The 57671-nt window shown below is 57.5% G+C and carries 54 protein-coding genes and 2 pseudogenes (1 of these 56 only partly in view); 24 read left to right on the top strand and 32 right to left on the bottom strand.

Annotated features, from left to right (window positions below; translation table 11 throughout):
• Nucleotides 1–1041: the 3' end of an aconitate hydratase gene (locus tag J4G14_04275; protein MCE2457011.1), read on the top strand. The gene continues 1233 nt to the left of window position 1, outside the view; the window shows 1041 of its 2274 coding nt (coding positions 1234–2274); its start codon lies beyond the left edge, outside the window; the stop codon is at nucleotides 1039–1041.
• Between the two features lie 88 nt (nucleotides 1042–1129).
• On the opposite strand, the gene J4G14_04270 is transcribed toward J4G14_04275, so the two are convergent.
• From J4G14_04270 to J4G14_04255, 4 genes are all read right to left on the bottom strand, one after another.
• Nucleotides 1130–1558: a VOC family protein gene (locus tag J4G14_04270; GenBank protein ID MCE2457010.1), complete on the bottom strand. Its 429-nt coding sequence runs from the start codon at nucleotides 1556–1558 to the stop codon at nucleotides 1130–1132.
• Between the two features lie 232 nt (nucleotides 1559–1790).
• On the bottom strand, nucleotides 1791–4232 hold the full coding sequence (gene recG / locus J4G14_04265) for an ATP-dependent DNA helicase RecG (GenBank protein MCE2457009.1): 2442 nt from the start codon (nucleotides 4230–4232) through the stop codon (nucleotides 1791–1793).
• Between the two features lie 29 nt (nucleotides 4233–4261).
• Nucleotides 4262–5104 carry a DegV family protein gene (locus J4G14_04260; protein MCE2457008.1) on the bottom strand — a complete coding sequence of 281 codons (843 nt, stop codon included), beginning with the start codon at nucleotides 5102–5104 and terminating at the stop codon, nucleotides 4262–4264.
• A 9-nt stretch (nucleotides 5105–5113) separates the two neighbouring features.
• Complete coding sequence (locus J4G14_04255; GenBank protein MCE2457007.1) at nucleotides 5114–6754, bottom strand: DAK2 domain-containing protein; 1641 nt, start codon at nucleotides 6752–6754, stop codon at nucleotides 5114–5116.
• Nucleotides 6755–6878: 124 nt separating this feature from the next.
• Here J4G14_04255 and rpmB point away from each other — a divergent pair, with 124 nt between their 5' ends.
• From rpmB to J4G14_04230, 5 genes are all read left to right on the top strand, one after another.
• On the top strand, nucleotides 6879–7070 hold the full coding sequence (gene rpmB, locus J4G14_04250; protein MCE2457006.1) for a 50S ribosomal protein L28: 192 nt from the start codon (nucleotides 6879–6881) through the stop codon (nucleotides 7068–7070).
• 165 nt (nucleotides 7071–7235) lie between these two features.
• Nucleotides 7236–8207 (top strand): dihydrodipicolinate synthase family protein, encoded by a 972-nt coding sequence (locus J4G14_04245; protein ID MCE2457005.1) that lies wholly within the window; start codon nucleotides 7236–7238, stop codon nucleotides 8205–8207.
• A gap of 129 nt (nucleotides 8208–8336) precedes the next feature.
• A complete protein-coding gene (locus J4G14_04240; GenBank protein MCE2457004.1) occupies nucleotides 8337–9326 on the top strand; it encodes a hypothetical protein in 990 nt (329 codons plus the stop codon).
• Nucleotides 9327–9594: 268 nt separating this feature from the next.
• Nucleotides 9595–9891 (top strand): hypothetical protein, encoded by a 297-nt coding sequence (locus tag J4G14_04235; GenBank protein MCE2457003.1) that lies wholly within the window; start codon nucleotides 9595–9597, stop codon nucleotides 9889–9891.
• Between the two features lie 17 nt (nucleotides 9892–9908).
• Nucleotides 9909–10304, top strand: coding sequence for a YtxH domain-containing protein (locus J4G14_04230; protein ID MCE2457002.1), 396 nt, complete (start codon nucleotides 9909–9911; stop codon nucleotides 10302–10304).
• Between the two features lie 83 nt (nucleotides 10305–10387).
• On the opposite strand, the gene pheA is transcribed toward J4G14_04230, so the two are convergent.
• The 6 genes from pheA to J4G14_04200 are packed head-to-tail and all read right to left on the bottom strand — an operon-like array spanning nucleotide 10388 to nucleotide 14852.
• Nucleotides 10388–11221 (bottom strand): prephenate dehydratase, encoded by an 834-nt coding sequence (gene pheA, locus J4G14_04225; GenBank protein ID MCE2457001.1) that lies wholly within the window; start codon nucleotides 11219–11221, stop codon nucleotides 10388–10390.
• The gene (locus J4G14_04220) at nucleotides 11221–11649 is read right to left on the bottom strand and encodes a TrkA family potassium uptake protein (protein MCE2457000.1); all 429 of its coding nucleotides are present in this window, start codon (nucleotides 11647–11649) and stop codon (nucleotides 11221–11223) included. Before J4G14_04220 ends, pheA begins: the two co-directional genes overlap by 1 nt.
• 27 nt (nucleotides 11650–11676) lie before the next feature.
• A complete protein-coding gene (locus tag J4G14_04215; protein ID MCE2456999.1) occupies nucleotides 11677–12123 on the bottom strand; it encodes a TrkA family potassium uptake protein in 447 nt (148 codons plus the stop codon).
• The gene (locus tag J4G14_04210; GenBank protein ID MCE2456998.1) at nucleotides 12124–12648 is read right to left on the bottom strand and encodes a universal stress protein; all 525 of its coding nucleotides are present in this window, start codon (nucleotides 12646–12648) and stop codon (nucleotides 12124–12126) included.
• Between the two features lie 50 nt (nucleotides 12649–12698).
• Entirely contained in the window at nucleotides 12699–13391 is a 693-nt protein-coding gene (locus tag J4G14_04205) for a TrkA family potassium uptake protein (GenBank protein ID MCE2456997.1), read from the bottom strand.
• 54 nt (nucleotides 13392–13445) lie between these two features.
• Complete coding sequence (locus J4G14_04200; GenBank protein MCE2456996.1) at nucleotides 13446–14852, bottom strand: Trk family potassium uptake protein; 1407 nt, start codon at nucleotides 14850–14852, stop codon at nucleotides 13446–13448.
• 402 nt (nucleotides 14853–15254) lie between these two features.
• On the opposite strand from J4G14_04200, the gene J4G14_04195 reads away from it, so the two are divergent.
• From J4G14_04195 to J4G14_04185, 3 genes and pseudogenes are all read left to right on the top strand, one after another.
• On the top strand, nucleotides 15255–17078 hold the full coding sequence (locus J4G14_04195) for a hypothetical protein (protein ID MCE2456995.1): 1824 nt from the start codon (nucleotides 15255–15257) through the stop codon (nucleotides 17076–17078).
• 129 nt (nucleotides 17079–17207) lie between these two features.
• A pseudogene (locus J4G14_04190) lies at nucleotides 17208–18100 on the top strand (ABC transporter permease).
• Between the two features lie 110 nt (nucleotides 18101–18210).
• Nucleotides 18211–18985 (top strand): annotated as a pseudogene (locus J4G14_04185) (ABC transporter permease).
• 7 nt (nucleotides 18986–18992) lie between these two features.
• Here J4G14_04185 and J4G14_04180 read toward each other — a convergent pair.
• From J4G14_04180 to J4G14_04140, 9 genes are all read right to left on the bottom strand, one after another.
• Nucleotides 18993–20315, bottom strand: a complete 1323-nt coding sequence (locus tag J4G14_04180) for a PD40 domain-containing protein (GenBank protein MCE2456994.1) — start codon at nucleotides 20313–20315, stop codon at nucleotides 18993–18995.
• Complete coding sequence (gene nadC / locus J4G14_04175) at nucleotides 20312–21166, bottom strand: carboxylating nicotinate-nucleotide diphosphorylase (protein MCE2456993.1); 855 nt, start codon at nucleotides 21164–21166, stop codon at nucleotides 20312–20314. The genes J4G14_04180 and nadC overlap by 4 nt, the downstream gene beginning before the upstream one ends.
• 89 nt (nucleotides 21167–21255) lie before the next feature.
• Entirely contained in the window at nucleotides 21256–22467 is a 1212-nt protein-coding gene (nadA, locus tag J4G14_04170; GenBank protein MCE2456992.1) for a quinolinate synthase NadA, read from the bottom strand.
• Between the two features lie 61 nt (nucleotides 22468–22528).
• On the bottom strand, nucleotides 22529–23797 hold the full coding sequence (gene miaB, locus J4G14_04165) for a tRNA (N6-isopentenyl adenosine(37)-C2)-methylthiotransferase MiaB (GenBank protein MCE2456991.1): 1269 nt from the start codon (nucleotides 23795–23797) through the stop codon (nucleotides 22529–22531).
• Nucleotides 23798–24180: 383 nt separating this feature from the next.
• Entirely contained in the window at nucleotides 24181–24648 is a 468-nt protein-coding gene (locus J4G14_04160; protein ID MCE2456990.1) for a molybdenum cofactor biosynthesis protein MoaE, read from the bottom strand.
• A complete protein-coding gene (moaD, locus tag J4G14_04155) occupies nucleotides 24649–24894 on the bottom strand; it encodes a molybdopterin converting factor subunit 1 (protein MCE2456989.1) in 246 nt (81 codons plus the stop codon).
• A 17-nt stretch (nucleotides 24895–24911) separates the two neighbouring features.
• A complete protein-coding gene (locus tag J4G14_04150; protein ID MCE2456988.1) occupies nucleotides 24912–25658 on the bottom strand; it encodes an SDR family oxidoreductase in 747 nt (248 codons plus the stop codon).
• Between the two features lie 84 nt (nucleotides 25659–25742).
• Nucleotides 25743–26957 (bottom strand): CoA transferase, encoded by a 1215-nt coding sequence (locus J4G14_04145; protein MCE2456987.1) that lies wholly within the window; start codon nucleotides 26955–26957, stop codon nucleotides 25743–25745.
• A 69-nt stretch (nucleotides 26958–27026) separates the two neighbouring features.
• The gene (locus J4G14_04140; protein ID MCE2456986.1) at nucleotides 27027–27791 is read right to left on the bottom strand and encodes an enoyl-CoA hydratase/isomerase family protein; all 765 of its coding nucleotides are present in this window, start codon (nucleotides 27789–27791) and stop codon (nucleotides 27027–27029) included.
• 319 nt (nucleotides 27792–28110) lie between these two features.
• On the opposite strand from J4G14_04140, the gene acsA reads away from it, so the two are divergent.
• From acsA to J4G14_04125, 3 genes are all read left to right on the top strand, one after another.
• Entirely contained in the window at nucleotides 28111–29868 is a 1758-nt protein-coding gene (acsA, locus tag J4G14_04135; GenBank protein ID MCE2456985.1) for an acetate--CoA ligase, read from the top strand.
• Between the two features lie 47 nt (nucleotides 29869–29915).
• Nucleotides 29916–31151, top strand: coding sequence for an LLM class flavin-dependent oxidoreductase (locus J4G14_04130; protein MCE2456984.1), 1236 nt, complete (start codon nucleotides 29916–29918; stop codon nucleotides 31149–31151).
• 111 nt (nucleotides 31152–31262) lie between these two features.
• Nucleotides 31263–32054 carry an alpha/beta hydrolase gene (locus J4G14_04125; protein ID MCE2456983.1) on the top strand — a complete coding sequence of 264 codons (792 nt, stop codon included), beginning with the start codon at nucleotides 31263–31265 and terminating at the stop codon, nucleotides 32052–32054.
• A gap of 11 nt (nucleotides 32055–32065) precedes the next feature.
• On the opposite strand, the gene J4G14_04120 is transcribed toward J4G14_04125, so the two are convergent.
• On the bottom strand, nucleotides 32066–33814 hold the full coding sequence (locus J4G14_04120) for a CocE/NonD family hydrolase (protein ID MCE2456982.1): 1749 nt from the start codon (nucleotides 33812–33814) through the stop codon (nucleotides 32066–32068).
• Between the two features lie 206 nt (nucleotides 33815–34020).
• Between J4G14_04120 and J4G14_04115 the strand changes: the two genes are divergently transcribed.
• From J4G14_04115 to J4G14_04065, 11 genes are all read left to right on the top strand, one after another.
• Nucleotides 34021–35352, top strand: coding sequence for an amidohydrolase (locus tag J4G14_04115; GenBank protein ID MCE2456981.1), 1332 nt, complete (start codon nucleotides 34021–34023; stop codon nucleotides 35350–35352).
• Between the two features lie 18 nt (nucleotides 35353–35370).
• On the top strand, nucleotides 35371–36714 hold the full coding sequence (locus tag J4G14_04110) for an amidohydrolase (GenBank protein ID MCE2456980.1): 1344 nt from the start codon (nucleotides 35371–35373) through the stop codon (nucleotides 36712–36714).
• 247 nt (nucleotides 36715–36961) lie between these two features.
• A complete protein-coding gene (locus J4G14_04105; GenBank protein MCE2456979.1) occupies nucleotides 36962–37954 on the top strand; it encodes a MoxR family ATPase in 993 nt (330 codons plus the stop codon).
• Nucleotides 37955–37963: 9 nt separating this feature from the next.
• Complete coding sequence (locus tag J4G14_04100; GenBank protein MCE2456978.1) at nucleotides 37964–38851, top strand: DUF58 domain-containing protein; 888 nt, start codon at nucleotides 37964–37966, stop codon at nucleotides 38849–38851.
• Nucleotides 38852–38877: 26 nt separating this feature from the next.
• On the top strand, nucleotides 38878–39867 hold the full coding sequence (locus J4G14_04095; protein MCE2456977.1) for a hypothetical protein: 990 nt from the start codon (nucleotides 38878–38880) through the stop codon (nucleotides 39865–39867).
• Complete coding sequence (locus tag J4G14_04090; GenBank protein MCE2456976.1) at nucleotides 39864–40865, top strand: VWA domain-containing protein; 1002 nt, start codon at nucleotides 39864–39866, stop codon at nucleotides 40863–40865. Before J4G14_04095 ends, J4G14_04090 begins: the two co-directional genes overlap by 4 nt.
• Nucleotides 40862–41902 (top strand): VWA domain-containing protein, encoded by a 1041-nt coding sequence (locus J4G14_04085; GenBank protein ID MCE2456975.1) that lies wholly within the window; start codon nucleotides 40862–40864, stop codon nucleotides 41900–41902. The genes J4G14_04090 and J4G14_04085 overlap by 4 nt, the downstream gene beginning before the upstream one ends.
• Complete coding sequence (locus J4G14_04080; GenBank protein ID MCE2456974.1) at nucleotides 41899–42732, top strand: tetratricopeptide repeat protein; 834 nt, start codon at nucleotides 41899–41901, stop codon at nucleotides 42730–42732. Before J4G14_04085 ends, J4G14_04080 begins: the two co-directional genes overlap by 4 nt.
• A 5-nt stretch (nucleotides 42733–42737) precedes the next feature.
• Nucleotides 42738–44477 carry a protein BatD gene (locus J4G14_04075; protein MCE2456973.1) on the top strand — a complete coding sequence of 580 codons (1740 nt, stop codon included), beginning with the start codon at nucleotides 42738–42740 and terminating at the stop codon, nucleotides 44475–44477.
• On the top strand, nucleotides 44474–45271 hold the full coding sequence (locus J4G14_04070) for a tetratricopeptide repeat protein (GenBank protein MCE2456972.1): 798 nt from the start codon (nucleotides 44474–44476) through the stop codon (nucleotides 45269–45271). The genes J4G14_04075 and J4G14_04070 overlap by 4 nt, the downstream gene beginning before the upstream one ends.
• A gap of 150 nt (nucleotides 45272–45421) precedes the next feature.
• Entirely contained in the window at nucleotides 45422–46774 is a 1353-nt protein-coding gene (locus J4G14_04065) for an MFS transporter (protein ID MCE2456971.1), read from the top strand.
• Here J4G14_04065 and J4G14_04060 read toward each other — a convergent pair.
• The 11 genes from J4G14_04060 to J4G14_04010 all read right to left on the bottom strand — a co-directional run bounded on the left by J4G14_04060 (nucleotide 46742) and on the right by J4G14_04010 (nucleotide 55631).
• Nucleotides 46742–47296 carry a sulfopyruvate decarboxylase subunit beta gene (locus J4G14_04060; GenBank protein ID MCE2456970.1) on the bottom strand — a complete coding sequence of 185 codons (555 nt, stop codon included), beginning with the start codon at nucleotides 47294–47296 and terminating at the stop codon, nucleotides 46742–46744. The two genes, J4G14_04065 and J4G14_04060, sit on opposite strands and share 33 nt — an antisense overlap.
• A 72-nt stretch (nucleotides 47297–47368) precedes the next feature.
• On the bottom strand, nucleotides 47369–47875 hold the full coding sequence (locus J4G14_04055; GenBank protein MCE2456969.1) for a decarboxylase: 507 nt from the start codon (nucleotides 47873–47875) through the stop codon (nucleotides 47369–47371).
• A gap of 3 nt (nucleotides 47876–47878) precedes the next feature.
• Nucleotides 47879–48682, bottom strand: coding sequence for an enoyl-ACP reductase (locus J4G14_04050; GenBank protein ID MCE2456968.1), 804 nt, complete (start codon nucleotides 48680–48682; stop codon nucleotides 47879–47881).
• Between the two features lie 45 nt (nucleotides 48683–48727).
• Nucleotides 48728–49711 (bottom strand): hypothetical protein, encoded by a 984-nt coding sequence (locus J4G14_04045; protein ID MCE2456967.1) that lies wholly within the window; start codon nucleotides 49709–49711, stop codon nucleotides 48728–48730.
• A 4-nt stretch (nucleotides 49712–49715) separates the two neighbouring features.
• Entirely contained in the window at nucleotides 49716–50168 is a 453-nt protein-coding gene (locus J4G14_04040) for a PspC domain-containing protein (GenBank protein ID MCE2456966.1), read from the bottom strand.
• 15 nt (nucleotides 50169–50183) lie between these two features.
• Entirely contained in the window at nucleotides 50184–51020 is an 837-nt protein-coding gene (locus J4G14_04035) for an MBL fold metallo-hydrolase (protein ID MCE2456965.1), read from the bottom strand.
• 26 nt (nucleotides 51021–51046) lie between these two features.
• Nucleotides 51047–51970, bottom strand: a complete 924-nt coding sequence (locus J4G14_04030; GenBank protein ID MCE2456964.1) for an LLM class flavin-dependent oxidoreductase — start codon at nucleotides 51968–51970, stop codon at nucleotides 51047–51049.
• Nucleotides 51971–52034: 64 nt separating this feature from the next.
• Nucleotides 52035–53159 (bottom strand): glycine oxidase ThiO, encoded by a 1125-nt coding sequence (gene thiO / locus J4G14_04025; protein ID MCE2456963.1) that lies wholly within the window; start codon nucleotides 53157–53159, stop codon nucleotides 52035–52037.
• A complete protein-coding gene (locus J4G14_04020) occupies nucleotides 53156–53911 on the bottom strand; it encodes a haloacid dehalogenase type II (GenBank protein MCE2456962.1) in 756 nt (251 codons plus the stop codon). Before J4G14_04020 ends, thiO begins: the two co-directional genes overlap by 4 nt.
• Nucleotides 53901–54362: a hypothetical protein gene (locus J4G14_04015; protein MCE2456961.1), complete on the bottom strand. Its 462-nt coding sequence runs from the start codon at nucleotides 54360–54362 to the stop codon at nucleotides 53901–53903. Before J4G14_04015 ends, J4G14_04020 begins: the two co-directional genes overlap by 11 nt.
• Nucleotides 54363–54725: 363 nt before the next feature.
• Nucleotides 54726–55631, bottom strand: a complete 906-nt coding sequence (locus J4G14_04010; GenBank protein MCE2456960.1) for a dihydrodipicolinate synthase family protein — start codon at nucleotides 55629–55631, stop codon at nucleotides 54726–54728.
• A 188-nt stretch (nucleotides 55632–55819) separates the two neighbouring features.
• On the opposite strand from J4G14_04010, the gene J4G14_04005 reads away from it, so the two are divergent.
• The gene (locus J4G14_04005; GenBank protein MCE2456959.1) at nucleotides 55820–56986 is read left to right on the top strand and encodes a hypothetical protein; all 1167 of its coding nucleotides are present in this window, start codon (nucleotides 55820–55822) and stop codon (nucleotides 56984–56986) included.
• Between the two features lie 307 nt (nucleotides 56987–57293).
• Here J4G14_04005 and J4G14_04000 read toward each other — a convergent pair.
• On the bottom strand, nucleotides 57294–57671 hold a 378-nt coding region (locus tag J4G14_04000; protein ID MCE2456958.1), incomplete at its 5' end, for a hypothetical protein.

Genomic DNA, 57671 nt, shown 5'->3' with positions numbered 1-57671 from the left:
GACTCCCTCCACAAGATCGAGTCCACTGTGCTCGCCAATGCATGCGGCCCGTGCATCGGGCAGTGGCGCAGGTCGCGTGAAGCCAACACCGATGCCAACACCATCGTGACCTCTTACAACAGAAACTTCCCTCAACGAAATGATGGGGCGCGAACTACGATGAACTTCATCGCCAGTCCTGAGATAGTGACAGCGTTTGCTATCGCTGGCAGCCTGTCATTCAATCCGCTGACTGACGAACTCACTGCCCCGGACGGATCGAAGTTCAGGCTCGATCCACCGGCCGTTGCGCCGGAGGTGCCGGAGGAAGCATTTGACAGGGGAGCAACCAACTACGTGGCCCCACCGGAAGACGGAAGCGGCGTTGCCGTGGAAGTAGCTCCAGACTCCCAGCGTCTCCAGGTCATGCAGCCCTGGGATGCGTGGGACGGCAATGACGTCGAAGAAGTCCCTGTTCTGCTTAAGGTCTCTGGCAAGTGCACGACGGACCACATCTCACCTGCTGGTCCCTGGCTGTCACTTCGCGGCCACCTAGACAAGTTCAGTGACAACATGTTCATGGGTGCGATCAACGCCTACACGGGTGAGGCCGGCAAGACGAGGAACATCGTTACCGGCGACGAGGGAGTAGCTGTCTCGGCCGTCGCCAGGGACTACAAGTCCAGAGGGCTAAAGTGGGTCGTGGTCGGCGACGACAACTACGGTGAAGGTAGCTCACGAGAACACGCCGCCCTTTCACCCAGATTGCTCAACGGAGCGGCTGTAATCTCCCGCAGTTTCGCCAGGATCCACGAGACTAATCTAAAGAAGCAGGGTCTGCTCGCACTGACATTCAGCGACCCGTCTGACTACGATAGGATCCGTGAAGATGACAGGATCAGCCTGACTGGACTGTCTGAGCTGGCGCCAGGCCAGCCTGTGACAGCAACCCTGCACCACTCCGACGGGACTGAGGAGACTCTCGCACTGAACCATTCATTTGCTGAGGAGCAGATTCAGTGGTTCCTTGTGGGGTCTGCGCTGAACCTGTTCCACCAGTAGGCTGCGGAGCAGGCCGCACGCAAGTCGTAGCTGCTTTGTAGAGTAGTAAGAGAGGGAGCGGGCTTTTGTGATCAGCCCGCTCTTTGCTTTAATCGCCGCTGGTACCGACCCAGCCCGACTGGGAAACATCAATCATTATCCCCTCGGGCCCGGCGTACTTGGTCTCCACATTCATTCCACCGTGCCCGCTGCCCATTCCTGAGTGCAGGGCATCGTTGATGTCGTCGCGGGGGCTGGAGTTCTTATGCCTGAGCCTCTGCTCGGTGGCTTCTGCATCGTCTACCTGGAACCCAATGTGATGTAGACCAGCGTAGTCTGTACCGAACTCTTCGCCGGCGACAACTTCGCTATGGAAGTTGAGGATCGCCAAGTTGATGTTTCCATCGCTCAGGTAGTAGCCCGAGGCATTGGCGCTATCAACCTTGCCAACTTCTTCGAGGTCGAACACTTCCTTGAAGAATTCCGCAGTCTTGTCCGGATCCTGACTAGCAATTGCAATGTGCTTGATCTTGGCCATGTTACCTCGCTCATCTTGCCCAGATGCAGTATTGGCCCACTGCTTCTGTGTGAATTCAAAGCCAACTATATTAACCGTATTGGACGAGTGTCAAATACTGCAGTTGCAATTTGATAGCGAGTTCGTCCACAGTGCCGTTGCTGAAGGGACATTCTGCTTAAGTGAACACCCGAAGCGCCATGTTTACTTAGAAATCTGGTAGTGCTGGCAGGCGAGGCATCAAGGCCCTGACCTAGCTGTGCTCCCCCGTTAGACGGGAGTTGAACTCGCCGAACGCCGTGGAGAGCGAGCTGTGTTCCGGCCTGCTGAGGTCCGGATCTGCCGAGAGTATTCTGTCGGCCTCTCGTCGAGCGAGAGTGACAATGTCCTGGTCGGTGATCTCCGCCACCCTGAAAGTGGGAAGTCCGCTTTGACGAGTGCCGAGGTAGTCACCCGGGCCTCTTAACTCGAGGTCCTCCTCTGAGAGCCTGAACCCGTCCGAGGTGCGTTCCAGGAGCCTTAGCCGGTTCAGAGCTTCGGATCCAGGCGATTCTGAGAGAAGCAGACACGTGCTCTGATGTGCACCACGCCCTACCCTGCCCCGAAGCTGATGAAGCTGCGAAAGGCCGAAGCGCTCTGCCCCGTCGATCAGCATCACAGTTGCATTTGGGACATCGATGCCGACTTCAATGACAGGGGTGGCAACAAGAACGTCCAGGTCGCCCGCCTTGAAGTCGTCCATCACGTGCTCTTTCTCCTCCAGGCTCATGCGCCCGTGAAGCAGGCCTACACTGCGTTCAGCGAAAACTGTCGTCGAGAGCCGCTCGTACTCCTCCTGGGCCGCCTTGGTCTGTATGACCTCTGATTCATCGATGAGTGGGCACACGACGAACGCCTGCCTTCCATCGTCCAGCTCATCGCGTACAAACTCGAATGCCGCGTCTCGCCTCTCGTTCTCGACGAACCTGGTACGCACAGGCAACCTGCCAGGAGGCATTTCATCAATCACTGATACGTCCAGGTCTCCGTAGAGCGTCATTGAGAGTGACCTGGGGATTGGCGTGGCACTCATGGCAAGGAAGTGAGGTCGTACGCCCTTCTCCCGCAGCTTTGCGCGCTGGGAGACACCGAACCGGTGCTGTTCATCCACGACCGCCAGAGACATATTCGGGATGTCGACCGACTCCTGTATGAGTGCATGAGTGCCAATGACAATGTCCACCAAACCTGCAGAGAGCAGACTCGTGAGATCGTCCCTGATTCGTCTCCTCTGACCCCCGAGAAGCAGTGCGACCGTCAACTTTCGGTCCAACCCGTGTACGCTCAGTGTCTGGATGCTCCCTCCCGCCGGTTCGAAACCGGGACCATCCAACAGTCGGCAGATTGTAAGGAAGTGCTGCTCGGCAAGGATCTCCGTCGGAGCCATGAGCGCGGCCTGTGTGCCGTTGTGGACGGCCGCAAGCATGGCGGCTGTCGCTACTATCGTCTTGCCGCTGCCGACGTCTCCCTGCAGCAGACGACTCATCGCCTGGTTGGTCTCAATGTCGGAAAGGATGTCATTAATTGCCCGGGACTGAGCTCCGGTTAGCTCGAATGTGAGAGTGCTCAAGAAGGCATCCAGGGTACTGGGTTCTACGCGAAGTGGCAGAGCACCACCCGATTCCTTCCACTCGGCCCTACGTGACAGTACGGAGAGTTGAAATAGGAACAACTCGTCGAATGCGAGTCTCCGCCGGGCATGCTGGTAACTCTCCCAGTCATCGGGATAGTGCATCTGCCGGATCGCGTCACGAAGTCCGATCAGTCCCGCGCGATGCAGCATCTCCTTTGGAAGGAACTCGTCAATCTGCCCAATGCATTCATCAAGGGCCCGCTTTACTAATGTACGGAGCACCCGCTGGGACAGGCCCTGAGTGGTCGAGTACACGGGAACGAGCCTCCCCGTGTGTAGAAGATCGTCGTCCTCGTCCAGGACCTCACACTCAGGTCCCTGAAACACCAGATTTCCCCGGAAGACGTTGACCTTGCCACTTATCGAGACACGCGATCCCTGTTTGAGTCGTGAGGCAAGCCACGGGTTGTTGAACCACACTGCCCTGACATTACCGGTCTCATCTCCAAGGACAGCCTGAGTGGACTTCTGACGCCCGAGCATTGTCTGACTGGCTTCCCAGACTGTCAGAATGGCAGTCTGGTCTTCTCCGGGTGAAAGCTGGGCGACTTTCCGGATCCTGGTGTAGTCAGAGTGTCGATTTGGAAACTGATAGACGAGATCGCCGACACGATTCACCCCAATGCTCTCAAGCCGGGGCTGCATTTTCCGCCAGACACCCTTCATAAGAGTGACGTCGTCAGAGAGCTTCAGGGATCTGTCTGGGGGTGTGCGCTTCCTGGACTGGCCTTTGGGTCCTGGCCGAGGACTGGCGCTGTGACGAGGGACAGCGGATTCCGGCCTGTCACTTACGCTCGTATCCTCTCGCATCCTCTGCACGGTTTGCCGCGACCACTCGGAGCGCTCTTCCGTTGTCAGTGAAGCGTAGGAGGCGATACCACCCAGATACGGTTCCAGGTCTGATGCATGTCGCACCAGGAACCCATCGAGGCCACCGATAACGGCCGTATCATCAAATCCCCTGTCACGCTCCTCGCGAAGGATGTTGTAGAGCGATCGGGTTGCTGGCCTGGTGGAAGTCATGCTCGTGATGGCATCGAACCGATGCCTGACTAGGAATCCCCCAAAATGACCAGCCCGAGCGAGTCGGGGCCAACGTAAGTTCCAAGCGCCGGACCGAACCTGACCACTATCGGCTCTTCGTCACCTGACATGAGAGGACGAATGGACTCGGCTAGGGAATCGACCTCGTCTCGCGAGGTGCTGTACATGACCGCCGCAGACGTGAAGGGAGAGAAGTCCTGGGCTGCTCGTTCAAGCCTGGCCATCCCCTTGCGGCGCGTTCGTTCCTTCGCGAAGTCATGCACCACACCATCCAGAACGGTAATGAGCGGCTTTATCTTCAGGAGAGTGCCAACCAACGCTCTGGCCTTGCCGATCCGCCCGCCCTTCTGCAGGTATTCCAGTGTATCCAACAGCACTACGCACTGCGCTCTTGCGGTGGCACTGTTGGCGACTTCTACAACCTCTTCAACTGACGCGCCTGCGTTCGCAGCACGCGCAGCGGCCATTACGATGAGTCCGACACCCATCGAGGCCTGCAACGTGTCTATAACTTCAATGGGACAATCTACCTCGGCGCGTTCAGACCCCTGTTGAGCCGAGTTGAAAGTGCCACTGACCTTGCTGGACACGTGTATTGACACTATTGCATCCGCGTCCACAGCGACACGTTCATATGCGTCAACAAAATCACCCACTGAGGGTTGAGACGTCGTAGGAAAGTCCGGGCCATTGAGGAGTCTTTCAAAGAATTCGTCGGTGGTTAGATCGACCCCATCTTTGAACACCTGCGTGCCAAAGTGCACGTTGGCGGGAACTACAGTTATGCCAAGTTCATCAGCGATTTCCGGGGGCAGATCTGAAACACTATCGGCTACTACACGTACGGCCATGTTCTCACCTCACTCAAGGGACATAAAGAGATGGTAGTGTGGCTGACCGCCGTAGACCACCTCGAATTCAATCTCGGGGAAGTTGTCCTGCAGCTGAGAAGCGAGCTTGTCAGTCTGCTCCTCATCCATCTGGTCTCCCCAATAGAGGGTTGCCAGGTCAACAGGTTCGTCAGTTTCAGCAATTCTCAAGAGGCCTGTAATGACTCCCTCGAGTGAATCATCTGCATAGACCAGCCTCCTGTCGAGCATAGCGATGAGCTGGTCTTCTTGTACCCTCACACCATCAAGTTCCGCGTCGCGAGAAGCGAAACATATCTCTCCCGTGCGGGCCGTCTGCAACTGGTTGACCATCTCTTCGGCGTGGTCTGCCAGCGAGCCCTTTGTGAGATCGTAGTTCAGGACCGTCATTATCCCCTGCACCACGGTGCGGCTCGGCACAACCCGGACGTTCTTGGACGACCGCTCAGCAGCCTGTTCAGCAGCCAGTATGATGTTCGGGTTGTTGGGCAGAAACACCACGTTCTCCAGAGGCGCATCCTCTATGGCGCGAAGTACGTCGCCAACACTTGGGTTCATGGAGTCGCCACCGCTTACGAAATTCTCTACTGAGAATCCCCTGAACACCTCCTCTAGCCCTTCGCCCTGCACCACTGCAACGACTGCGACGTCTTCGACACCCAACTCGGCTCGGCGCTCAGCGGAGAACTGTTCTCGCTGCTCATCCATGTTCTGGATGTTTTCTTTAAACACTTCTCCAAGAGTACGTCCATAGTCCACGACATCGTCTGGTTCAGTAGTATGAACATGGATTCGCACCAGTGAGTCTGTCCCAATCACCACCGGCGAATTGCCGAGTTCTTCAAGCATTGTCATGATCGAGTCTTTGTCGAGGGATGGCCCACTGATCATGAACTGAGTGCAGTATCCAAATTCCTCTTCTTCGATTTCATCAAGGAATTCAGACGAGATGTTGCCATCCAGGGAAATAGGTTGAGGAGGAGTCAACATTTCGTCCAGATCTCCAGTCTGGCGAAGATGGCGCCTGGCCCCCTCCAACATCACGTAGAAACCATATCCTCCGGAGTCCACGAGCCCAGCCTTCCGCAGCACTGATAGCAAAGTCGGAGTCCGCGCCACCGATTCCAGAGCAGCATCGCAGACAACGTCCAGGAGACCTGCCAGGTCGTCTGACGATGAGGCGTGGGCTGCATCCGAAGACTCGCGCATAACGGTCAGTATCGTCCCTTCCCTGGGATGTCCAATACCGCCATAAGCATGCACCGAAGCTGCGGAGAGAGATCGAGCTAAATCCTCAGTACCAAAGTCAGTGTGACCTTCAAGCGCCTCAGCCATTCCCATAAAGAACTGCGATAGAAGCACGCCGCTGTTGCCGCGGCCACCATTGAGCGCATGTTCCGCCATCAAGCGAGAAGTCTCGCCCACCGAAGGTGAAACGTCTGGCGCGGTATTGGAAACCACGTCCAAGAGCGTGAGGTACATATTGATTCCAGTGTCCCCGTCAGGGACCGGAAACACATTAAGCCGATTGATTTCAGGGACGTTGACCTCGAGCAGTTCGAGAGCTGACTCGAACATGGACAGCAGTCCCGGGCCGTCCAGTCTTTCGTTGTGAGTGAGAGGTTCCGCCATAGACAATCCAGTTTGCCCAGCTAAACTCAGGTGTGCTAGTGTGCTAAAGATAATTTGGCGTCGTTGACCGCCCAATGTAGTGCCCAATTGTAATCTCAAGTCCAGAGGCCGTCAAAGAGGGAAAATGGCTAAGTGTCAACTGTGTAATAAGGCTGGCCAATCAGGTAACAACGTTAGCCACTCGAATAAACGCACTCGGACCAGGTGGTTCGCGAACGTACAGCGCTCGACAATCATCCGGAATGGCAAGGCTGAAAAGCTGTCCGTCTGCACCAGGTGCCTGAGGACCCATAACAAGGTCATCATGAAGGGCTGAGGTTGCACGCCTCTAGTCAGTAGCAGAACAACACTGATGTCGACGGGAACGTCAAAAGGGCTTGATTCGTTGACACCACCACACCTCATGGCTACCATAATTTCTACGGTCGTGCAGGAGTTCTGCACCCACGCCGACCCCTAGAGTTCCCGCCCGGAGAGAGCTATGGCCGAGTACACCAAGTCAGAGTCAATGGACTGGGCACGCGAGAATCTTCGCGGCCAGTGGACTACCCTAATGACGCCCTTCACGCCTGATGACCAGGTGGACGAAGAGGGTCTCAGAAAGAACATAGCCCACGTACGCGCGCTCGGTACACACGGTGCCGGTTCCACGTGGGGAATGGGCGAATTCTGGAGCCTCACCCATGAGGAGCGTCTCCGGGTCTACGATGTAGTGGCCGAAGAGTCCGCAGGGGAGTGGCCGATCGGGGCTCACGTCTCCCACACTTCTGCCAAGTCCATGCTGGATCTTGCTCAACACGCGGAAGGAGTGGGTTTCGACCTGCTGATCGTGGGTGCTCCCTACTTCGTGACCAACACCGAAGACCAGGTCGTAGAGTGGGTCCGTCTCCTGGCGGACAACACCGATCTCGGCATCATGTACTACAACTCGCCACAGTTCGGGACGGTGCTGGATGCACGCGGTCTCCAGAGGATCTGCCAGATCCCCAACGTGGTTGGAGTAAAAGAAGCTAGCTTCAACCAGGAAATCTCAGTTGAGACTCATCAGCTGGTTGGCCGCGATGCCATTATCAGCACCCCAGACGAGTGGATACTTTTCAGGGGCAGGGAGCTTGGCTTCGAGCAGCAGGTCATGTTTGCGAACACCTCCGACTGGCGTTTCGATACGCAAGACGAGAACTACTATGTGCAGTTCATCGACAAGGCGATGAGGGGTGATCTGGACGACGATTTCTATGACACCCACGTTCGGCCAGTAAAGCAGGTCTCAGACAAGTGGTGGGCGTACACAGTTCAGAAGTTCGGAGGGGCCCTCCCAGCTTCAATGTGCAAGTACTGGGGCGAACTGATGGGCTTGGCTGGAGGGCACATCCGCCCTCCCCTGAGCGAACTGTCAGATGGCGAGAAGGCCGAGCTGAAGTCGGACGTTGGCGCTGTAGTCGACCTCGCTTAATCGAGGCGAGCGCCTGGAGCCCTCGGGGGCAGAGGCGAGACACAATACTTCACTTGCTCCACCAGAACCAAGTCCCCATTTGAAGATAACCAAGTCAGGACCACAATCCCAAGCCACAGGTGAGCACGTATGCTGTTAATGGTTAGCGTCCAGAACCTTCCCGAAGCCACGGAGGCGCTGCATGGCGGGGCCGACATCGTTGATGTCAAAAACCTCCAGGAAGCACTAGTGGGTTCGGCACACCCGCTTACAGTCAAGGCCGTACGCGACGCCATTCCGGGTGCAAGGCACGCCAGTGTTACGCTGGGGGTCGTCCCTAATCAGGCGGGCACCGTAGCGATGGCAGTGTACGCAGCAGGAGTGCTCGACGCTACTTCTGTAAAAGTTGGATTCATGACGACTGAGTACGAGCAGGCGGTGGAGACACTCCTGGAGTGCAGGGAGGCTCTCGACGGGTTCGAGACCAAGCTCATAGGCTCCCTGTTTGCGGACAATCCTCTTTACGGTGGTCTCGAAGCTGACAACATGGTGGAACTGGCAAAAGCAGGAAAGTGCGACGGCTGGCTCATCGATACATTGACGAAGGATGGCCGGAACCTCTTCGACTTCCTTCCTGAGCTACAGCTCCGTGAGATGGTGCTGGAGGGCAAAGAGATCGGTATGTCCACGGCCCTGTCCGGGCATTTGAGGATGAGCGACCTGGATGAGCTTGCACGGATCAACCCAGACATCGTCGGAGTGAGGGGAGCGGTATGCCGGAAGGGTGACCGATCTTCTGACGTTCATCGCGACGCTGTTGGTGAGTTCAGGCGGCAGCTTGACCTGCGTGAGACCGGCAAAATCAGTGTGCGCGAAGCCCAGATCATGGCTGGAAATGGAGCAACTGTCCAGAGCTCCAACGGCTGGAATATCATAGACGGTACTGGGAAGACCTGTGCCGGGATACTGGCGGCACTTACTGCACAGATAGAGGTCGACGGCGAGTCCTTCATCGAAGTTATAATTCCAGATGTTCTCAATGCATACGACGTGGTCGTATGGGCCGAAGAGCATAGTCACAACGTGCTGACGCAGCGCAAGGACGAGACAGGAGCCACAAGGATGCTTATCAAGCCGTAGTCTTGCCAGGCCCCACATCGAGTCTGTAGAGAGCCGGCAACCCGCCGGCTCTTTTCTTTCTCTTCGCGTGTCTCCCTGTTCATAGCCAGCTAGTCCGGGCTTAAGGAATTCCCTCAATTCTACTCATCGAGGCCCTGCCCTGGAGGGGGCCAATTGACCCATTTCAAGGCGCCCTCAATAGACAAAACGATGACCTAGTTTTCAATTGCGTGGCATATAGGCCCATGCTAGGATGGCTTAAAGAACAGCAAGAGAAACGGGGATTTTATTGGAAGGGGATACAGTCAGCGACATCGCAACAATCGTAGGATTGGTGACGGATGTCGTGTTGCTCATATTGCTAACCGCCGTCCTGATAGGTTTCTTTGTTGTCTTCGCGCTAATCAGCAAGCTACTCAGTACAGCCCAATCTACGTTGGAAACTGTGCAGGACGCCGCAGAGACCGTATCCGAAAGAGTTATCAACCCAGCGACCGAAAACGTAGGCAACAGTCGAAGACTTGGCAGCGCTGTCGGATTCCTGATTGGTCTGTTCCGACGTAGGCGCCGCTCGAATGGCAACTGAATTCAGGAGGAAATAAGATGGCGAACAACAATGGCGGCGGGGGCTTCCTGGTCGGCTTCCTGGTTGGAGGCATAATCGGCGGATTCCTGGGCCTCCTACTCGCTCCGAAGCCTGGCTCGCAGACTCGTGCAGAGCTCATGGAGATGGGTGACGCTTGGCGCACACGAGCGGACGAGATTGCGGCACAAATGGCGGCTGAAATGCGTTCGCGGGGCGTGCCAGACATGAGCACCGTGGGAGACCGCGTGGGTCCAGCCGTGGACTCCCTTCGAGAAAGAGGATCGACAACCCTTGGCGCAGCCCGCGAAGCAGGAACGAGCGCTGTTGCAAGCGCGCGCCAGGGTGTGGATGCCGTCAGGTCCAAGATTTCCAATGGAGATGACTCAGCAAAGCCTGAGGACGGCACCACTTAGAAGACCGAAGTCAGACCACGTTAAGCTAAAGGGCCGGCATTGTTGGCCGGCCCTTTGCTTTCTGCAGTCTGGCGCATATTACGTCAGTCGGGTATCGACGCCCGTGGGTATGAACCAAGTACCTTGAACATCGACACTCTCGACCTAATCCCTTCCAGTGCATCTCGAATGATGTCGTCCTCGCGATGCCCTTCCAAGTCTATGAGGAACACATACTGTCCAAGACTTCTTCTATCAGGTCTCGACTCAATCTTGATCATGTTGATGCCTCTTCGGGCCAACTCCCCCAGGGTATCGTAGAGAACACCCGGAGCATCCTGCGCGAAGTCGAAGCAGATTGATGTCCTGTCCCTTCCAGTAGGCCTGCTGTCAGACTCTCCCAGCACCACAAATCGAGTCTGATTGTTGAAAACGTCTTCTATGTTTGCATCGAGAATGGTTGCGTCGAAGAGCTCAGCGGCGCGCTTGCTGGAGATAGCGGCTGCGGTGTGCCTGCTCTCCCGCATGTCCAGGACGGCACCGGCTGTGCTGAGCGATGCAACACTCTCTGCCTTAGGAAGGTTGCGCGTAAGGTAACCTCGGCACTGCGCGAGCGCCTGGGGGTGCGAATAAACGACCTCGATTTGATCCAGCCTGGTGCCAGGATCAATCAGGAGGCAGTGATGAATGGGCACCACCACCTCGCCTCTAATTTTAAGGCTCGACTCGTGGATAAGCAGGTCGACAGTAAATGTGACGGTACCCTCGAGGCTGTTCTCTATGGGAACGATCGCCTCATCGACTTCCCGATTACCTGCCGCTGCGACTACAAGAGGAATCGCGTTATACGCGACGCGTTCTAGTCGCGGATCATAGTCGATCGCTGCCTGTTCGCTATAAGTGCCCTCTGGGCCAAGATAGGCCAGCCGGTCAGCCATCAGCTTCCTCCGACGTCATCTACCAGCAGTCCTCCAAGGCGCTCCTCAATTGCATCAACCAGGATCGCAGTCATATCAATCGATTCGCTTACGCCCAACCGATTGAAGAGCTCGACGTGCTCAGAAATGCTGACAATCGACAGCACCCTGCCAACTCCGAATAGATTTGCCGCCATCTGGCAGATGACCAGATTTTCGTCGTCCCTTCGGCCAGTTGCTATAAGTACGTCAGCGCGACTGGCGCCAGCTTGCCAGAGGACTTGAGACTCGGTTGCGTCCCCACGTACGGCCACGCTTCCCAGTTCGTCTTCGATTGCGGCGAACCTCTCTGGGTCTCGATCGATGACCGTAATCTCCTGTTCAGCATCCAGCAGCCAGCGTGCAATTGCTGTCCCTACCCGGCCGGCGCCCACTATGATGGCATACATAATTTAGACTGGACCTGCATTGCCCGCCTAGAGTCGCTCAAGCGCGAGGTCCCTTAGAATCTCCGTGTGACTAATGATCGTTAAATCGAGATCCTCATACAGATCGCGCTTTACCGGATCGTCCAACCGACACACCACCCTGTTAACGTCGAGTATGTGAAGAGCTATCTGCGCCGCCATAATATTGACTGGGTCGGAGCCTGCGGTTGCTATGAAAACGTCAGTGTCCTGAACCCCCGTTTTTCGCAGATCGGACTCAAGGGTAATGTCAGCAAGAAATGGAACCAGTAGTCCATTACGCACGATGTCTCGTGGAAGATGGTTGAACGCGTCCACTGAAGAATCGAGAATGTGGACAGTTCTTCCCGGACGGCACAACGCCGTGGCAATTGAGGCGCCGGTCCTGCCACACCCGCCAATGGAGACTCGGTTTAGTCCCCTTATCATGGGCAGAGGCGCGCCGTTGTTCGTCATCTAGAGTGCTCTCGTACCAGGCGATTGTCTTTGAATGGTGGACCCAATCTGGGTCAGTTCACGACACAGAATCACTCGGCAAGGAGCGTGTCTCAAGATGTATGGAACGTGCTCTTCAAGAGAATAGCGCCCGAAAGCCTCGACCACAGATGTGCCGATTGCGATCGCCTCAACGTTCTTTTCGACGGCCTCACGTACCACTGCGGTCCCTGAATCCCGTGCCTGCACAAGATGAGCCTCAACGATACAGTTGTATCGGCTGGCGACGCGTTCCATTTCTTCCAGCACCTGCTCACCCGCGGTAGCCTCGTCGTCGATCACAGCATCCAGAGGCGTATGCCGGGCGACCTCAATTACGTAAAGCAAGCGCAGCGTGCTCCGCCTGGATTCGAGGAGTTCACATGCCATCCTGACAACGAGGTTATCCGAAGGGGAACCAGTGACTAGTACCAGGATTGAGGAGGGCCCGATGTTGCCCTGTTCCCCGTCGCCGGAGTGATTGTTTCTTCTCGCCCAATTGAACACTACTTATTGTCCCTCAACCAACCTTAGGGTCTCTACACACTCGTGAGGAATCAATTCGCGGCGTCCATTTCTACGTATTGGTCCGTCATGCCGTCGAGCTGGTCAAGCATTGAGTCATGTCCGGCGAGTACCAACCAGTCACCTCCACCAAGCCTGTCATTGGTATCTGGGTTCAGCGTGACCTCTCGCCCGCGCCGGATCGCCAGCACGACCAGGCCGTACTTGTTCCTTGGGCTCGAGAATCCAAGCTCGTTAAGGGTCCTGCCGTTGAATTCGTCGGGCACTTTGAGCTTGCTGATACCAAAGTTGGGAGTGATTTCCAGGTACTCCTGAACATTTGGATTGAACATGCTGTGTGCCAACCGGTTGCCCATCTCCTCCTCGGCATGGACAACTTTGTCGACGCCAATGAGGGACAAAGTGTTTCCGTGAAGCTCGTTGTGAGCTCTCGACACTATGTAGGGGACATCCATAGTTTTGATGAGCACCGAGGCCATGATGCTCGACGTGACATCCGATCCTATCGCGATTACTGCCGCATCGTAGTCAGGAACTCCCAGTTCCCTGAGCACAGCTTCATTTGTGCAATCAGCTATGAGGGAGTAGGTACACGCCCCCATCATGTTGTGTACACGGCTCTCATCTTTGTCAATTGCCAGCACATCGTGCCCGAGGTTATAGAGGGAGCGAGCGATACTCGAACCGAATCTTCCAAGGCCAAGTACGGCGATCTGTTTCTTCATAGGGCTCCCCTCATCCGCACTGGCATCGAGTCATTAGTTGGACACCACAAGTGGTCAACCTATTGTAACCCGTTCCTGGACGAACCGATAGTTGTCAATCGACGACCCCTGGGCCATTGCTATGCCGATTGTAAACGGGCCGAGCCGGCCAACGAACATCGCAATAACCAGAATGAGTTGACCCCACTGCGTTATCAGTGGAGTGATGCCGGTGCTGAGTCCAACGGTCCCAAAGGCAGATACACTTTCAAAGAAGAGGTCCAGGAAGTCCATCCCGCCGTCCGTGATGCTCAAAGCGACGATCACGCTGAATACGATCGCAGTAGAGATCGCACCCAGGACGAGCGCGCTTCTGACCTGCTCGAATGGGATCTCACGCCCGAAAATTGCGGCGTGGGTACGTCCTCGTATGGTTGAAAGAACCGCCACAAGGATAATGGCAAGGGTATTGACCTTTATCCCTCCCGCTACTGACGCGGATGCCCCCCCGACAAACATCAGGCCAGTCATCATGAAGTTGGTCTCGTCTTCAGTCTCGCTGTAATCGAGTGTTGTAAACCCAGCAGTCCGTCCACTGACCGACTCAAATACTGACGTTGTGAGTTTCTGAGAAACGGGCATGGGACCGAGCGTCTGCGGATTCTGATACTCGAACACCATGAATGTGCCGATGCCTATGAGGATGGTCGCGAAGGTCAAGATAAGGACCAATTTTGTGGTCAGTCCAAACATCCTGAATCGACGGTGGGTAACGGAGTCTATTACCACACCAAAGCCAATAGCTCCCAGGAAGATCATCCCGGCGGTGACACCTATAACGGTCCCGTCGTTCTGAAAAGTCGCCATGCCTCCTTCTTCAGTGAGGAATATGAAACCCGCGTTGTTGAATGCCGAGATCGAATGCAGAAGCGCCATCAGCAGCGCACGGTCGGGTGTATATATGAACCAGAACCTAACTGCGAGGATCGCGAAAGCAAGGAACTGGGCACCGACGGCAAAGACAACGATTCCCACCGTCAGGCGAATCAAACCGCCCGTGCCGGTGCCGAGCAGGTCTCCTCCGAAGCTCTCCCTCAGCAGCATACGCTGCGGCAGGGTAACTCGCTGACCAATGGCTATCAGCGCAAAGGTAGCCAGTGACATGAAGCCCAAACCGCCAACGAAAATGAGCGCGGCGATGACTAACTGACCGCCCAGTGTCCAGTACTGAGAGGTCTCCTGGACCACAAGCCCTGTAACAGTCACCGCCGAGGTGGCCGTGAAGAGTGCATCCATGAACGGTGTGAACCCACCACCCTGTTGGGTAAACGGCATGGAGAGCAGTACAGTACCGCCGATGATCAGTCCGATGAATACGTAGATGACGATCATCGGAGAGGCGAGTGCTTTGTGCTGGACCTTGCGGGTGTCTACAACAACCGTAACCGGGCTCAGCTCGACTCGCCTTGGATGTCTGACCACGCGGTCACCGGGTTTAGGGGACCATGAGGGACGCACTATGCACGTTTCCGGGCTTGGGGAGGTGTGTGTAAGGTGTGCATCCACCATCGATCAATTGGGTGGATTGCAGCGGCGCTAGAAGTGCACGACATCAATTTCGATTCTAGGCTTGGAGTTGTGGAAAGTCAACGATCTGCCGAGGCGCGCCCGTCCTACTTTCGATGCACAGGGTTGGCAGCCAATATGAAGTGCAAGTTATGGAGGCAATGCAGTGAGGTTAACGGCCATCTAGTGGCTGATTAACGGTCTGTTGACGCCCGATTGAATCGAACATATACTCAACTTCGACGTGCAGATAGAGGTTACGAATCGATACTAATGTATCAAGATTCACACGCGACTAGAGATGTCAGAGGAGCACATATGAGAATTCCAAGACGCCCACAGCATGTCTTCGGATGGTTGGCGGCGGCTCTGCTGTCAGTGTTAGTACTTGTACTAATGGCCTGTGCCAGCGCCGATGAGCCATCGGCGCCTCAACAGCCTGCCGCTCCGGCACCTGCGGCACCTGCGGCCGCTCCGGAGCAAGGTTCGGGAGCGGCGCCACAGGCACCTCAACAACCTGCTGCCCCTCAGCCGGCGGCGGCGGCAGTCGAGGCTCCTTCGATTCCCGAAGCTGCCCCAATCGGAGCGCCACAGACGACAAGGCCCAGGCGTGCACCGGTCATGGCAATGGATGAAGCTATGATCCAGAAGGGTGGAACCCTCCAGTGGGTGCCACAGGCGAGTTTGAGAACGCTCGATCCAGTCTGGACCACAGCCGCTATGACTCACAACACTGCCCGACAGATGTACGATGCTGTGTTTGCATGGGACTCAGTGCTGCAGAGTCAGCCTCAGATGATCGACGAGTGGTCCATGACCGACGACGCTAAGTCGTACACCTTTAAGATCCGGGATGGCATGACCTTCCATGACGGAGACGATGTCACAACAGACGATCTGCTGGCGTCCATTGCACGGTATGAAGAGAGACAGCCGATTGGCATCAGTATCCGCCAGTTGGGAGAGCCGTCGTACCAGAAGGTCGACGACCTCACATTCCAGATGGACATGGGCAAGACCTTCGGGCTTGTGCCATTCTTCTGGGGCACTTGGGGAACCGTCTATGCATTCAAGGAAGAGGTCGCCAACGAGACACTTCCAGACGTTGCGATCGAGGCGGAGCGAACCATAGGGTCCGGGACGTTCAAATTCGTAAGCTGGGAGCCTGGTAACCGTCTGGTCATGGAACGCTTCGAAGATTACATACCCAGATCGGATTCCAAGGACGGAGCAGCCGGGAGCAAGGAGGCCTTCCTCGACCAGATCGTGATGTCCGAGGTGCCCGACCAGGCTACACGTGTGGCCGCACTTCTCACCCAGCAGGCCGATTTCTCAGAAGGCATCGCCGGTGACCTGCTTCCCACATTGGAGGACAGCCCAACCGTTACTGTTGACACCATCAGCCCATGGGCAGCTCCATGGCTGGTGTTCAATCACCTGCACCCACCCTTCAACGACCAGCGGGCAAGGCTCGCAGTGCAGGCCGTCGTGGACAGAGCGGAATACATGAGGGCCGGATATGGCCCTGAGTTCCTTTGGGAAACCTGCCCCGCGCTGTTCATGTGTGGAGGTCCACTCGCCAGCGAAGCTGGGAGCGAAGTCTACTATTCCGAGCCAAACGTTGAACTTGGAAAGCAGCTGTGGGACGAATATGTCGCAGATACGGGATTCAGCGATCCTGTAATCGTACTTGCGGCAACTGACTACCCTGACTTCTTCGCCTCAGGCCTGATAACCAAGCGCAACCTGGAATCGATAGGCGCCCAGGTGGAAATGCCCTCGATGGACTGGGCGGCAGTGGTCGCACGCCGCGCCGAAAAGTCGCTGCCCGCGGATGGCGGCTGGAACGTCTTCCACACATGGGGTGGGACATTCGACCCGGTAACCGCGGTAGGACTGAGCGGCAACTGGTTCGGTTGGCCTCAGAACGAGAAGATTCAGGGGCTAATCGAGGAGTTTCCTCTCGCCAGCACTCTCGAGGACCAGCTGAGAATCGCCGACGCGATCCAGCAGGAAAACTACGAGAATCCAAACTACCTGACGATGGGACAGTTCAACTTCCTGGTAGCCAGGCAAAATTACGTAAAGGGTTACGAGCCGCACAGACTGCTCCACTTCTGGGGTGTCTGGCTCGACAGATAGGTAAGGTCGCGAGCGCCCTTGGTATTGGATAAGCCGGGGTGAATAGCGTAACGTAGGGGCCGGACTGCAAAACGTCCGGCCCCTGATTACCCGCCCAGGAACCCAGTCAAGGGAACCTTACATGCTTCAATATTTCCAGTTGTGTTGCTCGTGGCGATTATTACGTTCTCCCTTGTCCACATCGCCCCTGGAGACCCCGCAGCGGTTATTGCGGGAGACTTCGGGAATCCTGAGGACATTCAGCGGGTTAGAAAGCAGCTTGGACTGGACAAGCCCATCCATGAACAGCTCTGGATCTGGATGTCGCACGTTGCAAGAGGAGACCTGGGCAGTTCCATCTTCTCCAGGTATCCAGTCACCGAGCTAATCGCCCAGCGTCTCCAGCCGACGATTGTACTCGCCCTGGCGGCAGAGATTCTGGCAGTGCTGATCGCCGTTCCCCTCGGCGTGATAGCTGCGTGGAAGGCAAACACCCTCATTTGTTCGCTGTTCTGGGGTTTTCGATCCCGGTCTTTTGGTTGGCGTACAACCTGATCTTCCTATTTGCGGTGAGGTTGGAGTGGCTTCCCGCCGTGGGCTATGAACCGATATCGAACGGCATAGTCCCGTGGCTAAAGTCGATCACGCTGCCCACCATCGCAATTGCAGTCATCTTCGCTGCGCTGATCGCTCGCATGACCCGAACCACCATGCTGGAAATACTGCGCGAGGACTATATCAGGACAGCGAGGGCCAAGGGTCTGGGCGACCGCATGGTGCTTCTACGACATGCTTTGAAGAACGCCTCCGTTCCAGTTGTGACGGTAATTGGACTTGGGCTAGCCGGACTGATTGGAGGACTGGTAGTCACTGAGACTGTATTTGCAATTCCCGGCCTGGGCAGGCTGATCGTCGAGGCGGTTCTGCGTCGCGACTACCCGGTGATACAGGGAGTCATGATGCTGGTGACGCTGGCATACGTGTTCGTCAATCTGATCGTCGACATCAGCTACGCCTACCTGGATCCGAGGATACGTTACTAGTGGCAGGCCGAAACACAGTCAGCGACACTCTGGTCGTTACGGCGGCTCAGCCTAGTCGCTGGCATCGTGCCCTAGTTGGCGCAAGACGAGCGCTCATCAAGAATCCGAACATGCTGTTCGGCCTGATTCTGCTACTGATCATGTCGGCGATGGCGATCTTTTCGGGACTGATTACGGATGTTGACCCGAGGCACATCGACACCATCGAGAGGCTCAAGAGTCCTTCGAGCCAATACTATTTCGGGACCGACCATCTGGGCAGAGACATCTTCGCCCGAGTGGTGTATGGCAGCAGGCTATCGATCATCGTAGGTATAGCCGTAGCGATCATCACTGGGCCTGATCTCGGGATACTATCGAGCGTTGGACGCCATCATCATGCGTCTCATGGACGGGTTGATGGCAATCCCGTCGTTCCTGCTGGCGATTGCGCTGGTGGCCATGCTTGGCGCGAGCCTTCAGAACGTGATCATTGCGCTGTCAGTGGTGGAAACTCCCCGGGTGGTGCGCGTCGTCAGGTCGTCTGTGCTGACCCTCAGAGAGCGGGTCTACGTGGAGGCGGCAGAGGCTATCGGTGCCAAGGGCATACGCATAATGGCCCGCCACATCTTCCCCAACACGGTCCCGCCCCTGATTGTGCAGGGGACTTACATATTTGCGTTGGCGATCCTGGTCGAGGCGGGATTGAGCTTCCTAGGCGCTGGTACTCCGCCAGATATCCCGAGTTGGGGTAACATCATGGGGGAGGCGCGCCTTTACGTCCGAGTCGCCGAGTGGATTATGTTCTTCCCGGGACTCTTTCTTTCACTGACAGTGCTGGCTATCAACCTGATTGGTGACGGACTCAGGGACACCCTGGACCCAACGCTCGCCCGCCGGATGTAGGGAACGCCTAGACCGGCGACCAGAATGCCAGCACACCGTCTGCGACCTCGTCTACAGTGATAACCGGTCCGGTGTCGACAATGAAGACTTTGCTGCCTCGCCTGTCCGACTGCCCCATGAATCCAGCAGAAGAGGCGCTGAGACTCAGACGACCCGAGAAGATCAGGTACCTGCTGTTGGGAGACCAGAGCATATGCGAGTAGGCATACTGGTCAAAGAACTGGAACATCGTTAGCTGGTCCCTCGATGGCGTGAAGTCAGCCAGCCGTTCTGCCGACCCGGTATCCACGTCGAGTAGCGTCCATCTCAGCTCTCCGCCGGTTCCCGCGATCGTGACAATTGCGATCTTGCTCCCGTCTGGAGACCAGAAATAGGCCAGCACGTTTTCGTTGACCAGAGCCTTCTGCTCGAATGTCACCGAGTCCAGCAGTCTGAATTGACGATACACGAGGATAGGGGTGTTGCCGTATCGTACGGGCCTGACGTCGTCGGCTACGGCCAGATGCGACCCGTCCGGGGACCACAGGAAGGCCGATGCTGGACCGACGTCCAGCACAGGCTGCGGCAGTACAAGGCCTGCATCGGTAATGGAGGCTGAGTAGAGGCCGTAGCCTGTTCGGCCAATCGGACTCGACAGAGCAAGCTCGCTTATGTTCGGCCTCCACGCCGGCACACGATATGAGTCTGACTCCAGTCTGACCCTCTGCATGGCCATGGAACCACTAAAGCTCACCAGGAAGTGGTCGACGGACCGGTGTACTGCGAGCTTGGAGGAGTCAGTAGACCAGGACATCCACAACGGACCGCTGTCGAGGAGAAACGCGGGGCCATCCTTTGAGTTGACTTCATCGATGAAGAGTGACAGGCCCTGGCGTTCGGTGACGGCAACGAAAGCCAGCTTGCTGCTGTCAGGTGACCACAGAGGATAGTGAACGACACCATCCGCCAGTAGACCAGCGTAGCCAGGCTCGCCCTGATGTATCGGACGCGTCTCGCCGTCCTCCCAGCCATACCCGAAGAGCGTTACGACCGGCTCATCATCACCATTTCTGACAATGCCAGAGTAGGCGACGGTCTTGCCGTCAGGAGACCAGGTCGGCCAGGTGAACAGGCCATCTCCCATTGAAACCGGCTGTTCGTCTGAACCGTCAGGGCGGTAGGAGCGAATCTGTGCGTCTGGGCCAACGACTGCAATCCGATTGATCGAATACAGTGGAGGCCAGCTCTGTTCAGTCTCTCCGAGACCACCCGCCCGTCCGACTACGGCAATTGCAGCCAATATGCCTACAAGAAGAACTATCCAGACATATCGTCTGAAGGCATCACTCAATTGTCGATTACCATGTCGAGGCTTATGTTTAGCGCGGGGGCAGAGTGTGTAAGAGCACCAACTGAGATTATGTCCACGCCGGTTCCGGCAACTTCCCTCACCGTCTCGAAGGTGATTCCTCCCGATGCCTCAAGCAAAGCCCTACCATCGGTGATACTGACAGCGGTCTCCATCTGTTCGGGTCCCATGTTGTCCAGGAGTACCAGGTCTGCTCCTGCTTTAAGTACCTCTTCGAGTTGCTCCAGGGTCTCGACCTCTATTTCCACCTTTATCATGTGGCTGGCGCGAGCGTGAGCGCGCTTGACGACATCCCCGATGCCAATCCCCTGCAGTGCCATCGCCTCGATGTGGTTGTCCTTGATTAGAATACCGTCTCCAAGGTTATACCGGTGGTTTCTACCACCTCCCATCTCTACGGCGTGCTTCTCGAGTTTCCGCAGTCCTGGCGTAGTCTTGCGTGTGTCTACTATCTGCGCTCGGAATCCCTGAACAGCATCCACGTACCGGCGTGTCATTGTGGCGACACCGCTCAGATGCTGGAGGAAATTAACGGCCGTGCGCTCAGCCTTGAGAATGGAGGCCATGCTGCCACTGACGGACGCAAGTTGTTCACCGGCGATTACAGAAGAGCCGTCTTTAACGAGCGGCTCAGCATCCAGCGTTTGGTCGAATTGCGTGAACACCTCAACAGCAACATCAATGCCCGCTATAACACCGTCTTCGCGGCTGACGAGAGTGGCGCTACCATTCAGGCCCGGTTCGATGAGAGCATCTGTTGTGGGGTCGCCCTGGCCGACATCCTCGGCAAGTGCAGCGTCAATTAAATCCCTGATGTCTCGAGATACCAGCATTGCTGTCTTCCATGAAATGAAACGGCCCATTCCACGACTGAGCGGGAATGGGCCGGCGTTACTTTGAGTACAGTTACCAGGATGATCGGCTAGGTTACGGCGAGCATTCGGTCGAGTGCAACTCTAGCCTCTTCAGCGACTTCATCGGCGACTTTTATCCTGTTCACTACGACTCCCTCGTTCAGTCCGTCCAGCACCCACGATACGTAGGCTGGATGGATCCTGTACATGGTGGAGCAGGGGCAGATTACCGAGTCCAGACAAAAGACAGTCTTGTCAGGGTTCTGAGCAGCCAGCCTGTTTACGAGGCTGATCTCTGTACCAACCGCCCACACTGAACCTGATGGAGAATCTGCAATCATTGACTTGATGTACTCGGTCGAACCGTTATAGTCTGCCGCCTCAACTACCTCCATCGTGCACTCGGGGTGAACTAGCACGTTCACGTCAGGGTACTTCTCCCTCGCCGTTTCAATCTGGTCGACAGTGAAACGAGTGTGTACGGAGCAATGACCCTGCCAGAGGATCACCTTGGCATTCGCGAGCTGCTCTTCGGTGTTCCCGCCAAACTCCTTGAATGGGTTCCACACGACCATGTCGTCAAGATCGATGCCCATCTTGAGTCCGGTATTTCGGCCAAGGTGCTGGTCAGGAAGGAATAGGACGCGGCTTCCTCGCTCAAACGCCCACTCGAACGTTGCTGGCGCGTTGGAGGACGTGCAGACTATTCCGTCGTTGTGGCCGCATAGCGCCTTAATGTCGGCGGTGGAGTTCATGTATGTGATGGGTACTACGCCGCCACGGTCTCCAACCACGTCGGTGAGGTCGTCCCAGCAGTCCAGAACGTCATCGATCTGGGCCATGTCTGCCATGGAGCAGCCAGCAGTGAGATTAGGGAGGATGACCCTCTGACTGGACCCACTGAGAATGTCAGCGGTCTCAGCCATAAAGTGGACACCGCAGAAGACGATGAACTCGGCATCCTCCTGGGACGCTGCGAACTGTGAGAGCTTGAAGGAGTCTCCCTGGAAGTCGGCAAACTTGATGACTTCGTCTCTCTGGTAGTGATGGCCCAGAACTACGAGTCTGCTTCCGAGCTTCACACGGGCCTCGTTGATGTTGGCGTCAAGCTCTTCTGGAGATGTCCTCATGTACTCGATTGGCAGCTTCTGCCATCGGACCCCTACGGAGAATTCGTCCTCGAGAGTCCGGGATGAAAGCTCGTCATCTGTAGTACAGAACGCAGACTGCTCGATTTCAGTGATTGGGATGGTCGGTGTCTTCAGTTCGGCTATTGCCATGACGCTTCAACCCTATCTGGACTTCAACCGGTTCCTTTTAATTCAACCCGCGTCAGTGATCTTACAGAGCACCCTGGAGCGACCAGGGGCTCGTGCGCTCTATGTTTACGTCCACCATCTGACCCTTCAGGTCATCAGGACTGTCAAAGAAGACCAGCTTGTCGTTCCGATTGCGGCCGAACCACCTGCCCTTGCGTCGACCCTCAACCAGTACCTGCTGAGTCGTATCCATCAGTCGTGCGTTGATTCCGGCTGATACGGACTCCTGAATTTCTTCGATGACCTTGAGCCGGCGATGCTTTTCGGCTTCGGGAACATCGTCCTGCATGAGTCTCGCTGAGATCGTGCCCGGTCTGGTCGAGTATGCAGCCGCGTGGACCTTGTCGAATCCGATGTCACGGACGAGTTCCGCTGTGCGCTCGAACTGCCCCTCAGTTTCGCCACAGAAGCCAACTATCAGATCGGTGGCCAGCGATACGTTTGGTATCCGTTCCCGAATGCGCTCAATCTTGTCTCGGTATTCAGCATTTGTATACCCACGGCGCATGTCGGCCAGCACCTGGTCGTCGCCGGCCTGGAACGGGAGATTTACATGTTCGCAGACCTTGTCCAAGTTGGCGATTGCATCGATGATGCTGTCGCTCATGTCATTAGGATGCGACGTCAGAAACCTGACACGCTCAATCCCCTCGACATCGTTGACCGCCGCAAGGAGGTCACCCAAATCGATCGAACCAGGCAGATCGTGGCCGTAAGAGTCGACGTTCTGGCCCAGCAGCGTAACTTCCTTTACGCCTCTCTTAACGAGGTGCACAGACTCATTCACGATTTCTTCGACCGTCCGGCTGACTTCCCTGCCCCGCCGGTACGGGATGATGCAGAACGAGCAGAATTTGTCGCAACCATGTATCACTGGGATGAAGGTGGCAACGTCAGGTGTCGCCGTAAGCGGTCCAACACAACCTTCTGGATCAATACCCAGCCTGTCTCCCAAAAGCTCGATGAGCGGATCGTACTGCTGAGGCTGCATGAATACGTCGACATACGGGAACCGCTCGGTAAGCTGATCCTTGCGAGGGCCGACCATGCAGCCCATTAGAGCCAGGACCTTGTCCGGGTCTCGCTGCTTGACCGGCTTGAGGTGTGTGAGCATCCCAACCACTCGGTCTTCAGCACTCTCACGAACCACGCAACTATTGAGAACGATTACGTCGGAATCACGGGCGGACTCTCCTGGCGAGAGACCCATCTGGTCAAGGGCGCTCTCAAGCCGCTCGGAGTCCGCTTTGTTCATCTGGCAGCCAACTGTCCAGACGTAGTAGCTTTGCATTATTGATTTAGCTCTCGTTTGATTTCGGGTAACAAGCTATGCGGATTGCGATGGTGAGTAGGGGTCGGAGGAATAACATCCCGTGGTTAACGAGGTGTATACCGTTTGGCTTAAATGGTGTGCTCTATGCCGGTAACTACTCAGGTCTGCGACCCAAGATGGCCGAATGTGCGATCCCTCCGTGTTTGGACTGCACTATACCAGAGAATACACCGCTCATCAAGGAATCCGATTGTGAAATTCGTTACTATTCAACTCAGTGATTACGTGAATCGTATTCATCGTCGTATGGGGTGGCGGATTTCGCCAGTAAGGAATTTCTCAGAGAGTGAACACGGTGGAAATAGATAAATTTTTCACAAATTCGCGTAATCTCAGTGGATTCAACACTCAACGGCAACTTCATGTGCACCAAGGGGATTGAAGTCCTCCTGGCTTCCGACCCATACCTCTCCCCCTACGAAGAACTCCTTCTTCCAGATAGGGACAATCTGCTTAATACGGTCGATACTGAAGTGACACGCCTCGAACGCGGCCTGCCGGTGTGCCGACGATACTGCGACCACCAGGCTGGCTTCCCCAATCTCCAACCTGCCAAGCCTGTGATGGATCGCCACCCCGGTGAGTTCCCACTGGTCCAGCATCTCGTCCGCCACCCTCTGGAGCTGCTCGTCGGCCATGGGTCGATAGGCTTCGTACTCAAGCCGCAGGACCCTGCGATCGCCCGTGTGATCGCGTGTAGTTCCCACGAAAGTCGCAATTGCTCCTGCGCCAGGGTGTTGTACAAGCTCGGCCACCCTACCCACGTCCAGTGGCTCGTGGGTGATGTGGATCGGTGAGGTAGAGTTCATTTATGAGCCTCCACTGACGGGTGGGATGAGCGCGACTTCATCCCCGTCGTCCAGTATATAGTCAGGCTCCCGGTACTCGTTGTTGACCGCCGCGACTATGCGTTCAGGGTCTGGCAACCCCGGAAACTGGGCGCAGACCTGAGCTACAAGCTCCGAAATGGTCGATCCGGCGGCCAGCGCTATCCGGGCCGTGGCTGTGCCAGCGATCTCGCGGTAGCTAGCGAGGAAGACAACCGTTACCAGCATTAAGACGGCTCCTATGGCTACGCAATGAGTACGCCGCCATTTACGTGGATACTCTGACCCGTAATGTATGCGGCGCCCTCGGATGAGAGGAACGCGACAGTGTGTGCGATCTCTTCGGGCATTCCAAGACGTCCCACAGGAATGTCGGCATTCGGAGCTGGAGTCGACTGACCCTCGACCCGGGAGGTGTCGAATGCCCCAGGGACAATGTGGTTGACAAGTATGCCGTGCTGCGCGAGTTCTGCGGCGAGCGCTCTCGTCATGCCCAGCGCTCCCATCTTGCCCGCGCAGACGTGCGCCCACTCGGCACGACCCTTGAAGGCGTTGAGTCCGGAAACATTGATAATCCGACCCCAGCCACGATCAATCATCCCTGGCACAACGGCCTGACACGCGAAGAACGGTCCGTCCATGTTGACACCGTTCACCTCGCGCCAGTCTTCCACAGTCATCTCTGTAAAAGGCTTTGAGGCACGCATCCCTGCGTTATTGACGAGAATGTCGACCCGCCCGAATTCAGCTATCGCCTCTCCGACCATCCTGTAGACGGCACCCTGGTCCGCAACGTCGGCGGTCGTGGCAATTGCCCGTACTCCGAGTTCGCGGGCCTCCGCTGCAACGGCCTCAGCCTCCTCGCTGTTGGCACGCGCATTAGTTACGACGTTTGCACCCTGGCGCGCCAATTCCAGCACGGTTGCGCGGCCTATGTTGCGCCCAGAGCCGGTTACGAGGGCCACTCTACCCTGGAGATTGCCTGTTACCACTACCAACCTCCAGAGTTAACGAGAACTATACCGACCACGTTTGCTCGGTGTTTGATTGAATGCTGTCCAACCATTGAATTACGGCTAATCAGCCGCAGCGGCTACACGTTCTGCCGACTTGACGACTGCCGAATCGTGCAGTGACTGGATCCTCGAGTCGTCGTAGCCAAGCACATCACTGAGGATCTCTGTGGTGTGCTCACCAACCATCGGGGTAGTACCGACAACCATCGGAGTCCGGCTGAACTTGACCGATTTTCCGGTTACCCACATCGTGCCTGCGACGGGGTCGGGCACCTCCATCATGACCTCACGTTCCGTGAGATGCGGGTCCCTCGCCGCCTGAGCAGTCGTGTTGACTGGGGAGCACGGAACGCCGTGCGCCGCGAGGTGGTCGGCTGTAGGCTGCATTTCCTTGTCGGCGAACCACTCGCTCAGACCCTCTTCGAGAGCGTCGGCATTCTGCGTGCGAAGCTCGCGTGTCGTGAAGCGTTCGTCCTCCAGCCAATCGGGACGTTCCACGGCCTCGCAGAGGCGGGTCCACATATTCTCGTTAGTGGCTGCGATGATCATCCAGCCGTCAGCTGTCTTGTAGGTCCCTCCGGTACCGCGTCCGTTGCCCTCGCGCGGCTGCTCGTAGCCGTCGCCGAGGTAGGCGGATATGGGAATCTCGTTGACGGTGTAGCCTGTGTCGGCCAGACACACTTCCAGTTCCTGTCCCATGCCAGAGATCTCACGTTCACGCAGGGCTGCCAGCGCGCCTATCGTCGCATGAAGCGAAGTTATCCTGTCGATCAGCGGGAAGAAGGTGCGTATCGGTGGGTCGTCCGGGAAGCCTGTCAGCGACATCAGGCCGCCCATTGCCTGCCCGATTGGATCGAAGCCCACGCGCTCCTTGTACGGACCGTACTGGCCGTAGGCCGATACGTTAATCATGATTATCTTTGGGTTCAACTCTTTTAGAGTCTCATAACCGAATCCCATGATGTCGATGGTGCCCGGCCTGAAGTTCTGTAAGAAGAAGTCCGACTCCTTGACTAGGTCTCTAAGGACTTCTTTGCCCTCATCCGTCCTAAGATTGATTGCGAGGCTCTTCTTGCCCGAGTTGTACTGAACCCAGTATGCGCTCTGGCCCCGAACTCGCGGTCCGTTTCGACGGCTTTCGTCTCCGCCGACCGATTCGACCTTGATGACCTCGGCGCCCATTCGCGCGAACATCAGCGCGCAACGGGGTCCAGCCTGGTATCGTCCGAGATCGAGTAGCCTGAGTCCTTCGAGGGGAGTCTGGAGTTCGGTCATGATGTCATTCTCTTTCTGCCGGTGGTCGGCGCTCGATGCCCTATTCCCTGTACAGAGCGGACCGTGCGTTTAGATTCTTCCCTTCCTGTCAAGGAAGGGCTTGAAGCCTTCGAGGACTGGCGTTGGCGCCAACGTGGTGGCCTGTGCATCCAACTCGCTGTCGTAGTGATTTCGCCACCCCTCGCCGATGTCATCGATGAGAAGTTGCTTGACGCCCTGTACCATTCGAGGATCGTTGTCGGCGATGAGACCGGCCAGTTCCATGGCCTTGTCCATTAGCTGTTCAGCCGGGACCAGGTGGTTAAGCAGGCCGATTCGATGGGCTTCCTCTGCCTCGACCACTCGCGCGGTGAATAGCAGTTCCTTGGCAATGGGCCAACCTACTTGCTGGGGAAGGCTCCATGTGGAGTTCACCCTGCCGTACTGCACCGCAAGGAAGCGGAATCTGGTGCGTTCGCAGCCGACACGGATGTCGAAGCTGGAGGCGAGCACGGCTCCCCCTCCAAAGGCCAGGCCGTTCAGAGCACCGATAGTTGGCTTGCTGGCGGCCGCTATGTGCCAGGAATACTCGGGGCGTCTGGGATCAGGAGGCGGTGGAGTTTCCATCGTCGCCTGCTCGGCCATCTCATGGATGTCTGCCCCCGCTGAGAAGGCGCGCTCGCCGGCACCAGTGAAGATGATGGCATGAATGCCGTCATCTTCTTCCAATTGAGTCACTGCTGCGTCAATCTCGCTGAACAACTTCCGGTTCATCGCGTTCAGGACTTCAGGCCGGTTCAGCTTTATGATGCCAATACGGTCCTGTACATCAAGCAATAGGTGTTCGTAGCTCACTCGAATCTCCATTCATATGGCGCAATACGGCGCGTAGGTGGCGCCATTATATGAACGGCCTTCGAGACGGTCAAGAAATCGCTCGCAGTCGACTACTTCTCTTGGAAACAGCCAATCTTCCACACTCTCTTCAAGGTACGGGGCTCGCTGGCCCCAATCAGCCAGTCGAACGTGATTTGTGTATAATGGGCCCGAATTTCACACTTGGGTTATTCCGGATTCCGGCGTCCGCTTTGAATGGCCGGAACGCCACCGATTCCGGAGTCACAGCCATGACACGGTCTGAACGTGTCTTGATCACAGAACCGGAGGAAGTGACATGACCACTGGGGATTCATTCGAGACGATTGGCAAACCACCTGTCAGCGACTTCGACGTCGCCCCGAACCTGGACCGTGAAAACGTCACAGAGTTCGACTGGCAGCAGATGTACTCCGAGCTTGACTGGCTGCCAGGAGGTGGGCTGAACAAGGCTCACGAAGCAATCGATCGTCACGCCAACGGCAGAAAGCGCGACAAACTCGCGATGATCTGGGAAGGCAAGAACGGCGAGCGTGAGGACTACACGTTCGGCGACATGAAGCGTGAGACCGACAAATTCGCCAATGTTCTGAAGAGCCTCGGCATCCAGACCGGCGATCGTGTGTTTACTTTCATGGACCGCCTTCCCGAGCAGTTCATTTCCGTGTTCGGGATCCTGAAGGCCGGAGGCATCGCTGGCCCCCTGTTCTCGGCATTCGGACCTGACCCCGTGAAGGACAGGCTCCAGGACTCAGGGGCTAAGGTACTGATCACCCAGCCCGACCTGCGGCGGCGAATCGCGCATATTATTCCGGAGTTGTTCGACCTCCAGCACATAATCATTGTGAACAAGGACGGCCGCGATCCAGCGCCCATTGACTCTCAGGACCTCGACTATTACGAGGAGATGGGTAAGGCGTCAGCGGACTTCACAACTGTGAACACGTCCCAGTATGACTTCTCGATCATGCACTACACGTCCGGCACGACGGGCAAGCCGAAGGGCGCGGTGCATCGCCACCAGGCCGTCGTCCAGCAATACGCAACCGGAAAGTGGGCGCTGGACCTGCATGAAGACGACATCTACTGGTGCACTGCCGACCCAGGGTGGGTCACCGGAACGTCGTATGGAATGCTTGCGCCATGGACAAATGGTGTCACGCAATTGATCTACGAAGGCGGCTTCCGGGCAAGCGCGTGGTACGAACAGATCCAGAAGCACAAGGTTACGGTCTGGTATACCGCCCCAACCGCGATCAGGATGCTGATGAAGGCAGGCGACGAGATCCCCAAGCGGTACGATCTCTCTACTCTGCGCTTCACTGCCAGCGTCGGCGAGCCCCTGAACCCTGAAGCAGTCGTTTGGGGCAAGGAAGCGATCGGTCACGCCTTCCATGACAACTGGTGGCAGACTGAGACCGGCGCGATCATGTGCGCCAACTACGCCTCCATGCCCATCAAGCCTGGCTCGATGGGCAGGCCGATCCCAGGCGTGCAGCTTGGCATCGTGGACGAGAACTTCGATCCTGTACCTACCGGTGAGGACGGCAATCTGGTCGTCAGACCCGGATGGCCCTCCATGTTCCACCAGTACTGGCAGAACCTGGAGATGTACAATTCCAGGTTCAAGAAGGGCTGGTACATCACGGGCGACACGGCGCGGGTGGATGAAGATGGGTACTTCTGGTTTGTTGGCCGCGCCGATGATGTCATCAACACGGCCGGACACCTTGTCGGTCCGTTCGAGGTCGAGAGCGCTCTCATAGAGCATGAGGCGGTCGCTGAGGCCGGAGTGATTGGCAAACCCGACCCGATCGCGATGGAGGTCGTCAAGGCCTTCGTGTCGCTGAAGGACGGCTACGAGGAGACTCCTCAGCTTCGCCGAGAGATTATGCAGTTCGCAAGGTCAAAGCTATCCGCGGCAGTCGCGCCTCGTGAGATCGACTTCATACCGGGCCTTCCGAAGACTCGTTCTGGAAAGATCATGCGCCGACTCCTGAAAGCCCGTGAACTTGGGCTCCCTGAAGGCGACACCAGTACGCTCGAAGAAGACTAATCACCTGACCCACCGAGCGCTCGTACACACGTCGGAAAGGACAACTCATGAAACTCTGCTGGTTCCACCTTATGCCGTACCGGTATCTCCCTGAGGACTTCGAGGAGAAGTACAGGAGCGTGTGGGTAGATGTGCCCAGCCACCTGTTCGATCCGGTAAAGGCCAACGAGCTCTATAACGAGTATCTCGATGAGCTTGAGTTCGCCGACCAGGTGGGGTTCGACGGCATCTGCGTCAACGAGCACCACAACAACGCCTACGGAATCATGCCGTCGCCGAATATCACGGCAGCCACGCTTACCCGGCGCACCAAGAACGCTGCAATCGTCGTCCTTGGCAACAGCCTCGCTTTGTACAACCCGCCCCTGAGGGTGGCGGAGGAGTTCGCGATGCTGGACTGCATCAGTGGCGGCAGGCTGGTGGCTGGATTCCCTGTCGGCACCTCGATGGACACCAACTACGCCTATGGCGAACCTCCGGCAACTTTGCGCGAGAAGTACTACGAGGCGCACGACCTGGTCATGAAGGCCTGGACGGAGCCGGAGCCGTTTGCGTTCAATGGCAAGCACAACCAGGTGAGGTACGCCAACATATGGCCCAGGCCGCTCCAGCAGCCCCATCCGCCGGTCTGGATACCTGGCGGTGGGTCCGTTGAAACGTGGGAGTGGACCGCGCGCATGGACTACGTCTACTGCTACCTGAGCTACTTCGGGTACAAGCGCGGCATCCAGGTCATGGACGGCTTCTGGAAGGAGATGGAGTCCCTGGGTGTGGACGACAATCCGTACAGGGCCGGATTCCTTCAACTGGTCTGTGTCGCCGAGACCGACGAGAAGGCCAAGGAACTCTACGCAGAGCACGTCGACTACTTCTACAAGAAGTGTCTCCATGTGTACGAGGGATTCGCGGAGGCTCCCGGCTACCGCACGATTCGGACGATAAAGTCCGGTGCAGTACAGCAGGTCGGCGCCGCTGCGAGCAGATATAGACAGCGCCTGACGTGGGAAGACTACGTGGAACAGGGCTACGTCATAGCAGGCAGCCCCCAGACAGTTGTTGAGCAACTGCGCAAGGCCATAGAAGGGCTACGCGTGGGCCACCTGATGACGCTTCTTCAGATCGGTTCCATGCCGCGCGACCTGACCATGATGAACACAGAGCTGTTTGCGACCGAGGTCAAGCCATACATCGAAGACATGTGGGACGAGTACGAAGACCGCTGGTGGCCACAGCCGGTCGCCGAGCCCGACAGGGCCTCACCAGCCCCAGTAGCCGGCGACTAGACTCGTAGGTTCGTAAACGGGCCGTCAGCCCGAGTCGCCAAAAGACAGCATGAGAGGCGAGCGCAGACTCGCCTCTCTCTACGAAAGCAGCAGACCGCATAGGAAATCAAAATGACGACAACCGCAGACAAGCTAACTGTAGAAGTTGGGCCAATAACGACCAAGTACGAAGTTCGAGGCTCAGGTCCGCCGATTCTCTACCTGCATGGCGCGTTCGGCTACTCGGAATGGCCTGGGTTCCTGAATGGTTTGACGGACAGCTTTACAGTCTACGCGCCGACCCATCCTGGGTTCGAGGGCGATAGCGACATCGACCACATTCATAATCTCCTGGAGCTCACGCTGTATCATGCCGACCTGATCGAGGCCCTTGGATTGGAGTCTCCCCACGTCGTCGGCCACTACTCCGGCGCGATGGTCGCCGCAGAAATGGCTGCCCTCCGAGCTGCCGATTTGGGCAAGCTGGTACTGGCCGCGCCGGCCGGATTCTGGCAGGACAACAACCCGGGTCGAGACTACAACACCACCCCAGCTTTCGACATCCGGCAGGCCCTGTTCGCCGATCCTGATTCCGACGCCGCTCTAAGCATGTACCCAGTGCCAAAGGACGATGAAGAGCTTGGATGGCAGGTCATCAACAGGAACCAGTCGCTCAGCACGGTCGGCAAATTCCTATGGCCAATACCTGACAAGGGGTTAGTACGACGCATCCACAGGATCAATCGTCCGACACTCGTCATCGTGGGAGACAACGACCAGATCGTGCCATCGTCTTATGCAGAGATTCTCACATCCCGCATATCTGAATCACGATCGCACACAATCGCCAATGCCGGGCACATGATGACCCATGAGCACCCCGAAGAATTCGCCAGGGTTGCTCTTGAGTTCCTTTCCGAATAGGACTTAGCTCGCTATCTCGGAACTACTGGCAGCGTAATATGGGACGGGTGCTCAGACGTGTGATACACGGTCTGTAGCGCCGGCACAAAAGTTACCTCTGCCCCTATCTCACCGCCAGTGTTGGTGTTTCGGTCGAATCTCGCGAAGTTCGAGCTAGATATTTCCACCCTGATCTGGTGGCCCTTCTTGAACAGGTTGGCCGTCGCCCAGAGGTCGATCGTGTACTCATATATCACGCCTGGCCTGATCGGCGAGGCTGGCTCCCGAACGTTCCTGTAGCGAGCCCTGATGATTCCGTCAGTAAGGTTACGAGCATATCCAGAGGGCTCTACGTCTACCAGCTTCGCAGTAAAGTCCGTGTCGGATGCGTTGGTTGAGGCGTACAACGTCACTGTGACAGGACCGGTAACTTCGACGTCTTCACCCAAAGGTGGTGTCGAGTACACGAGAACGTCCTGACGGCCCTCGACCCAGCGCTGGTCGAATGCGCCGTTGGCCTGGAATGCCGGGTCGCAGCACAGACCGCCGCCAACGGTAGGTACTGGCGTCAGCGGATTGTAGACATAGACATCTGGGGCTTCGTCACCTGGCTCTTCGGTGCTGAGGGCGCCGTCGCCATTGAGTGAGTTAGCCTCGCCCCGGCTGTGCAGGAAGAACTTGGTCTCTTCTGCTCGGGCCAGCGGCCACTCATCCTCGTATCGCCAGACGTTCTCACCCATGACAAAGATCCTGACTGGCTTGTCATCGGTGAAGCCGTTGTCTTCTCCCAGTAGAACGTAGTCGTAGTACCTGAGAATCTCACCCATCAGGTCGATGGCCGGCGCGGCGGCCCGAGTGCCGAAGTTATACTCACCTGACACTGATAGTGGCGAGCCTCCGTGAATCCAGGGCCCGATCGTCAGGCGCTGGCCGTTCCTGGCCAGGTCCGTCGCGCCCAGTTCCCGCATCCTCTCGTAGTTCTTGATGGTGCCGCCGAGGAAAATGTCATACCAACCACCGAAGTTGAAGGCCGGTATACCTATGTCGGCGTGCGACTCCTCGATGGAGACCTGTTTCCAGTAGTCGTCATACTCGGGGTGAGCAAGCCAGTCGTAGTAGTAGGGGGCGAGCCCTCCCTGTAGGTCCGGCAGGTCTTTCATCGGCAGGTGTTGGTACAGCCTGTTCAGGTCGTCCTTGGCGGCAATGAGACTGTTGGCGTCATCATCTCCAAGGTGCAATCTATTAGACAGATGGACCCAGTTGGCCGATGCGAGCGCACCTATGGCCCAGGAGAGGTTGAACCCTAATTCGAACGCACCACCCTGCCACGCCCAACCCTCATGGTAATCAGAAGCCGTAACACCTGGTGCGATTCCGGCCAGTGACGGAGCTCCGGACTTGGCAGCCAGCCACTGCGTCGCGCCAACATAGGAGACTCCAAACATGCCCACCTTGCCGCTGCTCCACGGCTGTGACGCCACCCATTCAACAGAGTCGTAGCCGTCATTGATCTCGTTGAAGAATGTGTAGAACTCGCCTTCAGATGAGTATCGACCGCGTACGTCCTGGACAACCACGCCGTATCCATAACTCGCAGCCCTGATTGCGTCCAGCGTTCCAGTCCGGTTGGACGGTGCCGTCTTGTCATAGGGAGTCCGCTGGAGCAGGGCTGGGACCTTACCCTCAACTTGCGGCCTGAACACGTCTGCGTAGGTGGTAACACCGTCCCTTAGCAATATCGGTACGTTGTAGTCGAAAGTTACCGAGTATGGTCCTGCCATGAGAAGCCTCCGCCCAGTCGCGACTTTGAATTCGATATGAAGTATCTACTCGGCGTGAATGTAGCACAGAGAGGCTAAGTGGGCAACGACACTGTTCCAACATTTCTCTCTGCCAAAGTGGGGCCTTTCCTCTGTCGTTTGGGGATGGCAAGCCACACCTTGCCTATCGTGCTAAAATCGCGCCAGTTTGAGTTTGGAGTTCGAATATGAGGACAGTCGATGAGATTAAGTCGATTGCGCTCGCCGAGATAGACCGGCGAGGAGACGAGTTAATCGGGATCACGAAGACGATTCTTGATAACCCAGAGCCAGGGTTCCGGGAGTTCAAGACGGCAAAGACCGTCGCCGAGGCGTTCCAACGACTGGAGATTCCTTACAAGGACGGCATTGGAATTACAGGGCTGCGGGGCGACCTTCATGGGGGGACGGACGGACCTACAGTGGCGGTCATGGGCGAGCTTGACTCGCTGAAGGTGCTAGGACATCCGCACGCAGACCCGGACACTTCGGCCGCCCATGCCTGCGGCCACCACTGCCAGATTGGAATGATGCTGGGAGTCGCGGCAGGACTACTTGCAGAGGGCGTGCTCGACTCCCTAACGGGTCACGTTGCACTGATGGCAGTTCCGGCTGAGGAGTACATCGAAGTCGAGTACCGGGACGACCTTAGACGTGAGGGCAAGCTCGAGTTCATCGGCGGAAAGCCCGAATTCATAAGACTTGGAGAGCTGGACGACGTGGACCTGGCGATGATGACCCACACGTCGAGCACAGACTCCGACAGCGGCACGATCGCGTTCGGTGGGACCAACAACGGAATGGTCGCCAAGAGAATTCGATTCCTGGGAAGAGCTTCCCACGCCGGCGGCGCTCCACATCTGGGAGTCAACGCCCTTAATGCGGCAATGATTGCCATGAGCGCAATTCACGCACAGAGGGAGACCTACCAGGATCCGGATACGGTTCGTATTCATCCGATTGTCACTCAGGGCGGTGTCGCAGTGAGCTCAGTGCCTGCCGACGTTCGCATGGAGACCTACGTCCGGGGAGCGCGAACGGAGGCCTTCCTCGACGCCTCCACTAAAGTTGACCGAGCGCTGCGCGCCGGGGCCATGGCTGTCGGAGGCTCAGTAGAGATAACTACACTGCCGGGATATCTTCCAATTCAGTCCGATGAGTCGATGCTTGAACTGTACGGCGCCAATGCCAGAACTCTCGTTGGAAGTGAAAGCGTCAGAAGGCTGGGGCACCGGACCGGCTCCACCGACATGGGTGACGTGTCACAGCTGATGCCGGTCATACATCCGTATGTCAACGCTGCGACGGGGAGCGGTCACGGCAACGACTACGTCGTGCAGGACTACGAACTGGGAGTGCTGACAGGGGCAAAAGCGATGACGATGACGGTCATAGACCTACTCACCCACGGAGCTGAGAACGCGCGAAGGATCGCAGGCGATTGCCGGCCGCCGTTGACTAAGCAAAGTTACCTAGAATTGATGCGCTCGATGGTGAAAGAGGGCACCCATACCGAGTAGACCACACGGAGGGCCAACATGCCCAATATAGATGATCTCAAGGCTAGCGCCCAGGCCGCTATCGACGATCGCGCCGAATGGCTGATGGATACCGCCCGGACGATACTCGACAATCCAGAACCTGGCTTCACCGAGTACAAGACCTCGCGTTTCGTGAGCGAGAAACTTAGCGAGCTTGGAATAAGCCACCAGTCTGGCATCGCGATAACGGGACTGAAGGGCATTGTGCAAGGCGGCAGGCCAGGGCCAACGGTCGCCGTAATTGGCGAACTCGACTCGCTACGAGTACTCGACCACCCCCACGTTGATCCCGACACAGGCGCAGCCCACGCATGTGGACATCACTGCCAGACTCCTATGATGCTGGGAGCTGCCGTAGGCCTGTTGGTGCCGGAAGTCCTCGAGTCGCTTGCTGGCAACATCGCCTTCATAGCAGTCCCAGCCGAGGAGTTTATCGACGTCGAGTTCCGCTGGGGACTGCACAAGGAAGGCCAATTAGGGTTGATGGCGGGCAAGCAGGAATTCATCAGGCTTGGCGCGTTCGATGACATCGACATGGCGATGATGGTGCATACTGCGTCTACTTCACAGGAGTCCACCAAGTTCTCAGTTGGCGGCACTTCCAACGGGCACGTGGTCAAGTACGTTCGCTTTATTGGGAAAGCCGCCCACGCCGGCAGTTCTCCTCACATGGGAGTGAACGCGCTGCAGGCGGCGATGGTCGCTCTGAATGCCCTCAACACCCAGCGAGAGACGCTTCGGAATGAGAACAACGTCAGGCTCCACGGCGTACTGACGAGGGGCGGGGCAGCGGTAAACTCGGTACCGGCAGACGTGCGATACGAGGGTCGAGTCCGGGGAAGGACCGCCGAGGCTATAGAAGACGCAAACGACAAGATGGACAGGTGCCTCCGCGCCGGCGCACTTACCATGGGAGGCAGTGTGGAGATCGTCACGATCCCCGGCTACCTTCCCATGAAGAACAATGACCCAATGACGGAGCTGTTCAAGCGCAACGCCGTGGAGATTGTCGGCGAAAACGAGGTGGCTGAGCATCCCGCAGACCGCAACCGCGGCGGCTCAACCGACATGGGCGACCTGAGCCAGCTGATGCCTGTGATTCATCCCTACACAACCGCCGCCCACGGAGCCGGACACAGCATCGACTACGTTGTCGACGACTATGTCCAGGCGGTGGTGAATCCCGCTAAGGCGATGGCAATGTCGGTCATCGACCTGCTCTACGACGACGCACAGGTAGCCAAGCATGTCGTTGATACGAGCCAGCCGACCATGACAACCCAACAGTATCTCGCCTTCCAGAATGCCCGATTGACTGAGGAGCTCTATGTCGGGGAATAATGCGGGTCCTGCCGTGGCACACTCGGTGTCTCTTGGAGGCTCGCCATTGAGTTTAGGGCGGCAATCCACGCCTGGACGTGTTTCCGTATAATTTATTGGGAGCGACACATTTTGCCACGTGGCAACAGCCCTTCCATGGAACACACCGAGTGTGGTGGAGCTGAGAATTCGCAAGTCGCCTCCGATTCTTGCATACATCTTTACTGGGTCGCGCAGTTGACGACTCTCAACAACACCGGAGCAACAGATGAATCTGGCTAGCATCAGAGACTTGAACGAGCAAGTTCAGGAGGAGTCCGCATTTCTCAACAACCTGATTGAAGAGATAAGAAAAGTGGTGGTCGGCCAGGATACGCTTGTCGAACGCGTGCTGATCGGTCTACTGGCCGACGGCCATATCCTGCTCGAAGGCGTTCCAGGTCTGGCAAAGACGCTTCTGGTTAACACAGTCTCCCAGGCTATCAACTCGCAGTTTTCGAGGCTGCAATTCACGCCCGATCTTCTGCCGGCCGATCTGATCGGTACCCAGATTTACAACCCAAGGACATCCGAATTCACGGTCCACAAGGGCCCGATCTTCGCTAACCTGGTCTTGGCCGACGAAATCAACCGCGCCCCCGCAAAAGTTCAGAGCGCGCTCCTGGAGGCCATGCAGGAGCGCCAGGTCACCATTGGCGACACGTCCTTTCCACTCGAATCGCTGTTCCTGGTCCTTGCAACTCAGAACCCGATTGAGCAGGAAGGCACCTATCCCCTGCCGGAGGCGCAGGTTGACAGGTTCATGCTGAAGGTGATCGTCGACTATCCCATCAGGTCAGAGGAAAGACTGATCATCGATAGGATGACCGGGGCTGATCTACCGGACATCGACCCGGTAGTCCTGCCCGAGCAGATTTTCAAGGCACGGGAAACGATCCGCTCCGTCTATGTCGATGAGAAGATCAAAGAGTATGTCCTGGACCTGGTAATGGCTACCCGTGATCCCAGCCAGGACGGCCTCAGGTATCTCAGGCCCTTGATCGCTTACGGAGCGTCGCCCAGGGCCAGCATCTACCTCGTAACCGCCGCCAGGGCACGTGCATTCCTCCAGGGACGAGGATACGTTTCACCTGAAGACATCAAACACATTGCCCCGGACGTGCTGAGGCACAGAGTAATCCCGACGTACGAAGCTGAGGCAGAGTCGATCTCATCGGCGAATATCGTCGACGACATACTGGACCTCGTCCGGGTACCCTGAGACACGCCGTTGCTCTCTCCTGACCTGATGGAACAGATCCGTCGGATTGAGATTACGGCCAAACACCTGGTCGTCGACGTGTTCGCGGGCGAGTACCAGTCGGTTTTCAAAGGGCGTGGGATGGAGTTCGAGGAAGTACGCCCTTACTTCCCGGGTGACGACGTGAGGCGCATCGACTGGAACGTCACAGCTCGTATGGCTTCACCGTTCATTCGCCACTACCAGGAAGAGCGGGAGCTTACAGTTATGCTGCTTGCCGATGCGAGCGGCTCTTCGGAGTTTGGCACGACCGGAGGATTCAAGCGCGAACTTGCGGCTGAGCTGGCAGCCGTGCTGTCTTTCGCTGCTACTACGAACAATGACCGGATCGGTCTGATGGTCTTCACTGACCAGTTGGAGCTTGTCGTCCCTCCCCGGAAGGGTCGCAGACACGTTCTGAGGATGGTCCGCGACCTGCTCGTTTTCCAGCCGGAGGGCACTGGGACCGACATCGGCATGGCGCTCAACTCGATGAACCTCATGCAGAAACAGCGATGCATTGTGTTTCTGATCTCTGACTTCATTGCCCCACTGGAGTCGTATCGCCGCGCGCTTGCAGCAACTTCCAGGAGGCACGACGTAGTTGCCATCGATCTTCACGATCCTGTTGAATGGGAGATACCCCAGATCGGAATCATCGCACTGGAAGATGCCGAAACTGGAGAGTTGGTGTGGGTTGATACGGACGATGAAGACTGGCGCAGCTCCTACGAAGAGCAGGTACGTGCGGACGAAGAGGCCAAGATCCAGATGATGAGATCTCTTGCGATTGATCGAATTGGTTTGGTCAACGGGCAGGAGTACGTCAGCGGGCTGAATGACTTCTTCAAACGCAGGGAGAAGCGGCTGGCAAGATGATCGGCTGGCCATGCAAGAGAAAGAGCTTGGGAGTCTCACTGCTAGGTTGCAGTCTAGCGCTTGCCGTCCTGCTGTCAGCTACGTGGGGGCTGCAGTCCGAAACGGCTTTCGCACAGATGGCCCCTGTTGGTATTGGACTGGAGGCTGATGCAGAGTCAGTAACCGTAGGAGATGTACTCACGCTGACGCTGAAGGTCAGCCATCCGATCGACCACCACGTGATCTTCCCTGATGTGCCTCGTGAATGGGGCGAGTTCGAAGTACGAAAGACTACTCACCTCCCAACTGAGATCGGTGAGGACGAATCGCTGCTTTCTGCAATGACAATTGAAGCGGTCCTCTTCCAACCGGGAGTCCACTCTACCCCAGAGCTATCGGTTGCGATCAGACGACCCAACGGCAGCGTGATCAACCGTCCGGTGCGACCAATAGAGATCGAGGTCGCATCGGTCCTCGCATCTGGCGCGAACGAGTTGAAAGACATCCGGCCACAGGCTGAAGTGCCCTTCCCTGCAACGTGGCCGTGGATGTTCGGTGGGTTTACCAGCGCGGCGGCTTTGATCCTGCTTGGCGTCTATTTCTGGCGGAGGATGCTGTCCGAGGCAGCCGTTCAGACCCAGCAAGTCCTCACTCCCCTTGAGCATGCCCTGGCGACACTGGATAGCATCGAACGGCAGGACCTGCCGAGGCAGGGTCGCTACCTGGAACACTATGCACTTGTCGCCGAATGTCTCAGGACTTACCTGTTCGGCCAATTCCGGATTCCTGCACCCGAGCTTACTTCCGAGCAATCGATTTCGGTGCTCGATCGCAGACCTGTTCCACCCAGCGATGTGAGGGCTCTTGGCGATGTCCTTGGCGAGGCTGACCTCGTGAAGTTCGCACGCCTTTCTCCGGAGTTGAGTGACGCTCGGGCGGCAGTTGCAACCGCAAGAAGAGTGCTGAACGGCCTCACCGACGCACCGTCACGCTTCCGGCCATCCAGCGGCTACACGTCTGGCAGGTACACACGTTGAACCTCGAGTTCGCCACCCCATCATTGCTTCTCCTGCTGCCCGTGGTGCTTGCACTGGCCCTTATTCCCCTGTTTGCCCGGGGTTGGAACAGGCCCGCTGGAATCCGGTTCGGTAACACACTCGCAGTTCGTCGGTCCACGAGAAGCTGGAAGTTGACTCTCCGTCCTTACGTTTCGGCACTTGCCTGGATAGCCCTCGCACTGCTGGTCATAGGGGCAGCTCGACCTCAGTCGACCGAGGCGCGTGAGGTCATAAGTGGGGAAGGTGTCGACATTGCTCTCGCTCTCGACATCTCTGGCTCGATGGCAGCGTTCGACTTCATGCCTGCCAGCAGGCTGGAAGCGGCCAAGCAGGTTATCGCTGAGTTCATCGAACAGCGGACATACGACAGGGTAGGACTTGTGGTCTTTGCCACCGATGCGTTCATCCACAGTCCCCCGACAATTGACCACGAAGCGCTGACCTTCCTGCTGGATGATGTGGAGCTTGCCGCCAAGTTGGGGTTGGAGGACGGCACCGCAATTGGGATGGGCCTGGCAACCGCAGCCAACATGCTCAAGGACTCTGAGGCCGAGAGCAGGGTGATCGTGCTGCTCACCGACGGCGTCAACAACAAGGGCGAAATCGATCCTCTCACCGCGGCTGCAGCGGCCGAGACTCTTGGCATCCGCGTATACACAATTGGCATGGGGGCGCCGGGCGGATCGTCACGCTCGCAGGGATTTGCAGGCGGCAGTCTGGGATTCCGACGCTTTAACCTCGATGAGGACATGCTCAGAGAGATCGCTGAAAGTACTAACGGGCAGTACTTCCTCGCCACCGATTCTGACGGCCTGCGTAGCATCTACGAAGAGATCAACACGCTGGAGAAGTCAGAGGTCGAAGTTGCGGTCTACACCCAGCACGAAGAGCTGGCTGGCTGGCTGCTAATTCCAGGGGCTGCACTGCTCCTGTTGGAGATACTGCTCCTCGGCACGATCCTGAGGTCCTCTCCATGACGTTTGGCAATCCACAACTTCTGTTGCTCCTTGCTGTTGTCCCCGTCGCGGCCGGATTAGTTGGATGGGCCTACTTTGCACGCAAGAGGGCGTTGTCCCGGTTTGGAGATCCTGTACTCGTCAGGAGACTGATTGGAAGTGTGAACACCCCATGGCAGATCGCCAGGAGTGTTCTGATGATCGCCGTAATTGCCCTCGTCGTGCTGGCAGCAGCACGGCCACAGTGGGGCGAGACGGAACAGATAGTAGAGCGCCATGGAGTGCAACTGATGGTTGCGCTGGACATTTCCAGGTCGATGCTGGCGGAGGATGTCCGGCCTGATCGTCTCTCACGCGCGAAGTTGGAAGCGGCAGACCTTCTCGAAAGACTGCACGGGGACGAGGTTGGACTCGTCCTCTTTTCTGGGGCGGCCTTTATCCAATTTCCGTTGACCTTTGACTACGCGACGGCTCGGACGTTTCTGGACAGAGCCGACACTGAAATGATCGCTCGCCAGGGCACAGTTATCGACAAGGCGATAAGCGTGTCAATGGTGGGTCTCAACAACGACAGGGTGGGCCACAAAGCAATAGTCATCATCAGCGATGGAGAAGATGACCGGCAGGAATCCGACTATTTACGCGCCGCGAATCGGGCGGCGGATGCTGGACTAACAGTCTTCACGGTAGGTGTTGGCACAACCGATGGTGAGCCCATACCGGTCAAAGACAACTGGGGCAATCTCGTCGGCTATCAGGAAGACGGTGACGGCAATATGGTGCTGTCCAGGATCAACGAGGACGTGCTCAAGAGTGTGGCTGAAGCCGGGGGCGGCAGATATGTGCTGGCAGGCGGCTCGACCAGCGCGGCGGCCGTGATTGCCGAAGAACTCGATAGACTCGATAAGACCGTGGTCGAAAGTGAGATCACAAGTGCGAGGATCGAGAGATTTCAGTGGTTCGCCATCGGCGCGATTGCGCTTCTCGCCGCCTCTCTACTGATCCCCAGTAGGAGGAGAAGCTCCCCAGTAAGAGCCCCATCAGGCACTTCTCGATGAAACTCCGACTCTACATTCCGTGGTTTGCCACGCTAGTGCTCACGCTGTTGATTACTGGGTGTGGCGTGCCCTCCCTGATCGGCGGCGGTGACGGTCCGGAGGCGGTGGACGTAGGCAACAAGGCATTCTCCGCAGGAATGTATGATACCGCGCTTAACGCCTACGAGATCGCACAGGAATCGATGCCAGGGCGCGAAGAGCCTTCGTACAACACTGCCAACACGCTGTACAGGCAGCAGAGATACCGGGAGGCAGTGGACACCTACGACCAGGTGTTGGCCGGACAGGACATGGACCTGTCTGACTGGACGACTTTCAACACTGGAAATGCACTGTACGAGGCTGGCGACCACGAACAGGCAATCGAAATGTACAAGCAGGCGCTCCGGATCAATCCCGACAACTACGATGCGAAGCACAACCTTGAACTTGCGCTGGCGCATCTGCCCCAGCCGCAGCAACAGGATGAGGCTAACAACCCTTCACAGGAGCAGCCAACGCCTGAACCCCAGCAGCAGGACAATCAACAGCAGGACGATCAGCAACTGCCGGAGCAGGACAGCGAGGGTGAGGAACAGGAAGGAGAGGGAGAACCCGAGGGTGAGCCGCAGGCGGGCGAACCTGAAGGCGAGCCCACAGAGTCCGAAGACGAACCTTCCGAACCTGGCACAGGCGACCAGGAACTGGAACCGATCATCCCTCCTACAGGCCTAACCGAGGACCAGGCTCGGCGCCTGCTCGAAATGGTCGGAGAGAACGCCGAGCCGCTCAGGAACGCCATTCAGATGTTGCAGTCCTTCCCGGGCACGCCTCCGGCACAGGACTGGTAGGTCCAGTGAGTACGGTGAACAAGGTCAGTCTTTCTATTGCGGCGGCTGTAGTGCTGCTTCTGCTGGGACTGGCCACCACACCGGCACATGCCCAGACGCCAAGTGTAACGGCTTCCGTGGACCGGACTGACCTGACGCTGACCGACGTACTTACACTGATCCTGCGAATCGAAGGCGTAACCAATGTTCATCCTCTACCGCAGGCCCCGGTTATCAGCGGCCTCATCCTGGTTGGCAGCGAAAGGAGGAGCTACCAGGCATTCGTACAGGGGGCCCTGTCAGCTCACTTCGAGTTCATCTTCAAGTACCAGCCATTGCGAACCGGCTCGATTGATATCGACCCAATCAACGTGATTCTCGACAACACCGTTCATATTACGGACCCAATCACGGTCAATGTGACAGGAGGGGCTGGAGCAACGCAATCGTCGCCTGGGCCACCGCCGCAACCGACAAGTCTCGTAGGTCAGGACTTCTTTGCAGAGTCAGAAGTGGATGATGACACGCCCTACATAGGTCAGCAGATCACGTACACTTTGAGGTTCTACTCGGCAAACCCTTTTGCCAGACCGATATACGACGCACCGGACTTCGCGGGCTTCTGGAATCCTGGCAGGTCCAGCGAAGAAGAGAGCCTCGCAAACGTAGCAGGCCGAAGCTACACGGTTACTGAAGCGAACACGGTCTTGTTCCCTACCCTAGCCGGAGACCTTACGATCGAGCCCACAAACGTCACAGTCAGGGGCGGACTTCTGGGATCTAGCGTTACCCAGTATCCGACCAGACAGATCAATCTCAGCGTCAGGCCGCTGCCGCCCGGCGAGCCCGACGCCTTCACCGGAGCAGTCGGCATATACAGCATCGCGGCCGAAGTGGACAGCAACACGGTCGACATCGGAAATCCGGTGACACTCACGGTAACGGTAACGGGAGAAGGGAACATGGAGTCCCTTCCGGCTCCAGAGTGGCCCGAGATTCCCGGCTGGCGTGCGTTCGACAACGACGCTCCGTACAAGATGTCGATTATCGACGGGAAAGTGCAGGGGTCGAGAGAGTTCGAGAGGGTGCTTATTCCCAGCGCCTCCGGCAGCCATGAGTTTCCGCCTATAGAGTACTCCTACTTCGATCCCAGCGATGAAGAGTACGTTACCCTCACAAGCCGTTCGTTTAGCGTGGAAGTGCTTCCAGACCCAGGCTCTCCAGAGGCCGATCCCCTGGCAACTTCAGAAGAAACTGAAGATGCGGAGGCGCAAGATATCAGGTATATCAAGCCGGTCCCGGATTCCATTGCCCGCCCAACAAGTCCACTCACAGCCAGCAGCGTGTTCTGGCTGCTGTGGCTCACGCCACTGGCAGGAGTATTGGCTGTCACCACCTTGGTGATGTACAAGAGGCGTCCCGATCCGGTCAGTTCATCTCGCGACCTCAGCGCAGCCTCGCAGGCCGCCCTGGCCAAGCTTGCGGCGATCGAGCCCGGATCATCCACGGCAGATGCCGCCAGCATGGCGCTGCACGGCTACCTGGACGTTAGACTGGAACGCCCCACTTCGGGAATGTCTGCCACCGAGATCGCTGATTCACTCGGTCAGATCGGCGCGAGTGCGGCAACCTCTGAGCGTCTGGTGGAGCTGATGGGAAGAATCGCAGAGATGCGATTCTCCAGCCGAGAAGTCGAAGGTACTGAAGAGGTGGCGCGTGACGTGCAGGCCATCGTGCGATCGCTGGATGAGGAGTTGTCGGCGTGAGGGCAGTAACCTTGCTCGTGCTTACTATCGTAGGCGCGTTTACTCTTGTCGAATCAGTAGCGGCGGACGACTCGCTGGACATTGAGGCATTTCGAAGTGCGAACCTCCTGTACGAGTCCGGGAACTACGAAGAAGCCGCACGCAGCTACGAACATCTCTCGAGACTCGGCTATCAGGACGCGACCCTCTACTACAACCTTGGCAATTCCTACTACCGGATGGATGACAAGGGACGCGCGCTGCTCAACTATCTGCGGGCAAAGAGACTTGCTCCACTGGACGAAGACATAGACGCCAACCTTTCTCTTGTAAGGGGAAGCGTCTCCGACCCGGGGGCGGCCCAGGAAAGGCCAGTGCCCGCACTTGGACAGTTCGCCAACTGGCTGCCCTGGGTGTCGCTGAATGCAGCAACACTGATCGCTCTGCTCTGCTGGCTGGTCATCTGGGCGGTAGTCCTGACGCTCGTCTGGAATCGCAATGTACCCTACTCGCTTACCCTCAGGCGTGTTGCAGTTGTCGCAGGGTTCGGACTACTCCTATTTGGCGTACTCGCGGTAGGCAACCAGGTCAGTCGCAATTACTGGACCGAAACGGGAGTCATCATCGCCCAGTCCACAGACGTACTGGAAGCTCCCAACGCCAGGGCCCGGACAGAGATCAACTTGGACAAAGGGCGAGAAGTCGCTGTCATCGAAACGAGGGCCGGCTGGACCAGGGTAAGGCTACCCAGGACCGAGTTGGAGGGGTGGGTGCTCAGTTCGGATGTCGAGAGGGTCCTGCTAGAAGACTTGTAACGCGGTCCGTCACAGGTCCTGACCTCATGCGATCTAACGCGGATTCACGCGATTAGCATCCGGCTGACCCCAATCTAGTACGAATATAAAACTTAGCCTGAAATATGCTTTGTTTCGCGCACAGCGCGGAGTAGAATGCGACTGACTTTCATGGCTAACCTACCTCATCTGCGACCTCGCAACACCAAGCTTCCCCCAACCCTCGATGCGTTCAGGCACCGCGGATTCCGACTTTTGTGGCCGGCCAACTTCTTCTCATATATCTCGCGTTGGATGCAGATGACTCTCATGGTGTGGCTGGTCCTTGAACTGACTGGCTCTCCATTCCTTGTGGCCCTTGTCGGATTCTTCGGAATGATTCCCTTGCTCCTTTTCGGAGCAATTGGGGGGGTGCTGGCCGACAGGGCTGACCGTCGCAAGTTGATCATGCTCACGCAGCTCCTTAATCTTGCGGCCTCAGCGGCAATGCTCTTCCTGCTGGTCACTGGATCGGAAGAGTACTGGCACAGTTACATAGTGGTATTGGCCAGCGGACTAGGCTGGGCATTCGATATGCCGGCTCGGCGCTCGATAGTGCTGGATGTCACTGGGCGCGCTGGCGTGACAAATGCCATGGCGCTTGACTCGGTTGGCATGCACGCGAGCAGGATGATCGGTCCTGCACTGGCGGGGATACTGATACAGGTCGTGGGGCTGATAGGGGGTTACGTCGTCATCATCGCGCTGTATCTGGTGGCCCTCGTCTTCCTGACGGCGTTGAAATTGCCCCCAAGAGAGATTGTGCAGGCAACCCACAGCGTCGCGAGAAACCTGCTTGAGGGGTTCCTCTACGTAAGAAGCAACCGGATCATACTGGCCACCGTCGTAGTGACAGTGCTGATGAACCTTTTGCTCTTCCCATACATGCAGATGGTGCCCGTTATAGCTAGAGAGACCCTAAACGTCGGGGCGGGCCTTATGGGCCTCCTGATGGGAGCTGATGGGCTGGGAGCAATCATTGGATCGATTGCGATCGCCTCCTTTGGGCAGCTCAGGTACCACGGACGGGTCTATCTTGGCGGATCGCTGATTGGGCTTGTACTGGTACTTGCCTTTGCTGCATCCCAGTGGTTCGCAGTCTCACTCCCAGTGCTGATTCTGCTGGGACTTGGAACAGCGGGGTTCGGCACCATGCAGTCGACGATCATCGTAATCTCGGCGTCTGATGACATGCGCGGGCGAGCGCTGGGAGTGATTTCACTGGCGATAGGGGCAGGACCGATAGGGGCGCTGCTCATCGGCGCTGTTGCAGAGACGACTTCGCCAGCCACGGGAATCACGATCTTCGCGATACTTGGGATAATTTCGCTCAGCCTCGTTGCGCTGCTGATGCCCGAACTCCGGGCTCCGATGCGACAACAGCCCCCTGAGAGCGGTAACTCAACCCAGGCTCAAGTCAGTCCAGACGAGTCGCGGGCAGTACCAGCGGACTCACGCGCCGAAAGAGGCTCGAAACCTGTGTAGGGTTACCTCAGGTTCGATGGGTGCTACCGGGAGGTACTCCTCCTCCTCAATCTTGGCAACGATGAACCACGGCCCATCCTCACGCATCGCCTGAAGAAGCGTTGCTTCCAACTCCTCCTCGTCCGCCACTGTAGCTGTCTTTTCAATCCCACAGGATCTGGCCACCCTCTCGAGGTCGGTCCCAAATGCCGTGTGGCTTGCCTGGTACCCTGTCTGCCCCCACTGCTCGTTGTCCCACACAACCACTATTAGGTTGGCTGGATTTTCCCGCCCGATGGTGGCAATCGTCCCCATGTTCATAAGGAGCGAGCCATCTCCGTCCAGGGACAGCACCTTCTCATCCGTCGAGAGTGCCATGCCTAGCGCAATGGATGAGCACAGCCCCATGGAGCCATAGGTGTAGAAGTTGCGGTCCCTGTGCCCGGCGTGCCAGAGTTCGTCGGTCGTGGGACCGAGATTTGCAACGACGGCCATATCCCCCACGAGGTCCTTTACTCTCTTGGTGGCAGAAAATCTGTGCAAGCTACTCTCCCGGGAGCGGTGTGGTGCAGGCAATCTGACTCATTCGAACATTTGGTGACTGATCATCCCAGGCTAGGCGAGCTTCCCACCATGGAGCAGGGGTGTCATGCAAAGGGCGAGGGGCTGCCTCGATGCGTAGCAGAGCTTGAGAGCCCCGGAAACTCGTAGATCGAGCCGGTCATCAGTGTCGAGCGTATAGTACGGGATGCCAAGCGTATCCAGGATCGGCCTCGTCGACCGTCCCATGGCAACCTGCGCAATGTTGAACTCACCCACCTCGCCACGCAGATTAATGAACATCGGCAATGGCACCCTCGCGGGGAGACACAGGCTGGCAAGCGCGTTGACGCAGTTGCCAAATCCGCTTGACTGCATGAATACTGCGGCATTTCGACCCGTGGCATACGCACCGGTCGCGATTCCGATGGCCTCTTCCTCGCGAGTCGCAGAAACGACGTGGAAGAAGCCGTCCTCTTCCATCAGCCTGGTTACCTGGTGGATGCTGATGTCCGGCACGTAGGCAATGAGCGACACGTCGGAGTCTTTCAGACAGTTCACAATCGTTTCAGCCCAGTTCATAGATCAGATCCCCATCACGTGGTAGCCGGTATCCACATGGATTACCTCGCCGGTGATTCCCGTCGACATGTCCGAGCACAGGAACAACGCCGTATTGGCTACTTCCTCGTGAGTTATGTTCCTTCCCATGGGGGAGCGATCGGAGTGGGCTCTCTTCATGTCCCGATATCCGCTGATGACCCTGGAGGAAAGGGTGTCGACAGGGCCTGCGCTGATTGCGTTGATTCGGATGTTGTCCCGACCTAAGTCCCACGCTAGCTGACGCACCTCGTTTTCCAGCGCAGCCTTCGCTGTGCCCATCACGTTGTAGCCAGGGAAGACCCTGCTAGAGGCCTGAAACGTCATGGTGATTATGCTGCCACCGTTCTCCATTAGCGGGACAGCCTGCCGGGCGACCGACACAAGCGAGTATGCGCTAATGTCGAGCGCCATGCGAAAACCCTCGCGGGGCGTGTCGATGAAAGGGCCACCCAGGTCTTCCCTGTTTGCAAACGCCACAGAGTGGACAATAATGTCGAGGCCACCCATTTCCGCTCGGGCGGTCTCGAATGCGTTCTCCAATGATGCGTCGTCGCTGACATCGCATGCGATGAGTGGCGCGCCCGACGACAGGCCGGATGCTAGACGCTCGACCCCCGGCCTTATCCGGTCGTTCAGGTATGAGAGCGCAACACGTGCGCCCGCCTGATCAAGCGCGCTCGCTATGTGCCAGGCAATGCTGCGCTGGTTCGCAACGCCGAAAACGAAGGCGTTCTTTCCTTCCAGATCAATGGCGTACAAACGGGACCTCCGTAGTGACTCGGGCATTCATGCCGAATGGCATTTTACGCAGGCCACATGGCTGGGACAAGGTTAGCTGACTGTGACGTCCGCAGCGAACCCTTCGATCTCTATATCGACTCGGTTATTTGCCGTGGAGTAGTCCAGGGACTCGTGCAGGCCATCGTAAGTTTCCAGGAACCGGTCTGAGTCGATCCGAGTGGAACTCAGCAGTATCTCGTTCTCGATCCGCGCCGCGACTCCTTCGGGAACGACTATCTCCACATTGGCTGCTCCGGCTGCGATCTCTACGCTTGTCCTATCAGCATCGACGGGAAGCATTATCCTTATGTCAGTCGCTCCAGCCCCGACCACGACCCTACGTACGTTCAGGTCTTGTAGGTCAAGGTCCAGGTCAGCTGCGCCGGCGTTAATCTCAAGTTCGAGTGCCACCTCCGGTGAGATCATCAGGTGCCAATCCACAAGGCCGCCTACGTTAAGTCCAGGATTGAAAACGTCTAAGTCGGCACCCTGAACGTCCCATGCCTTCCCATCATCAGTAATTGTGACGTCAATACCCGGGCCACCCGCTGAGAGGTAGAGTTCGGTCACCATGCCCGACTGGTCGCGAATCACTTCCGCCGGCCGACTGCCGAAGTCAGCAGCCAAAAGTGACGGACTGGAGGACTCGTCAGAAGAACCTGAAGACAACTCAACGCTGCCACCTGCGAATCCCATGCCTAGGCGCAGGATCTCCGCATCGCCCATAGGCTCCACGAACGTGACGTGTACAGGCCCACCGGACCGGTTCTCCGGCATCGTCACCAAGGCCGCTGCGACCGCACCAAACACGATCAGCGCAGCCACTCCGATCCCCAGCAAAGGTGCGCGAGGAGCAAGGAGCATTTTCACTCCGACCAGCACCAGCAGCACGGGCCAGTAATCTACCAGCTCCCACCAAATTGCGAAGGGAAGAATTCCAACCGTGTTAAGTAGGAGTACCGTTCCGAGTGCTGCCAGAAGTACCCCAACAAGGGAGAACCCGCGACGCACTGCTTCCGAGCGTGAGGACGCCATGACGTCAGCGCCGGATCGACGGAATCAGAATTGTCAGACCCAACGCCACTATGGCCACAGGCCAGACGATGTCCCAGCGTATCGAACCGAACACTCCCAGGTTGTTTAGTAGAAAGATTGCTCCGAAACCAATCAATCCTAACGCCAGGATGGTTCTGGTAGTCTGCCTTCTGGTGCCGCGTGGTTCGGAGTCTGGCTCGTCGAGGACATCCGACGTATCGACTGCGGTGTCGTCGTCAAACGCCGACTTTGCCTCAACTCGCCGCCCATCAGGTGTAACGATGGCCAGGACGACGTAGACGAGCAGACCGATCCCGCCTGTTCCAATCGCCAGCAGCACCCATCCCACACGCACGAGCACGGGGTCGATATCGAAGTACTCAGCCAGCCCTCCTGCCACGCCGAACATGAATCGGTCATCGCGACTCTTATACAGTCTGTGGGCCTGTTGAACCATCCGAATCCTCCCCTGCTACAGCGCCTGCCAGTACCTCCGGCCCTCCACTCGTACCAATCTTCCGAATCCAGGTGTAGGGAAGTGTCCCGATACCACCAGCGAGTGATCTCTTTCCATTCTATCAAACAGCTCAGCCCTACTAGCTCGGGACAGCTTGGCATTGGTGTCCGCTCGCGGACTCCAGTCGGTATGGTGTGCCTGGACCGGTACGTGTGCAGCGTCTCCCAGCACGACGGCGCTCTCGCCGGCGGAGCTTATCAGCACGCTCGTGTGTCCGGGGGTATGGCCCGGGGTCGGCAGCGCGGTGAGGTGGTCGGCAATCGACTGCTCCCCTTCGATCAGGTCGAGAAGTCCCGCGTCCATTAGCGACATCACCTTCTCTCGCACGTAGGCAAACATGCTCATGCCCGCACGTCGTGTGAACGTGTCCCAGTCAGCCTTGGGAACGAGGTAGCGCGCATTGGGGAAGTACGGCACCACCTCCCCGTCGACGTTCACCGTGTTCCAGCCGACATGGTCGCGATGCAGGTGCGAAATTACGACGGTGTCTACGTCTTCTTTAGCGATGCCCTTGGACTCCATGTCCGCGGCCAAGAGGCCCCACTCTGAGTTATCGAATGGATGGTCACCCTCTCCAAGACCTGTGTCGATGAGACACGTGTGATCACCGAGATTCACCACGAAAGACCCAACATTCATCCTGATAAGTTCGCCGTCGGTTAGCTGGTCGCGGTAGGGATCCCACTCGGACGGCTCGATCGACGGGAAGAACTCTGACGTTTGGAAGTGGATGTGCCCGTCAGTGACCGACGTGATGCTCGCGTCGCCAACTCGAATCGTGTGCTCTGCCACAGAACGGCTCCCTATCTCACCGGTGCTTAGTGATAGCTCGGAAGCACGTCACTTCCGAGCGCATGGAGCTGGTCCATCATCATCTCCGGAGGACACGCGGGCCGAGCCACGAACTTGTCAGCACCGGCGTCGATGTACTCGTCGATCAATGCTTTCATCCTGTCGGCAGTGCCGAATGCGGAGAAGCCATCGTAGTCGACGTCGGTCCTTCGACGCAGCATGTACGGCTCAGCGATGCGTCGTGCCTCTTCGTACGTATCTGCGATGCAGTAGCTGAATAGCGCGCCGTAGTGATCGTCCTCGATCTCGTTGCCAAACTCAGGAGCCATAGACTTGATCTGCGAGACCCCTTCGCCGACCTCTTCGGGTGTAGCCTGCGACACCAGCCACCCGTCGCCGATCCTGGCCGTGCGCCTTATGGCGAACTCGCTGCGTCCCCCAATCCAGATCGGAGGAAGCTCTGCCTGAACAGGCTTGGGTTGGACGGTCACGTTGTGAAGGTTGAAGTACCGTCCCTCGAAGGAGACGTCGTCCTGCGACCACAGGAGTCGCATGACCTCGATTGCCTCATCAGTTCTCCCTCCACGCTGCCGCTTTGGGACCCCGCAGGCCTCATACTCGCGCTCGTCTCCGGTGCCCAGTCCAACCGCGGGAAGAGATCTACCTCCTGACAGGAAGTCGAGCGTCGCTACCTCTTTGGCAAGGACAGTCGGGTTTCTGAGGGGCAGCGCGATCACGTTCGTGCCGAACTTCAGCTTCTTCGTACGAGCCGCGATGAAAGACAGCGCAATCAACGGCTCCATGTTGATGACCTCTGAGACTATTCGGTCGCTGAGCCACAGCGAGTCCACGCCGAGCTCCTCGCAGGTGTCCGTGTACTCCCACAGGTGGTCCGGGTCTTCGGACGGAAACGGCCATCCGCCAAATCCAACGCCAATCTTGACTGACATCTGTTCCTCCTGGAGCTGCTGTCTTCGCTCACCCGAGGCACTTGCCAGAGTGTTTGACCCGGGGCTACAGGAACCTGGACGGGCTGAACGAAGCGAGGTGATCGTTTTGGTTGCCGTCAAGCATACCAGCGATGGCCTCACCTGTCGCGAGACACAGCAGTATGCCGTTCCTGAAGTGGCCTGATGCCAGGTACACGTTCTCGAACTCCGGCACGGGCCCAATGGTAGGCACCGCGTCGGCAGATCCTGGCCTGAGTCCTGCCAGGGCCCAGTTGAGATCAGCGTCGACCAGAGAAGGCACCAGCGCGGTCCCCAAACCCAGTATCGAGTGGATGTTGCCAGCCGTCACCCTGGAGTCGAACCCGACCTCCTCAACAGTGGCTCCCACAATAAGTGAGCCATCATTGCGAGGAACGAGGAGCCCCCACGAGCCATGGACGACGCTGCTGATCCCACCCTGCCTCGGACGCAGGTTCAGGTTGACTCCCCTGACAGGCTTAACCATAGGTCGCCCGGCTGAGCTGGGGCTGTCGTCGCCGTACAGCCACCTGTCCATGAGTCCAGTCCATGCCCCTGCAGCAAGCACCACGTTCCCGGCATGTACCGGCCCCTCGCTCGTGGACACACCGATGACGCTGCCGCCGTCGAGCAGCAGGCCTGTTACTTCGACCCCCTGGTTTATGGCGGCGCCGTGTCGTGCAGCCGCACTAGCCAGTGCATCTGAGAGGCGCTGGTTGTTCACTCGGCAGACTTCCGGCTCGTAGACAGCGCCCACGACCGCCGGATTGATCCAGGGCTCCATTTCGACCAGGTCGTCGGACTCCACCCACCTGGCATCGGTTCCCATGGCCGCAAGCTGCCATCTTAAGCCCTGCAACGAGATCACGTCGCCTTCATTCAGTGCCAGGACTAGCTCCCCGCACTCTTCCAGTTCGATGTCGATTCCGGACTCGTCTCTCAGGACCGGCGCGAATTCGTGGAACAGCTCGAGGCTTCTCCTGCCGAGTCGTGCATAGTCGTCATCACCGGGTGAGGGCGAGAGAACGCCTGAGGCCGCATTCGATGCTTCCAGACCTATCGCGCCCTTTTCGAGGAGCGTGCATGAGATCCCGCTGCGAGCCGCGAAGTACGCGATTGCCGTGCCTACGACTCCACCACCAACTACAACCACGTCGTTGGGCGCGTTCACTGTGCAGAAACTCCAAGCAGATCATCTGCAAGCTCATTGAAGTCGCTTACGACGATGTCAGGCACGTACTGCTCAGTGTCCTCGTACGGGAGTCCGTAGCGATTCACGTAGGCACCCCGGTAGCCGCTGACTCTCGCGCCCATGATGTCGAAAGAGTGTGCAGCGACCATCATGATCTCTCCCGGCTCGGAATTCAGGATCCGGGCAGCCGCCCGGTATACGCCAGGATGCGGCTTGAACGCCCCAGCCTCCTCCACGGAGATGATCTCGTCGAAATCAAACTCGATGCGATTTCGGGCCAGGTGCTCAAGATAGTCTGGCTCACCGTTGGAAAGGGCTACCAGTCGGAACTTGTCGGCAAGTCGATTCAGGCCATCAAGGGAGTCCGGGTATGGACTCAGCTCCTGCCACACTGACATGAACTCCACAACTTGTTCGGACTCGAACCCGATCCCGTTTGCCCGCAGAGCGTAAACAAGCGAGCGCCGGCATGTCTCTAGGTAGCCGCTGTGGCCGAGCATCAGCATCGAGTCCTGGAACTGCTCGATTCGCTGCCTTGCTCGCCACTGCGGGTAGAACTCCGCTCCGGTCAGTTCGGAGCCTAGCTCCTTGAGGAACTTTCCGGTCGGCCCTTCGAGGCTGCCCGTAAGGTCCAACACGGTTCCAAAAACGTCGAAAGTAAGTGTCGTGACTCTGTCCAGCGCACTAGCTGCGGGGCCGGAGCCGCTCTGTGCAGTCTCATTAGACCTCATGGAATCTCCATGCCCGGAAGGCGTAGTAGAAGCCGCCCGTTGCCGTGCTGCCAATTGCAGACCACATTATCCTGGCCATGTTTGGGGGAGAACGAAAGTCGCCGTAGGCTACCAGCCTCTCGTTCCGTACGCCCTCTGGGTAGAAGACTTCACCCCACCACACGCCTATCCAGGCGCCGATCATTGCTCCGGCGAATACTATGGCAAGGGTCTTCCCAAACGTCACCCAGTCAGTCTCCGGCTTAAAGTACGAGATCGTCCCCGATATGCTGCACCCGATGGCAATTGCAGTCACCAGGAGCCACAGGGGCATTGCGAAAAGGCCTCCGGGGGCGACAATGGCAGCGGTTATCAGCCCAGCCATCCCCAGCATAATGCCGAACAGCAGCCCCAATCCGGCGCGCACCGAAACGGCTATCACGTATTCTACTGATATTTCCTGCAGACCCATCGACTCTCCCCGACCCTTGCCACTGAGCTTTCCGAGATGCAACCGCGGCTAACCTGGATTGCTCAACAGGTACTGCACGCTGCAATGCGTAATTATAGCAACGCGCTCCCTGGGGGACATAACCAAAGATGGGATTGGCCCGATGTCCTCTCAGGCCAATCCCATCCTGTCCAGTTATTCTGGTATGTCGCCAGGGTCTTTTCGTTTTCGCCTCGTCGTCGATTCTCTCGTTCGCCCTGAGCTTGTCGAAGGGCCGTCCCGTCATGGTTCGACAGGGCTCTCGCGAGCTGGACGAACGGCTCACCACGAACGGACTACTTCAGAGACACCGGACAATGAAAATGCCTTGGTCTTACGCCCTTACTAGTCGTCAGACTGGGCAACTGCCACTCGTCCCACGCCCATGGCCTCGGCGGTGGCTATCACGTGGTCCCTCTGCTCGGCAGTGAGAGGCTGTGTCGGCAGCCTCGGGTCTCCAACGTCGATACCGAGCCTGTAGCTGAGCAGGGCCTTTATGACAGCGTGCATACCGAACTGCCTGACCAGCATCGTGAGCCTGGTTGCCCTCTTCTGAGCTTCTTCCGCACGCGCCAGATCACCGGAACTGTACGCCCGCCAGATCTCTACCCAAAGCTCGGGAGCAATGTTCGGCGGTCCATCGACACAACCGCTCGCCCCGATTGTCAGGGCAGGAAGCATCAGCGCGCTGCTGCCGATCAGGCAGCCGAGTCCCATGTCCACCCAGTTGTACACATTCGTGAAGTTGACCGACGAGTGCTTGAGACCCTTGAGCTGGGGCACGCCATCCTGGATTTTCGCCATCAGTTCGGGCGTGATCTCCACCCCTGTCGACTGCGGCAGGTTGTAGACGAAGAGCGGGACGTCGGCAGCGGCAGCCACCGTCCGGTAGTGCTCGACGATGTTTTCGTCCGTCTGCCTGTAGAAGAACGGCGGTACACAGCAGATCGCCTCGACCCCGGCCGCAGCCGCGTTTTCCGCCAGGCGCGCTGCCCTCAGCGTGGTCGCAGCCCCGACGTGCATGATGTTCTTGATCCTGCCTCGGTTCTGGTCGGCGGCAGCCCGGGCAATCGCCATATTCTCTTCGTCGTCCAGCAGCACGCTCTCACCGGTGCCGCCTGCCACCCAGAATCCGTCCACACCAGCCTGGATGTTGAACTCCATTACTTCCCTGAACGCCGCTTCATTGAAGCGGCCGTCGGACCCCATGGGAGTCGCTATCGCCGGTAGTATGCCTTCAAAGTCAGCCATCAAATGCCTCCGTGAGTTTAACTAGTCCAATCTGACCTGTGCCCAATCGTATCCGAGGTAACCAACACGTGGCTAGTGCCCCCCACCAATCGAGCCTACAACACCCCCTTGACCCCCACCCCACTCCTCACTTATCCTTCCTACCAGAACATCCGTCCTATTCCAAATTCACCATTCCCAATTCCAAATTGACCCTCGCAACCATAATCCACGACAGAACCAACGACGGGACCTCCATCGTCGAGTTCCTCTTCGCCGTCATGCGCGACGAGCTCGACGACTTTAAACCTTGTCACAGGCTCGACGCCGCAAAGCTACTCGTCAAGTACGACCGTGATGAGGCTCGCAACTACATCCTCGATTACCCACCCGAACCGTCCCAACCAGGACTCGACTCCAGATCACCCGACGACACCTACTTCGAGCAGAAGCTAGCCAGGGCCATCCAGGAGTCCACCGACGACGGACGCACAGTATGCCGCTTCCTCATCAACGTCATGGACGGAGCCCTGAGCGCCTTCAAACCCCACCACCGCATCTCAGCAGCCAGAGAACTCCTATCCAGAGGCTTCGGCAAACACGCCACACAAAAGCCCCCTCTCCCAGCGGGAGAGGGCTGGGGTGAGAGCCTGCCCCGTACCCGATACGGGGGAGAAAACCAGGAACAACAACCTCCCGTAGGGGCTGGTTTGAAACCTGCCCCTACACGCTCCGATACCGGGACAGACAATACCCCCACCCAATTCACCCCTGAAGACGACGACTGGTCAGCCTTCATCGAACTAATCACACCAATCCTCGACGAAGACGACCGCATAAAGGCCGAACTCGCCAAACAGGACCCAGACCCCGACAACCCACCCTACAAGCGCGACCTCTCAGCCTACGACCAGGCATGGGAGAACTCCGAGAAGTGGTTCTACGAGTGGAAGAACTCCCTCGACCCCGAGGAGTACGAGGCAATCGTCGCTAGGGAACTCGGCGAATTCAACGCAATGATCGACACCAAGATCGAACGTCGAAAGCAGATCGCAGAGGAACGAGAACGCAGAGAGAAAGAAGAAGCCGAACAGCAGGCCCAGCAGGCCAAGGCCAGGGCGAAAGCTAAAGAGAAAGCAGACGCAGAATCCGCCGCGGCCAAAGAGGAAGAAGACCTCGGCCCTCCGCCAACCAAAGAAGAGCACGAGAGGTGGTCACCCACTCCGAGCATCCCGACATCATTCAGGCTGGTTAACTGCGGCCACCCCAAATGCAAGCTGCACGACGGCCCCGTCTACTATCCAGAGGACGACCGCAGCAGCCCTTACTACTGGAACGGCCAACAGCCACTCAACTTCCGCACCTACCCGTTCTGACCCCGTCGGGGTCACTAGATATCACCACACCTCCCACACCGAATACAGAGCCCAGCAACCCATGTAGGACACACGCAGACGGTCCGGCAGAGCTAAGTGCGCTTCAGTTATCTGCTAATCAGCGCCGAAGCCCCCTGCGTTTACGGCTGTCAGTTCGTGAAGATTCCATTCAGGCTGTACGCATAACCCGTCTCAAAGTGGACGTGGAAACGGCCTTTTAGGGTTGACGGACTCTCAGACCCTATGTTAAAAACGGACAAGTTTCCGTCTACGACTATTACGGTGTCGCATAAACACTATCGAGATACTAAGGAGGAATGGCGATTATGTGGCCTAAACTACCGGATAAGAGACTACTAATTGGTGTGGCGTTGGCCGCGATTCTCGCGCTTGCTCTCGCTTGCTCCTCCAGTGAGGAATCCACTCCCTCAGCACCCGCCGCTGCGCCGGCTCCTGCTGCTGCCCCGGCCGCCGCACCTGCTGCCGCACCCGCTGCGGCTCCCGCTGCTGCCCCGGCTGCCGCACCTGCTGCTGCCCCGGCTCCGGCACCCGCCGCTGCGCCTGCCGCGGCTCCTGCCGCCGCACCAGCGCCCGCAATGGCTGACTCGATGATGCCCAAGCCGACTGGCACACTGACCATCGCCGTTTCGGGTGTCAACTCGCCAAACGGGCTGCCTCGCTTCTG

The sequence above is a fragment of the Dehalococcoidia bacterium genome (assembly GCA_021295915.1).
Classification (GTDB): domain Bacteria; phylum Chloroflexota; class Dehalococcoidia; order Lucifugimonadales; family UBA1123; genus VXRN01.
Note: the sequence above shows the minus strand (reverse complement) of the source record. Positions and strands in the feature narration are given on the sequence as shown.

Bases quoted from the DNA above. Each gene is read 5' to 3' on its own strand.
- J4G14_04110 (MCE2456980.1), top strand. From the start codon at position 35,371: ATGCCCAATATAGATGATCTCAAGGCTAGCGCCCAGGCCGCTATCGAC.
- J4G14_04125 (MCE2456983.1), top strand. From the start codon at position 31,263: ATGACGACAACCGCAGACAAGCTAACTGTAGAAGTTGGGCCAATAACG.
- J4G14_04230 (MCE2457002.1), top strand. From the start codon at position 9,909: ATGGCGAACAACAATGGCGGCGGGGGCTTCCTGGTCGGCTTCCTGGTT.
- J4G14_04160 (MCE2456990.1), bottom strand. From the start codon at position 24,648: ATGAACTCTACCTCACCGATCCACATCACCCACGAGCCACTGGACGTG.
- nadC (MCE2456993.1), bottom strand. From the start codon at position 21,166: ATGCTGGTATCTCGAGACATCAGGGATTTAATTGACGCTGCACTTGCC.
- J4G14_04040 (MCE2456966.1), bottom strand. From the start codon at position 50,168: ATGGTTCAACAGGCCCACAGACTGTATAAGAGTCGCGATGACCGATTC.
- J4G14_04120 (MCE2456982.1), bottom strand. From the start codon at position 33,814: ATGGCAGGACCATACTCGGTAACTTTCGACTACAACGTACCGATATTG.
- J4G14_04055 (MCE2456969.1), bottom strand. From the start codon at position 47,875: ATGAACTGGGCTGAAACGATTGTGAACTGTCTGAAAGACTCCGACGTG.
- nadA (MCE2456992.1), bottom strand. From the start codon at position 22,467: ATGGCAATAGCCGAACTGAAGACACCGACCATCCCAATCACTGAAATC.
- J4G14_04270 (MCE2457010.1), bottom strand. From the start codon at position 1,558: ATGGCCAAGATCAAGCACATTGCAATTGCTAGTCAGGATCCGGACAAG.
- J4G14_04220 (MCE2457000.1), bottom strand. From the start codon at position 11,649: ATGTATGCCATCATAGTGGGCGCCGGCCGGGTAGGGACAGCAATTGCA.
- J4G14_04245 (MCE2457005.1), top strand. From the start codon at position 7,236: ATGGCCGAGTACACCAAGTCAGAGTCAATGGACTGGGCACGCGAGAAT.
- recG (MCE2457009.1), bottom strand. From the start codon at position 4,232: ATGACTTCCACCAGGCCAGCAACCCGATCGCTCTACAACATCCTTCGC.
- J4G14_04065 (MCE2456971.1), top strand. From the start codon at position 45,422: ATGGCTAACCTACCTCATCTGCGACCTCGCAACACCAAGCTTCCCCCA.
- J4G14_04115 (MCE2456981.1), top strand. From the start codon at position 34,021: ATGAGGACAGTCGATGAGATTAAGTCGATTGCGCTCGCCGAGATAGAC.
- J4G14_04105 (MCE2456979.1), top strand. From the start codon at position 36,962: ATGAATCTGGCTAGCATCAGAGACTTGAACGAGCAAGTTCAGGAGGAG.
- J4G14_04080 (MCE2456974.1), top strand. From the start codon at position 41,899: ATGAAACTCCGACTCTACATTCCGTGGTTTGCCACGCTAGTGCTCACG.
- J4G14_04260 (MCE2457008.1), bottom strand. From the start codon at position 5,104: ATGGCCGTACGTGTAGTAGCCGATAGTGTTTCAGATCTGCCCCCGGAA.
- J4G14_04045 (MCE2456967.1), bottom strand. From the start codon at position 49,711: ATGGCGTCCTCACGCTCGGAAGCAGTGCGTCGCGGGTTCTCCCTTGTT.
- J4G14_04255 (MCE2457007.1), bottom strand. From the start codon at position 6,754: ATGGCGGAACCTCTCACTCACAACGAAAGACTGGACGGCCCGGGACTG.
- rpmB (MCE2457006.1), top strand. From the start codon at position 6,879: ATGGCTAAGTGTCAACTGTGTAATAAGGCTGGCCAATCAGGTAACAAC.
- moaD (MCE2456989.1), bottom strand. From the start codon at position 24,894: ATGCTGGTAACGGTTGTCTTCCTCGCTAGCTACCGCGAGATCGCTGGC.
- J4G14_04205 (MCE2456997.1), bottom strand. From the start codon at position 13,391: ATGAAGAAACAGATCGCCGTACTTGGCCTTGGAAGATTCGGTTCGAGT.
- J4G14_04130 (MCE2456984.1), top strand. From the start codon at position 29,916: ATGAAACTCTGCTGGTTCCACCTTATGCCGTACCGGTATCTCCCTGAG.
- J4G14_04085 (MCE2456975.1), top strand. From the start codon at position 40,862: ATGACGTTTGGCAATCCACAACTTCTGTTGCTCCTTGCTGTTGTCCCC.
- J4G14_04240 (MCE2457004.1), top strand. From the start codon at position 8,337: ATGCTGTTAATGGTTAGCGTCCAGAACCTTCCCGAAGCCACGGAGGCG.
- J4G14_04030 (MCE2456964.1), bottom strand. From the start codon at position 51,970: ATGTCAGTCAAGATTGGCGTTGGATTTGGCGGATGGCCGTTTCCGTCC.
- J4G14_04010 (MCE2456960.1), bottom strand. From the start codon at position 55,631: ATGGCTGACTTTGAAGGCATACTACCGGCGATAGCGACTCCCATGGGG.
- miaB (MCE2456991.1), bottom strand. From the start codon at position 23,797: ATGCAAAGCTACTACGTCTGGACAGTTGGCTGCCAGATGAACAAAGCG.
- J4G14_04195 (MCE2456995.1), top strand. From the start codon at position 15,255: ATGAGAATTCCAAGACGCCCACAGCATGTCTTCGGATGGTTGGCGGCG.
- J4G14_04015 (MCE2456961.1), bottom strand. From the start codon at position 54,362: ATGGGTCTGCAGGAAATATCAGTAGAATACGTGATAGCCGTTTCGGTG.
- acsA (MCE2456985.1), top strand. From the start codon at position 28,111: ATGACCACTGGGGATTCATTCGAGACGATTGGCAAACCACCTGTCAGC.
- pheA (MCE2457001.1), bottom strand. From the start codon at position 11,221: ATGGCTGACCGGCTGGCCTATCTTGGCCCAGAGGGCACTTATAGCGAA.
- J4G14_04020 (MCE2456962.1), bottom strand. From the start codon at position 53,911: ATGAGGTCTAATGAGACTGCACAGAGCGGCTCCGGCCCCGCAGCTAGT.
- J4G14_04050 (MCE2456968.1), bottom strand. From the start codon at position 48,682: ATGCCCGAGTCACTACGGAGGTCCCGTTTGTACGCCATTGATCTGGAA.
- J4G14_04145 (MCE2456987.1), bottom strand. From the start codon at position 26,957: ATGACCGAACTCCAGACTCCCCTCGAAGGACTCAGGCTACTCGATCTC.
- J4G14_04215 (MCE2456999.1), bottom strand. From the start codon at position 12,123: ATGACGAACAACGGCGCGCCTCTGCCCATGATAAGGGGACTAAACCGA.